Origin of the sequence: Streptococcus entericus DSM 14446, assembly GCF_000380025.1 — a bacterium.
Classification (GTDB): Bacteria; Bacillota; Bacilli; order Lactobacillales; family Streptococcaceae; genus Streptococcus; species Streptococcus entericus.
The window spans coordinates 173,014-230,684 of record NZ_KB904155.1; the positions used below are offsets into that span (position 1 = coordinate 173,014).

Below are 57,671 nucleotides of genomic sequence, written 5' to 3' on the forward strand. Positions count from 1 at the left end.
CAACGATGTCATCATACATGGCGTCAATCTGTTCAGTCGTAAAACCCAACATGGCACCATTCATATAGACATTTTCCCGACCTGTCAGTTCAGGATTAAAACCGACGCCCAGCTCGATAAAGGAGACGAGCTTGCCATCAACCGTTACCGTGCCCTGCTCAGGCACGTAAATCTGAGAAATAATCTTGAGCAAGGTTGACTTTCCTGAGCCATTTCGTCCGACAATGCCAAAGAAATCGCCTTCTTTGACCTCAAAGTTGACGTCTCTGAGGACATGCTGCTCCTTGTAACCCTTGATGCCTTTGAAACGGTTGACCAGAGCTGTTCGTAGACTCCTGGTCTCCTCGGTCGGCAGTCTAAAAAATTTGCTGACGTGGTCTACTTTGACCACTGTTTTTCTATCTGTCATTACAAAATCTCCGCAAAACGCTTGGCTTCTTTTTTGAAAATAGCAGAGCCTATCACTAGAACAAGGACTGGCAAGAGATAAGACACCAAACCTAACCATGACCCATCATAGAGTTGCCAGCCACGAAAAGATCCACTGTAAACAATAAAATGCCTAATGTCCTGAATAATCTGAGCCATAGGATTAAGCATCATGACTTTTGCCATGAGTGGTGTCCACGGATTCTCACGCTGTAAAAAGAAATTGAGCGAGTAAATCACTGGTGTAGCATACATGCCCGCCTGCATGATGACTTCCCAAACCGGACCAATATCTCGGTACTTGACAAAGAGACTAGACAACATCAAGGCTAATCCCAAGGCTAGAACAAACAACTCAAGAAAGAGCGGCACCAAGACCAGAACAGACCAGCTAAGTGTAACTCCATTGAGTAGGGTAAAGACCAAAACGACAAGCAAGTTGATGCTGTAGTTAATAGCTGCCCCGACCACTGCTGATAAGACGATAATTTCTTTAGGAAAATTGAGCTTGCGCAACAAATCCCCTCGCGACACAATAGACATCATGCCCATATTGGTCGCTTCCGCAAAGAAATTCCACGTCACCATGCCAAACAAGACGCCAATAGCATTATGTGGTGTCCCATCATCCATCCGTAAAAAGCGGATAAAGACCACATACATGATAGAAAAAAGCATCATCGGCTTCAAAATTGACCACAAATGCCCAATCACGCTCCCTTGATAACGGAGCTTAAAGTCTGTTTTAACCATCTCCCGCAAGAGGATACGGTTTTCTTTGCTAAATAGATTCATCTCTTTTCTCACTTAAATAACCAAACTTGGTTAAGATTAGGGTCGTAAAGACCAGGGTATGAAACCAGCGGTTCTTGGCAAAACCATAACGCCGCAAGGTCGCCCAGCGTTGCCTCAAGGGCTGGTTCATCAGTCCGATATAGGCGTCAACTATTGCTTTTTTGTCTTGGGGCAATGGCAGAGCGAGGAGTTTAGTTGCTTGTGCTTGACTGCTTTTGATGAGCCACCAGTATTTGGCCACTAAAACCTGTGGTCTTAGCCAATTTTTCATGCGCTTGCGCCAGGTTCTCGCCCCAAGGACATTACTATCGTGCTGACGATAGAGCTGAGTAGCTTGGTCAACATAGACCAGCTTGCCCATGCTGCTGGCTACTAGAGCTAGATACCAGTCATGCATGAGCAGGTCGTCAGCTGTTTGCCAAAGCTCCGCCAAAGCATGGTTAATCATCATCGTGCCACCAGTCACCGTGTTCTCCGTCAACTCCTGCTGGAGTTCGGTGTTCGCATGATGAGACTGAGTGGCAATCATGCTCTTATGAAGAACCGTTAATTCCTGATTGACAACCTTGAGGTCTGTGTAGACCAGGAGCGGTTTAGTCATGTCTTCTTGTTTCACCTGTGACAGGGTCACGGCTAGCTTATCAGGCAACCAAACATCGTCCTGGTCGCTGAAAAAATAAACATCTGCAGGCTCATGCTTCACCAAACTGTAGAAGCTTTTAATAACACCAAGATTACGCTCTTCATCTGGATTGACCCAGCGGATGCGGCTGTCCTTAGCAACAAATGCTGCTATCACGGTTCTCGTATCGTCGCTTGAACCATCATCTCGGATAAGGAGCTGCCAGTCAGCATAAGTCTGCGCTTGAATGCTTTCGATTTGCTGGGCTAAAAAACGTGCCCCGTTGTAGGTTGATAAGAGAATATTAACCTTCATTTAAAAACAAGTCCTCATACTCTCCAACAATTTTTTCCCAAGTATACTGGTCACGGATAATGCCCTTAGCCATCTGTCCCAGAACTGTAAAATCAGTCTGCTCATCCACGTCGTCAATCAGACTAGCTAGGTTGCCATCTTGCTTGATCCAGTAATAGCTACTCTGGCCTGCCACCGTGCGGTTGAAGGACACATCTAAAACCAAGTTTAGATCAGTTTGTGCTAAGGCTTCTAGCAGACTAGGATTGGTTCCTCCGACCTCATGACCATGGATATAGGCAAAGGCCTGCTGGCGGATATAAGCCACAAGAGGCTTGTCATAAACTGTCCCGACAAACTTGATCCGAGAATCACGGTCAAATCCTGTCGCCTGCTTCAATCGTTCAAAATAAGCATTGCCCTCTTGGTTACAAATAATGACCAAATCTCTCTGGGTACGACTTTCCATAAACTCGCGAATAATGGTTTCGTAGTTATTTTCAGGGACAAAACGCCCCAAAATCAGGTAGTAATGTTTTTCTCTCAAGTTATGCTGGTCAAAGTAAGCCCGCACCTGCGCATCTCTCGGCGTCAGAGGAGTTGGTTCCACTGTCGTGCCATAGGCGATGCAAGTCGTCTTAGCTTTGGGATAGGCTTGCTTAATGTAATCTTCTATACCGATATTGTCAGCGATAACTAGGTCAGCCGTCTGGCACATGAACCGCTCAGCTAGTTTCAGGTAGGCACGAACAGGACGTGACCACTTGGTACGTCGCCATTCCAGACCGTCAGGGTTGATGTAAAATACTCCCCCTACTGCCCAAATCTGACGAGCTAAGAGAGGCATGATGCCACCTATGGTATTACCCAAAAGGTAAAAAATCGGGCGCTCCCAGCCTTTTGTTTTGACTAGTTTTAGGGCGTATCGGACCGCCATCAAGTCATAAGCCATGACACGCGCCGCTCCTAGTCGAGGCGGGTTGATGGTAAAACAATCTGCCCCTCGGTAGGAGAAATGGGTGCCATGATCGCTATCAGACAGGCAGGCCACATGATAGGTTACGTCTTTTGATTGCTGGTGAGTGACCAATTCCTCAACAAAGGTCTCAAAGCCACCATACTTAGCCGGCAATCCTCTGCTGCCGATGATAAACACATGACGCATATGCTTCTCCTTTCTTTGTTGATTAAGCAGAATATCACTTTATTATACCATAACATCAAGCCATGGAACAAGTTAAAAAGTTATCACGATAAAAACTGAACGAACAGATGAAAGTCACTGTCTTTTTCGGTCATAACCTCCTAAAATATGGTACAATAGGGTTATTATATCTATGGAGGAAAATGTGCCAAAACGAATCAATCGCGTCAGGAGAAGACGACAAGTTACTCTCAACATCACCTTACTAAGCCTGTTGCTTGTCAGCTCACTTACCCTTTATAATGTCGTTCGTCAAATAGAGAACGGGCAAACCCCCAGTGTCAAAACCCTCTGGCAAATCAAGTTACAAGACCCAAAACCTACTTTTGCAGTTGGGCAACAGGTTATTCTCCTTAAATCAGCCAGCAAAAACACCGACGGCACGCCCTTAGATACCCTGAAAAATAACATAGCGCAGGTCGTTTCCAGTAAAAAAGTAACGATTGATGGGAATAACCTGATTGTCTATGATTTGAGCTATAACCAAAGCAAGATGATGAGCGGGGTCGCCGAAACTCAATTACGTGCCATCGATACCGCCTATCGTCTCGGTGAAACAGTGACTATTGCCAATCATCCAGAAGACGGCGAACAGGAAGACGGACAAGTCAACGGTATCCAACTCAAAGAGATTGATGGCAAGGTGCAATACCGCTATGAGGCCACTTTCCCAAACCTCGGTCAGCTAACTGACCTTGCTGAAGAAGATTTCGTTTGGGTGACCACCTTAGGGTTTCGTGAGGATAATACAGCCACTGAAAACAACAAGATTCTACAGGAGGCTTTGAATGCTGCCCAAACAAAATCAAGCTCACGTTTGCTTTTTCCTCCTGGTCGCTTCGCCATTGGAAGCCAAACCCCTGAGACAGATTATATTACGTTGACCTCAAATGTAGAGCTCCGTGGTCAGGACACAACCTTAGTTGTTGACGGCTCAGCACGCTGGTTCGGGCTGACAACAGGCCCTGAAGCAACCGATGGGCTCTCACATTTTACCATGCAGGGGCTAACAGTCGAAGCCAAAGATTTAACACAGGGCAATCAGTTTATCCTCATGGCGAATCACGGCTACGATTGGCAGGTTTTTAATAACCGCTTCACCATGGTACAGCAACTATCCAGCCATATTTTTGATCTCGGCGGGGTACAACAGGCTGTCTTTTCAAATAACGTGTTTGAAGGCTATGCGCCCGAACTAACAACTGTCACAGAAATTGGCAACCGTAGCATCCATAATTTTATCGCAGAGGCTATCCAGCTAGACGCATCATCAAACAATGGCGAATGGGATGGTGGGATGCTAAAAGCCATCGACCCAAATTATCCGGTCAACAACCCTAACCAACTGGTGAGTAACCACATTACAATCCAAAACAATCACTTCCTGCCCTATATCGGTTCAGACGGTCAGATTATTGCCTACGGAGGGAGCGTCGGTCAACATTCGTCAGAGGTTGGTCAGGTAACCATTACAGATAATACCTTCACCTCAACCTTATCCCGACGGTTCATCACAAGTGTCCCCGAGGGCAATCGTTGGGTCTTTGAGCCCATCCATCTCCAGTCCAATGCTGATAATCTCATCTACGCCAATGCTTTTAACTAATCAGACCAAGAAGATAAACCAACCACAGATGAACAATCATAATCGTAGCAGAAAATTGTCTGCGACGATTTTTTGTGCTAAAGTAGATTTATTAGTAAAGTAAGGAGACGTTCTCATGGTAAAAGAATATGATTACATTGTGATTGGAGCAGGCAGTGGTGGTATCGCTTCTGCCAATCGTGCTGCAATGCACGGTGCCAAGGTTGTCCTATTTGAAGCAAAAGACATTGGTGGTACCTGTGTTAATCTAGGCTGTGTCCCTAAAAAAGTCATGTGGTATGGTGCTCAGGTAGCTGAAGCCATCAACCACTACGCTGCTGATTACGGTTTCGATGTGACGACCAACAACTTTGATTTTGGGACGCTAAAAGCCAACCGTCAGGCTTACATTGACCGTATCCATGCGTCTTATGGTCGTGGCTTTGATAACAACGGTGTTGAGTTAGTTCAGGCCTATGCTAAATTTATTGACGCCCATACGGTTGAAGCCAATGGTGAGCGCTACACTGCTCCTCATATCCTAATTGCAACTGGTGGTCATGCGATCGTTCCTGATCTACCAGGAGCAGAGTATGGCATCACCTCTGATGGCTTCTTTGAGCTAGATGCCGTGCCTAAACGTGTCGCAGTGGTTGGCGCAGGCTACATCGCCGTTGAAGTGGCTGGTGTCCTCCACGCCTTGGGGGCAGAGACCCACCTCTTCGTCCGCCAGCACGCGCCATTGCGGAACTTTGATAGCTTTATCATCGACGGTCTAGTCGAGGAGATGGCTAAAAACGGCCCAAGCCTCCATACTTTTTCTGTGCCTAAAGAGGTGGTCAAAAACGCCGACGGTAGCCTGACACTTCTTTTGGAAAATGGGCAGAGCTACACTGTCGATACCCTCATCTGGGCTATCGGTCGCAAACCAAACATCTCAGGATTCAATCTGGAGGCCACTGGCGTAGCCCTCAACGATCGTGGTTATATTGCGACTAACGAGTTTGAGGAGACCAACATTGACGGCATCTACGCCCTAGGCGACGTCAATGGTAAAATCGAGCTGACACCAGTTGCCGTGGCTGCAGGTCGTCGCTTGTCTGAGCGCCTATTTAACGGTCAAACAGGATTGAAGCTAGATTACACCAACGTTGCCACTGTCGTCTTTAGCCACCCAGCTATCGGCACTGTCGGCTTAACTGAGGAGGAAGCTAGGAACACCTACGGAGAAGACCAAATTAAGGTCTATACCTCAACCTTCACCTCCATGTATACTGCTGTCACCAGCCATCGACAAGCCTGCAAGATGAAGCTGGTTGTGGCAGGTGACAAGGAGAAAGTTGTCGGTCTTCACGGTATCGGCTATGGGGTCGATGAGATGATTCAAGGCTTCGCCGTGGCGATTAAGATGGGAGCAACCAAGGCAGACTTTGACAATACTGTTGCTATCCACCCAACTGGTGCAGAAGAATTTGTCACCATGCGTTAAATATCTCAAGAACGATCAACAAAAAATGAACCTAAGGTGACTTAGGTTCATTTTTATCATCGCTTTATAATGTTATCCCCAGAGCAATGCGTGCGTAGCGGCTCATGCGCTGAGGTGACCAGGCGGGGTACCAGACCAGTTTGACCTCGGAAGAGGTCACCTCTGGTATGGTTTTCAACACATCATACATCTGGTCCGTAATCAAATCAGCTAAAGGACAACCCATGGTCGTCAAGCTGATGTCAATTTCCGCTCGGCCATTTTGCTCAAAGCGAATCTCATAAACCAGTCCTAAATTGACAATATCAATGCCTAATTCAGGGTCGATCACCTCTTCTAAAGCCTGTAAAATGCGGGTTTTAATGTCTTCAATCTCTTGGTCCGTGTAAGCCATTTCCTCTTCCTCTTCTAAATGTGTCTTAACCATTTCCTCAGCTAACAAAGGCTTCCCCATTGTTAGTATTTTTTGTTTGCCACTCAATGTAAAGCCCTGAGCGTTGTAAAAATCAACAGCTCGGCGATTGTCAGCCAAAACCCAAAGAAAAATTTTTGAACAGTTTGACAAGTGCTTTATCCCTACCTCTAGCAATAAGGTGCCTATCCCCTGTTTCTGGTGTGAAGCTAGAACGCCAATCGCTGAAATCTCTCCCTCGTCAGCCGAAACTTGACGACAAGTCATAAAACCGATAGGCTCCTGATTCAGCCAGGCCAAAAAAGTAGCTTCAGTGTCTAATCTATCCTTCGTGCGCTCCATGAGCTGGGGCAAACTAAGGGAGTTTAAGTAGTTATCACCAACCAAACCTTGATAGGTCTCTTGAAAAATTGCTAATTGGATAGCAGCTTTCTGAGGAATATCAGACACAGACATAGGGCGTATGCTTATCATGATATCTTCTCCTAAAAAACAGGTACAAAAAGAATAAATTAAGGTCTTAGGCTGTCTTCGATTCGCTCAGCAGTACAAGGGTTTTCTGACATGAATCGCACTTTCTAATGCTAAGGGTTCCCTAGCCAACATTTTTCGGGGGTAATCCGGATAATGTTGTGACAGGCGATAACGCCACACTTTCGTCAGACGAAATTGAACGCTAAAACGTTACAATTTCTACCTTCGGTTCGCTACCAACTTTCTAAGCTCATCGCTCAGAAAGTCCTCTGGAATAATGACAGCGTTCTACACCATGACTATCATCAGCTAAACAGGCTTACCTCAAATAACATGATGCAGTAGTTGGCTGGACTTTCTACGCCCTACAGGCTATGAAAACCCTCAACGAATGAAGAAAACAATGTTTCCTTCATTTCCAACCTCAAACAGTCACTTCCCTGACTGTTTGAGCCTTGCGGAGGTAAGGCGACGACATCGAGCCCTTGGGCTACCGATGTCTGTTTCACTCTCACTCATCAATGAAGTCTTTAAGTTGCTTGCTACGGGACGGATGGCGGAGTTTGCGTAGCGCTTTTGCCTCGATTTGACGAATGCGCTCACGGGTCACGTTAAAGACCCTACCTACATCTTCGAGCGTGCGCATCTTGCCATCGTCCAGCCCAAAGCGTAAACGCAGCACGTTTTCCTCGCGGTCAGTCAGGGTATCTAGGACTTCGTCCAATTGCTCGCGCAGCACCACGCGCGTGGTGTAGTCAACAGGGTTCTCAATCACTTCATCTTCGATGAAATCGCCCAGATGGCTGTCATCTTCTTCGCCGATTGGAGTTTCAAGAGACACAGGTTCTTGAGCAATTTTCAAAATCTCACGCACCTTATCAGGAGTCATATCCATCCGCTCTGCGATCTGCTCAGGTGTCGGTTCCGTTCCTAGTTCTTGCAAGAGATTGCGTTGTTCCCTGACCAGCTTGTTGATGGTTTCAACCATGTGAACAGGAATCCGAATTGTTCTGGCCTGATCGGCAATGGCACGGGTAATGGCCTGACGAATCCACCAAGTGGCATAGGTTGAAAATTTGAAGCCTTTAGCATAGTCAAACTTATCAACAGCCTTCATGAGCCCCATATTGCCCTCTTGAATCAAGTCAAGAAACTGCATACCGCGACCAACATAACGCTTGGCGATGGACACCACCAAACGCAAGTTGGCTTCTGCCAAACGTTGCTTGGCTTCGACATTGCCTTCCGCAACCAGAAGAGCCAGTTCTTTTTCTTCCTCGTTAGACAAGAGCGGCACGACACCGATTTCCTTGAGGTACATGCGGACAGGGTCATTAACCTTGGCAGAATTACTGCCGAGCAATTCTTCGTCACTCAATTCTTCAGGTTTAATTTCTTCAATTTGGTAGGTGGTTGACGGATTGCCTTCCTTATCCGTGATCGCAAGACCACCGTCAGTCAGCCGTGTCAAGAGGTCATCAATCTGATCCGCATCCAAGCTAAAGGGAATCACGAGCTGCTCAGTGACCACATCGTCTACAGCTGTCCCAGCTGCCTTATGTTTACGAATAAATTCTGCAACTTGAACGTTAAAGGTTGAAATATCTTGTTGTTTTGTCATACAAACTCCTATTCTAAACGCCTTTTTTGGGCGATGAGGGCTGCCAGAGCATCTTCTGCCTCTAGCAAATTCCCTTGTTTACTGTGTTCACGAACAGCACGCTGGTGCTGGGCAAGTTCTTGCTGGCTCAAATAATGTTGCCGCCAGTAGAGCAACTCCTCAATCTCACCCTCGGGCATGACTTCTGGAAAATGTTCTGCTTGAACATCATAATAGGCCTGTCGACTATCATCAGAAAGCTCAGACAGCATCTGGGAGTCAATCACCTCCTCAGCCAACAAGTGCTCATATAAGGTTTGAAGAGCGGGTGTTACAAAGGCAAAATCCTCGTTATACCTGAACTCTTGCAAGAGATGATGCTGAGTCAATAAGCGATAAAACAGCTGTTGTTCAGCCCTGACTAACCCTCCTTTTTGAGCAGAAGTTTGAGGAAGTTGCTGCCAGCTAGCAGGCAAGGGCTTAGCAAGTGACCTTTTGGGCTCAGGTTGCTGTAGGCGCTGCTGATTGACAGCTTGCTCAACCATAAAATAATCAAAGTCGGGCAACAAATCCGCCACTAATTGGCAGTAACTAGACTGAGCTATGATTGACGGCTCACGAGCAATGAGTTGAGCCATCTGCTCCACATAAGCAATCTGGGCTTGAAGATTGTCTAGATTATCTGGTAACCAATAGTGAGCATAGAACTCTACTTGACTGATTCGGGATTGGGTCAGAAAACGGGCTAATTCTTCTTCAGAATATTTCTGTAAAAAATCATCTGGATCCAGTTGGTCTGGCAATCGGACAATTTCTGTTATCACATCGGTTAAGAGCGATAGGGACTTGTCGGTAGCAGCTTGCCCAGCCTTATCACCATCATAAGCTAAAATCACTTTCTTGGCATAAGGCTTCAGGTGCGTAATATGTTCTGGTGTCAAAGCTGTTCCCATGGTCGCTACAGCATTTGTGACTCCAGCCCGATAAGCAGCGATAACATCCATGAATCCTTCCATCAGATAGAGTTCACCTGTTTTTTTCGCCACACTCTTGGCCTTGTCCAAATGATACAGTTCATAAGATTTATTAAAAACAGGCGTTGAACGTGTGTTTTTATATTTCGCCTGCTGATCCGCTCTGCCATTGTCCCGCCAAATCCGTCCTGAAAAACCAACAGTTCGACCGCTGTCATCAAGCAAGGGAAACATAATCCGATCACGAAAGGCATCAAAAGCACGATCCTCGCTCCAGTTAAATAGCCCTGAATCACTCAATGTTTTTTCATCATGCTTTTTGGATAGATTTTGATAAAGGTAGTCAGACTCATCTGGCGCAAGACCGATGCCAAAATACGTCAGCAACTCATCTGTCAAGCCTCGCTTAGCAAGGTAAGCTTTGGCGGCTTCTCCTTGCGTGGTTGTCATCAGAACTGCCTGATAAAATTTAGCGGCATCGCGATTGATGTCATAGAGCTGTTGATGAGGGTGCTGTGATTGCTGCTGAGGTAACGACTGCTGCCTGACTAAAGGAATCCCAGCCCGTTCCGCCAAAATGTGAGCTGCTTCGGTAAAACTAATTTGCCGATACTCTTCCAAGAATTTGAAGACATCGCCTGACTTGCCACAACCAAAACAGTGATAAAACTGCTTATCCTCCAAAACGTTGAAAGAGGGCGTCTTTTCTTTGTGAAATGGGCAGAGCCCCAAAAACTGTCTCCCCTGTTTAACAAGTGGTGTCACCTCGTTAATCACATCAACAATGTTAACACTAGCCTTGATATCCGCAATTTTTTCCTTGGTTAACAGGTGAACCACCTCCTCCAACAGCTGTTGATGTTTTATATTCCATTATACCACAAGGAGAGGTTTTGGTAAACGAACAAGCGGTGACGATGAAAAACAGGACAAAATGCCCTGTATCATCCATCAGTCTTCAAACCCTTGAGGGTGCTTGCTCTGCCATCTCCAGGCGTCATCACACATCTGCTTGATGCCAAGCGTCGCTGTCCATCCTAGCTCACGACTGGCCTTATCGACCTTGGCATAGCAAGTTGCAATGTCCCCTGGACGTCTTGCCACAATCTGATAAGGAATGTCGCGACCCACTGTTTCTGACATTTGTTGAATAACCTCTAGAACTGAATAGCCCTGACCTGTCCCAAGGTTATAAATCGATAGCCCGGTCTCGGGTGCTAAGCGCTTCAAAGCAGCAACGTGTCCCTTAGCTAAATCCACCACATGAATATAATCTCGGACACCAGTGCCATCAACGGTATCATAATCATCCCCAAAGACACTGACTTGCTTCAGTTTTCCAACAGCCACTTGGGTAACATAAGGTAGGAGATTGTTTGGAATCCCACGTGGATCTTCTCCCAAATCACCGGATACATGCGCTCCAATCGGGTTAAAATAGCGGAGCAACACGATGTTCCAACTCTTGTCAGAATGGTAGAGGTCCGTTAAAATCTCTTCCAGCATCAGCTTTGTTCGACCATAAGGATTGGTCGCTGACAAGGGAAATTCTTCCGTAATTGGAACGGTATGAGGGTTACCATAAACAGTTGCCGATGAGCTGAAAATGATATTTTTGCAGCCATAATCTGCCATCACCTTGAGCAAGTTAACGGTTCCTGAGATGTTGTTATCATAATAGTCCAGCGGAATCTGTGAAGACTCTCCGACAGCTTTTAGACCCGCAAAATGAATCACATGGTCAATCGCTTCTTTTTCAAAAATCTGGCGCAAGAGCTCCGTATCTCGAATGTCTCCTTGATAAAAGGTGACCTGCTGTCCTGTCAATTCTTCAACAACAGCTAAACTTTTAACGTTTGAATTACGCAGATTATCCAGCACAATCACTTGATGCCCGCTTTCTAGAAGTTCCACACAGGTATGGGAACCGATATAGCCTGTCCCCCCTGTCACCAAAATCCTTGCCATGCCAACCTCCTTATGTTAACTGATTTTCTTATCTCTAGTATATACAATTATCCCTTGATTTGTCAATCTAAAACCATGCTTCCCTACTTTGAATATCCCAATAAATAATTTAAGTTTTAAGAGGCTACTTTAGCATTTTGCTTTGCGATTTTTTTAAAATTATGGTAAAATGGCAGAGTATAGTAAACAATGAATGAGGTGACACATGGCTTTTGGTGATCAAGGTCCACGTAAAAAAACATGGTTCGAACGCTTGACGCTCTTCGTCGTTCTTTTGATGGTTCTAGTAACCATTGGGAGCTTGATTTTGAGCGCTTATTCAGCCATCCGTTAAAACGCTACCCAGCGTTTTTTCATTGGTGTGGACAATAGCAGAGCAGCAACAGCTCAAGCAAGCTCAAGAAAGTTGTCGGCTCGACATGCTAAAGACCAGATTGACTTAACAAGATTAGTTAAGTCATCGAGTCAAGCAAAACTCAGACTTGCTGTACTTGTCCGACCAGACTTCAACTAAAGAAAGAATAACTAAACTATGAGTATGTTTTTAGATACTGCCAAAATCAGCGTTAAAGCTGGACGTGGTGGTGATGGAATGGTGGCTTTTCGCCGTGAGAAATACGTGCCAGATGGCGGTCCTTGGGGCGGTGATGGCGGTCGTGGGGGCGATGTGATTTTCATCGTTGATGAAGGGCTGCGTACCCTGATGGATTTTCGTTACAACCGCAAATTTAAGGCGCCATCCGGCGAAAAAGGCATGACCAAGGGCATGCACGGCAAGGGCGCCAAGGACCTCTATGTGCGTGTTCCTCAAGGAACGACCATCAAGGACGCAGTGACTGGCAAAGTCATCACAGACTTGGTCGAACATGGTCAGGAATTTGTCGTTGCCAAAGGCGGTCGCGGAGGGCGTGGTAACATTCGTTTTGCAACACCACGAAACCCTGCACCAGAGATTGCTGAGAATGGTGAGCCTGGTGAGGAACGCGAGTTGGAGCTGGAATTGAAGATTTTGGCTGATGTTGGTCTGGTTGGTTTCCCGTCCGTCGGTAAATCGACCCTGCTCAGTGTGGTTTCTGCGGCTAAGCCTAAAATCGGAGCTTATCACTTTACCACCATCGTGCCTAATCTCGGCATGGTCCGAACCAAGTCTGGCGACAGCTTTGCCATGGCTGACCTGCCAGGTCTGATTGAAGGTGCTAGTCAGGGTGTGGGCTTGGGTACTCAGTTTCTCCGCCATATCGAGCGGACACGGGTCATCCTTCATGTGATTGATATGTCTGCTAGTGAGGGGCGAGATCCCTATGAGGACTACGTCGCCATCAACAAGGAGCTAGAGACCTACAATCTGCGCCTCATGGAGCGACCGCAGATTATTGTGGCCAACAAGATGGATATGCCAGAGGCTGAGGACAATCTGGCTCTCTTCAAGGAGCAACTCGCTGCCAACTACGATGAATTTGATGAGTTACCACAGATTTTTCCAATTTCAGGGATTGCTCATCAGGGGTTGGATGCTCTTTTAGAGGCAACCGCTGACTTATTGGCCAAGACAGATGAGTTTCTCCTTTACAACGAGGACGAGATGTTGGACGAGGAAGCCTACTACGGCTTCACCGAAGACCAGCGACCGTTTGACATCAGCCGTGATGACGATGCAGCTTGGGTGCTGTCTGGTGAAAAACTGGAACGCCTCTTTGTCATGACCAACATGGAGCGCGATGAATCCATCATGAAATTTGCTCGCCAGTTACGTGGTATGGGGGTCGATGAAGCCCTCCGAGAACGCGGTGCCAAAGACGGTGATACCGTCCGCATCGGCAACTTTGAGTTCGAGTTTGTGGATTAGTGAAAGAGTCCAGTGGACTCTTTCAGCTACTCGCCCTAAAATGAAAAAGCGAGTAGGGCTTCGGGGGACCTTATCAACCCAAACCTAAAAATTGGAGAGCAAGCCTAGAAGCGACAAAATAAACAGAGGCTGTAACAACCTAATCAAGCGCGTTGCCTAAAAAACAAGAGCAATGAGAGATTTGTTTGCAAAAAAGGCTCCTTTGACTGGTGCTATGGCAAATATATTGGCTGAAATTCTCGCTCATCGTCTCGTTTTTATTGAGCAAATGGCAAAATAACTTGTGCTAAAATCTTATCAAGGGAGGGTCAAGCATGGGTGATAAACCGATATCTTTTAAGGACAAGGACGGTAACTTTGTATCAGCAGCAGATGTTTGGACAGCTGAAAAATTAGAGGAACTGTTCAACACGCTCAACCCCAACCGTAAACTACGTTTGGAGCGCGAGCGCTTGAAACAAGATAATACCTAAGCAAACGGTTGGACTTCCCAACCGTTTTAATGATGTTCCAAATCTAATAGTTGCCAGTCCAGAGCGTTTAGCAAAGCTCTATCGTGCGTCACGACAATAATGGCACCCGGATAAGCTTGTATGAGTCTTCTAAACTCTTCTTGAGATGTCGGAGACAAATGCCGAGTCGGTTCATCTAGCAAAATAATCTGGTTTTTCTCTAAGACCATTTTTGCAAGACAAAGTTTAGCCTTTTGTCCGCCAGAAAGCTCACCGACAGCATGCTGAATTTCCTGTCTCGTGAACTGGAGGCTAGCCAACAGGCTTCTAGCCGCTTCTTCACTCACTCGCTCTGTCAATACCTCTAAGGCGGACGTCTGTTCTGGCAAGATTTGATGGTAGTCCTGCGGCATATAGCCCACTGAAAGATGTTCTCGCTCAATCAGTTCATCTCTAATAGTCATCAGCAATCTTGTTTTACCGACACCATTTTTTCCGATAATAGCAAGCCTATCCTGCCCTCGTAAGCTCAAACTAAGGCGTTGCCCTGTCAATAAAGGCTTGTGTTCCCAGAACAAGAGGTTTTTTTGTTTTGGAAGAGGGGTAACGTCAGAAAAGAAAAGGTTAATGCTATCCGTGTCCTCAGGAAAATCTATAAATTCTTGACTTTCTCGGTCAAATCGCTTCGTCTGAGATTTCAACGACTTCATCTTCTTAGCTAAAAGACGCCCAGCGACATCATTTTTAGTCTGACGCAGCTGATGCTCAACACGTTGTTGCAGTTGTTGGTGTTTCATGAGGCGCTTGGCAGCTTCATCTCGCTGTTTGGTGGCAACCTGAAGCTGTTTTGTCAGGGCTTCGCTACGCTCTTTTTTATAGTTATCATAGGTCCCCTTATAAAGTGTCCAGCGAGCCTCACGGCGTTTTTTTACTAATTCTAAATGAAGAATACGACTGGCTGCTCTGGCTAATAATTCTTCATCATGAGAGATAAAGATAACTGTCTTATCCGTTTGTCGAATAAAATCTTCTAACCAAATCAAGGTTGCCAAGTCCAAGTCTCCACTTGGTTCATCAAGCACCAACAGATCAGGATTCCCAACTAATATCTTGAGAAGTTGTAACTTGATTTTTTCACCGCCAGATAAGCTAGACAGGCTCTGTTGCTTTTCCTCGAAACGCTCTATCGGTAAATCAAAACGTTCCACATACTTCCAAAAAAGAGCAAAATCAAATTGTTCAATAGCCATATCGGCATAAATAAAATCTGTCACTGTCTGGTTTAGCAACTGTTCAGGCAACCTCTGCGGAAGATAGCCGATACGGTTAAAGTGACTGGTGATATGCCCTGTCACATCAGCATAAGACTCAATGAGATGAGAGGCAAGCATTGCTTGAATTAAGGTTGATTTACCCGTCCCCTCCTCACCGATAATAGCTAGTTTGTCACCAGGATTGACAACTAAGGATAGGTTTTCAACAATAACTTGTAAATCTTTTTTATGGGTAATAGTAACATCTTTCAGTTGTAACATCGTTCCTCCTTTGGTGTATTTCAACATAAAATTCCCTACTTATCCAGTAGGGAATACGTCAAAAATCATGCCAAAAGAGGCACTCTATGGACGCACAAACAAGCCTAGTCAAACTAGGAAAACCTACCAGATAACACTTATCAGTAGACTTACTTGTTCACGTCCTCTTACCTCCGTCTAGTACTAACAATAGTCTAGCAGATTAAATAAGTCCTGTCAAACAAAATCCTGTCTTGAGAATAATCTACCCTATTTACCACAAGCTGAATCGTTGACTGTTGCTTGCCATCAGGTTAGCTGTCCTAATAAGATATTCCTCACATAGCATACTCTTCTTTTTGACTCAAGCAGAAAAAACAGCATTCATGATACCTGTCCATTCGTCCGTTTTAACAGTTCTTTTCGACCCTGTGTTCTCTCAGTAGTTTAACTTTTATTGGCTAAACAAGCCTTTTTTGGTGTATAATAGATTTAATCATTATAAGGAGGCTAGGAGATGTCCATTTTATGACCGTTTTTTCTCAACTTCCCCATTCAGTCTTACAATTATTCGCCATTTTTTTATCCATCATCATTGAAGCCCTGCCATTTGTCTTTTTAGGTGCTATTTTGTCTGGTTTCATCGATGTCTTTGTCACCCCTGACCGTCTTCAATCTTGGTTGCCAAAAAACAAAGTGCTTAGCATTGTCTTTGGTACCTTTATCGGTTTTGTTTTTCCATCCTGTGAGTGTGGTATTGTGCCGATTGTTGGTCGTTTTCTCAAAAAAAAGGTCCCTAGTTACACTGCTATTCCCTTTATGGCGACAGCTCCTGTTATTAACCCCATCGTCTTATTTGCAACGTACTCGGCTTTCGGGCATTCTTTTAGGATTATGTTCTTGCGTTTCTTGGGCTCAAGTCTGGTTGCTATTGTTTTGGGGCTTTTACTTGGCTTTGTTCTTGACCCTGATATTCTAGACAAGCAAGCAGAGATCCCCCACCTACACCATTATAGTCAGCTAAGTGTCGCACAAAAAGTATTTGCCGCACTGGCACATGCTATTGATGAGATTTTCGATGTCGGTCGTTACTTGGTTTTTGGAGCCTTATTGGCCGCAAGCATGCAAATCTATATCCCTACTCGGTTATTCTTTGCTATTGATAATCATCCGCTGATAGCGATTCTCTTGATGATGCTGCTAGCTTTTGTCATGTCGCTCTGTTCAGAAGCAGATGCCTTTATTGGGGCTTCCTTGATGTCAAATTTTGGACTTCCTCCTGTTATGGCATTTTTACTTTTTGGACCAATTATCGATATAAAAAATCTCTTACTCATGTTTCGGGTCTTCAAAAAGCGCTTCATTGGGCAATTTATCGGTGTTGCTGGGGGAGTTGTCTTAATCTACTGTCTTATCTTGGAGGTCATTGGATGAAACGTTTTATTATTCTAGCAGGTTACTGTGAGTTGGGGATGTACCTTTACTGGACTGGTAAACTGGATCAATACATCAATACCCGCTACACTTATCTCGCTTTTTTGTCAATGGGAATTTCCTTCATTTTAGCTGTGGTGCAACTCATAATATGGGTCAAACAGTTAGATAAGCATCAGCATAAACAGCTGGGCTGGGGAAGCCTGCTGACTTTAGCTATTCCTTTACTTATTGGTTTTTTCATTCCAACAGTCACTCTTAATGCCACTACCGTCGCTAGCAAAGGCTATCAGTTCCCCTTGGCGGCAGAGGTTGATGCGGATAGCCAATTGCAAAGCGCTGATGGTACAGATATTCAGTATTTAAAGCCAGATACTAGCCTATTTTTTACAAAAAAGAATTACGAGCTCCAGATGGCAAAGAGCCTCTCGCGTTACCAGCAGATAAACCATATTACGATTACCAATGATAATTACATGGAAGTCATGGAGCTAATTTACCTGTTCCCAGATCACTTTATGGGGAAAACAATCAGTTACTCAGGCTTTGTCTACAAGGATCCCGAAGCCAAAGGGCAACAGTATCTCTTTCGCTTCGGCATTATTCACTGCATCGCTGATTCGGGTGTTTATGGTCTCTTGACAAAAGGCAATGAAATGAGTTATGATGATAATACTTGGATACAAGTGAGTGGTCAGCTAACTAAAGCTTACAATCAAAGCTTAGATCTTTACCTGCCCGCCTTAGATATCACAGAAAGCTCTGCCATATCACCACCAGAAAATCCTTATGTTTACCGACAGTTTTACTAGATTAAAGGAGAAATGATGTTTAATAATCCATACAAAACCATGATTTATGTGGCAGATGTTGAAGCCGAAAAAAATTTTTGGAGTAAGATGGGATTTGTCATTGTCAAAGAAGATGTCATCTTAGAGTTTCCAACATTTGAAATGAAAATCTCACCAGATAGCCAAACTAGTTTTGTGGTCTATTCTACAGCTTTCATTGAACAGTATTCGCCAGAGTTGCTTGGTAATCAGCCTAATTTACTCTTTTTCACTCATAACATCGAGATGGTTTACCAACTTGTCAAAACGGTCAGTCCAGCAGTGAGTGACTTAAACGAACTACCTTATAAAAACTTTAGTTTCGAGTCACCAAACGGGCAATTTTATACTGTTCGCGAAGAAGAAAGTTATTAAATTTTTCTATTTACCAATAAACAAGGCAACTATTGTGTTGTCAAAAGTTACTACCTAAATATCAAAAATCAGGGAAATAATATTTCCCTGATTTTTATTTATTTTACCCTTCAAATCCTTCTACGACTGCTTCTGGAAATTCAGCTTCGACGATAGCAGCACAGTGGTCACAGATGGTAACCCCATAGGCACGCTCTTTGGTCGTTTCGTCAATGCGGCGGCAACGCTGGCAGACCTCACCTGCAGCACGCTCGACACTAAAGCCACTCTCAGCAGCTTCTACAAGGGTTAGCTTGGAGACGATAAGAAGCTGGGCTAGGTCACAGTTGAGGGCTTCCAGCGCTGCTTTTTCACTGGCTGTCACTTGAGCCGTCAGGTGGGCTTCTAGCGATTTACCGATGATTTTCTCATTGCGGGCTTCTTCCAAGGCTTTTTGGGCTCTTGTGCGGAAGTCCATAAAGTCGGTCCATGCTGCCAAAATAGCGGCGCTATTGTCATATTCAACCGCCTCTGGCAAGTCGGTCAACTGAACAAAGTCTGCGGTCTCGTGCTCCAGATAAGACCAGATTTCCTCTGCGGTGTGCGGTAAAATTGGGGTCAACAGCTGGGTCAGCTTCACCAAGATGTCGTAGAAGACTGTCTGCATTTGACGGCGAGCTTTGCTATTTTCCGCTTCGATATAGACCACATCCTTGGCAAAATCAAGATAGAAGGCGGACAAATCAACCGTGATGAAGTTGACCACGCTCTTATAGATGGTCATAAAATCATAGCTGTCATAGGCCGCACGGACAGTTGCCACAAGCGCATTAAAGGCTACGGTCATGTACTGGTCAACGCTACGAAGGTCGTCAAAGGCGACTGTATCTGTCGCAGGGTTGAAATCGCTAGTGTTAGCCAGTAGGAAACGCAGGGTATTGCGGATTTTACGGTAGGTTTCAGAAACCTGCCCCAAAATGTCCATAGATACCCGCACGTCGTTTGAGGTATCAACCGAAGTCACCCAGAGGCGGAGAATTTCAGCCCCGTATTGCTTAGCGACATCGTTTGGTGAGATGATATTGCCCTTGGACTTGGACATTTTCTCGCCTTTACCATCCAGAACAAACCCTTGAGAGAGAATGCTCTTATACGGCGCATGCCCATTGACAGCGACAGAAGTGATCAAAGACGAGTTGAACCAACCACGGTACTGGTCAGAGCCTTCAAGGTAAAGATCCGCTGGATAGGCAAGGTTGTCACGGGCATTCATCACCCCATTCCACGAGCTACCAGAGTCAAACCAGACGTCCATGATGTCGGTTTCCTTGGTAAATTCCCCATTCGGTGAGCCTGGGTGGCTAAAGCCTGCTGGCAGGAGGTCTTTGGCGTCACGCTTCCACCAGATAATCGAACCTTCTTTTTCAAAGAGGTCTGCCACATGGTCAGTGACTTCCTTGCTCAGGATTGGCGTGCCATCTTCGGCATAGAAAATCGGTAACGGCACCCCCCAAGCCCGTTGACGGGAAATCACCCAATCCCCACGGTCACGGATCATGTTGTAAAGGCGGGTTTTACCCCAACTTGGGTTGAAGGTCGTTTTCTCGATATTATCCAAGATGTCCTGACGGAATTTAGACACAGAAGCAAACCACTGCGGTACTGCCCGCCAGATAATCGGCTTCTTGGTCCGCCAGTCAAACGGGTAAGAGTGATTGATGACTTCTTTGGCAAGGAGCAAATCACCCAACTTCTCCACAACCGTCGGCACGACCTTGTCATAAAACTGCCCCTCAAAATCAGGACCCGCCAGCTCATTCATCAGTCCACGCTCGTCAACCGTCACATAGACCTCAAGACCGTACTTAACACCGACATTGTAGTCGTCCTCACCAAAGCTCGGTGCGGTATGAACGACACCTGTACCAGACTCGGTCGTCACATGGTCGCCCAAAATCACCAGCTCGTCCACATGAGCATCCCACGGGTGCTCAGTCACGATATACTCCAGCTCTGCTCCCTTATGCTGTTGGACAATAGCAAAGCTGTCCCAGCCAAACTTGTCTGCCAGTTTGTCCACCAAGGCTTCAGCAAGGAGGTACTTTTTAGAAGAAGCTTCTGGCTGTACCACCACATAGTCCATGTCAGGTCCGACAGTCAAGCCACGAGAGGCTGTGATGGTAAATGGGGTCGTTGTCCAGACCACGATGTAGGTATCCGTATCCAGCACGCCTTTGCCGTCCTTGACCTTGTTGGCATAATAGAGCGAGGTCGAGTCGATGTCGCGGTATTCAATCTCTGCCTCTGCCAGAGCAGACTCAGATGACCATGACCAGTAGACAGGCTTAGCACCACGGTAGATGTAGCCCTTGTCCGCCATCGCACCAAAGACACGGATCTGAGCGGCTTCAAAGTCTGGTGTCAAGGTGATATAAGGATTGTCCCAGTCTGCAGATACGCCCAGACGCTTGAAATCCTCTCGTTGCTTGTCCACCTGCGACAGGGCATAGTCTCGGCACATTTCAAGATAAGTAGCCAGGTCTAACTCCTTGCGTTTAACGCCTTGTTTGGACAAGACCTGCTCAATCGGCAGACCATGCGTGTCCCAACCTGGGACATACGGAGCAGAAAAACCTGACATGGACTTGCTACGAACGATGATGTCCTTGGAAATCTTATTGAGGGCATGGCCAACATGGATATTCCCGTTAGCATAAGGAGGTCCATCGTGAAGATGGAAGGCAGGTTTTCCTGCATTTAACTCCTGACGGCGTTGGTAGAGCTTGGCTTCTTCCCAAGCTTTTTGCCACTCAGGCTCTTTTGTCGGCAACCCAGCCCGCATCGGAAAGGCTGTTTGACCGAGGTTAAGGGTTTCTTTTAATTTCATAATCTTCTCACTTTCTGTTACTTTACACGATTGTCGATGTTCCCTAAAGGGCAATCCGACTAGAAGATAGTTTGGTTGTGGTCAGCTATATCAGTGTTTTAGTCTTGGTAGGCAAGCCTCTCAATACTTCTTAACTCACGAATAAAGTTTGAAATTTAGCATTCTCAGAAACAGACTTCCAAACTAGTTTACTTACCATCTCGGACCACTTTAGACACTATCAAAAAGAAAAAAAGCCTTCATCACAAAGGACGAAAGCTCGTGGTACCACCTTTTTTCAGACAGATCAAAAGACTCTGTCCCTTATGTAGCTAGTAAGGTTAGCCAAACCTTCTGACCTACTCACATTCAGTCAAAATGCTATAAAATGATGGACCAATCATCAGTGATGGCAGGGCTCGCACCGTCCCCTGCTCGCTTGGCATATCATGATTGGTTCGTGTTTTTATGTCGCTTAAATATTCAGTTTGAAGGTTTGAGTGTCACCAGAGACAGTTCCATCAGGAACTGGTCCTTGCTGTTCTAACTGAGCGTTAGCTTCTGCAATACGGCGCTGTAGCTCTGCCATTTCTTCTGGAGAAAACTGGCGTGTCGCATCAATGGAGGCAGTGTCATCTATTTCAGGGACATGCTCACCAAGTACTTTTTCTACTACTTCCTTGAAGGCTGCATCAGAGTTTTGCAGATAAACCGCTGTCGGTTGCAACAGCTCCTGCCACTCAGGAGCATTGACCAGCCCCAACTGGGCTTCTACCGTAGCTAGTAAACGCTGATGGAAAATGCGTGTCTGGCGTTTTAGATCTTCTGTCTCAACAGCCACTCGCTTGGCGTCATCTGAAGCATCTCTAAGCAGTTGGTTCGCCTTTACTTTAGCTTCTTCAATCAGCTGCTTGGCATCATGAGTAGCTTTGTTCAGGATGTTATCCGCTTCTGTACGCGCAGACAATTTTACCTTTTCAGATGTTTCTTGGGCCAGTATAACCGACTGGGTCAGAGATTCTTTCATATCCCCAAAGTAGGCTAATTTTTCTTCCAAATCACGGATACGCTGTTCCTGCTCCCGATTAAGGCGAACTAGGGTTTCATAATCATCGATGACAATGTCTAAAAATTCATTGACCTCATCTCGATGATAACCGCGAAATTCATTTCGAAATGTTTTATCTTTAATATCAAGTGCTGTTAACACATGTCCCTCCTTAACTGTTTACTATTTTGGCAATCATGACTTTATGTTTACCACTTTTGCTGATACCAATATGCTCTGTCAAGCGATAGCGACCAGAACCACGAATACTCAGTAAATCTCCAATAGTAATCTCTTGCGTGACTTTTAAGCTCTCCCGATGATTAACCTTAACTTTACCACTTGTAATCATCACCTGCGCTTGTTGACGGGACTGACCAGTCAAGAGAGCCACCAGTTTATCCAAGCGCAAACTAGAAACTAGATAAAGAGTTGTTTCAGTTTTTTCTTCAGACCTTATCAGCTGTTCAAAGTCAATTTGGCGTAATTGCACACCTGTTCTTGCCATCTTTCTTGTCTCTCGGACAGCATAATCAGCCATCTGCTGGTCTAGGACGACCTGAGCATAGCCCTTTGCAACGATGATGTCGCCAATCACCTGACGCTTCAATCCTAAACCGTTTAGCAGAGAGCCCAGTATTTGGGAATGGCTGAGCTGAGCAAATTTGCCTTGATAGGAAATCTCGACTAGAGCCATCTCAAAATCCGTCACCTCCAACTGGTAATAATCCGGCGCTAAAATAAAGCGTGCCTGCTCCAGAGGATAATAGTCCTGGCTAGAATAATACCTGACCCCAGCTTGTCTTAAAATACTGTGAGCAATCTCTTGCTGTCTAGGGTCAAGAAAACCCGTTAGCTGATGACAGTAATAGGTCTCTAAGCGATCGACTAAGTCCAGTATCTTCTCGACAGTCTCATATTCGCTAGGATTAAAATGTTGATAAAGTTGCTTTGCCATTTAATATAAAAACGAAGATAAGAAACTAGAAGCAAGCTCAATCAACAATAGGGCAAGAAAAACGGTAAAGTCTAATCCACCAAATTGCAAGTTGAACCGACGAAGCGGTGCTAAAACCGGATCAACGAGAAAGCGAACAAAACGTCCCACTGCGCTGTCATACAAGCTTGGAAGCCATGATAAAAGTGCATACGCAATGAATAATTTAGAGTAAAGAGACAAGGTCAAGAGTAGAAATCGAATCACTAGCCCCATCGTTATCGCCTCTTCATGTCGTAATCGTAGTTAACTTCTTGTATCCCTTGATGTGATGATAGAGCATTTTCCATGGTAACAACAACATTTTCAGGAGTGAGCAAAAACATGGTTGCCCCAACCCTCTGCAAGGTACCATTAGCAACGACACAAGCACCTGTCAAGAAGTCAATACAACGACGCGCTTGCGCATCGTCCTGCATATACTCAAAATCAACAAGCAGACATTGCCCCTGTGTGAAGGCATCTGCAATCGCAGATGCATCTTCATAGCGCAAGGGGTGCTTGATAGCGATTTGAGTTTGACCTGGCTTAATCGTCTGTTCTTTTGGACGAGTAATCGGCTGGCTCGGTTTGCTTGTAGGTGCCTGTGGTCGCTCTGGTAAGCGAGGACCTGCTAGTCGCTCTCTACCTTCACGTCCAGCATCGTCAACTGAACGAGAATTTGCTGATGCTGATGGATACTGGCGAGTCGGCTTTGTCGTTGGTGCTTTCGGGCGATTTGAACTCACGTTTTCTTGTTTTTCTGGCAAATTAACCTCCTGCCTTGGTTGAATATCAGGTTCCACTACATCAACATCTGTTTCAGTGTCACTGACATCATCGGTATCAAAATAAGAGATAATTTTGTCAAATCTATCGCGAAATGCCATAGGTTTCTCCTTTACTCAAAGAATAAAGAGCCAATACGGACAAAACTAGCACCTTCTTGAATAGCGATGGCAAAATCACCACTCATTCCCATGCTTAACTCAGTCAATGGCATATTCTTTAATTGTTTGTCTTGTAATTGGTCTCGCAGCTGTCGTGTCGCTGCAAAAATCTGATGGAGTTGGTTAGGACTGGCTTCAAAGGGCGCCATAGTCATCAAACCAACAACCTCAATTTTATCCAGCTCTGCGATTGTCGGCAAGGCCTCTAAAACCTCCTGAGGCGTAAAACCGTGCTTACTCTCTTCGCCTGAGATATTAACCTGAAGAAAGCATTTCACCACTTTCGAGGCCCGCTTTTGAATCTCTTGAGCCAAGGTTAGGCTATCAAGGGCATGAAAATAATCAATGTAATCAATCACATCTTTAACTTTACGACGTTGAAGACTACCGATAAAATGCCATGTGAGGTCTGGATGATGTATCTGCTGGTATTTATCAAGAAACTTATCAACACGATTTTCACCCAAATGGCGAACGCCCGTGTTGATAAGATCTTGTGTGGTTTCTACATCCATATACTTGCTCACAGCCACGACTGTGACGTGATCAGCTCGACCAGCTCGCTCCATAGCGGAGCGTACAGCTCGATTGACCTGTTCTGTTTGTAGCCGTGTCATGTTTAGCGATTTCTAAAGAATGGTGGAGTCTCTAGCTCGTCATCCCCATCAAAGCGGTCTGAAAAAGTTGAAACAGACAATTGACTGTCCAGTTGACCTTCTTTTGGACGAGCGATATTGTCACGCTTCAAGTCCCAGTTACCAAAAGGTGATTCTTCTGGAGTGTGTTGCCCTTGTTGTCTTGATGAGCTAAAGGTTTCTGTTGTTTCACGATTAGTAGGCAAATCAAAAGTTGAACGTTCTGTACGATTAGCTTGTTCACCTGCGTAGTTGGCACCTGGTTGTTGAGCTACAGGACGAGCTCCAAATGTCCGTGGTCCACGATTAAACCCTGCCACTTGGTTCACCTTGTCTTTGCGAACACCTGTCGCTACAACAGTCACACGGATTTCATCGCGCATGCTCTCATCAATCGATGTGCCCAACCAGATGTTTACACCGTTGCCAGCTGCTTGACCAACGATTTCAGAAGCTTCTTCTGCTTCTGTCAAGGTCATGTCAAGACCACCGGTCACGTTGACGATAACATCCTCTGAACCATCAATTGTTGTCTCAAGAAGCGGAGAGTAAATTGCCTTGCGAGCTGCCTCGACAATGCGCTCTTCCCCAGTACCGATACCGATACCCATGAGGGCATTCCCTTTATTTGCCATGACTGTTTTAACGTCGGCAAAGTCAAGGTTAATGAGACCTGGACTGGTAATGAGGTCAGTGATCCCTTGCACACCTTGGCGAAGGACATTATCTGCTTCACTAAGTGCTTCTAAGAGCGGTGTCTTCTTGTCCACGATTTCAAGCAAGTTATTGTTTGAAATAATCAACAAAGTATCAACTTGTTCACGCAGCTCTTCAATCCCTTGAATGGCAAAGGTGCTCCGCTTATTGCCCTCAAATCCAAAGGGACGTGTCACAACCGCAACAGTCAAAGCGCCCAAGCTCTTTGCAATACGTGCGATAACTGGTGCAGCACCTGTACCTGAGCCACCGCCCATGCCAGCTGTGATAAAGACCATATCTGCACCTGCAAGGGCATCTGTCAAAACTTCTTCACTTTCTTCAGCCGCTTTGCGACCTACTTCAGGCTGACCGCCTGCACCCAAACCACGGGTCAATTTTGGCCCAAGTTGAATAACCGTTTCAGCCTTAGACGAGCTGAGTGCTTGAATATCAGTATTCGCTGCGATAAACTCCACGCCTGCTACACCTTCATCAATCATACGGTTGATGGCATTGCCACCGCCACCACCAACACCGATAACTTTAATCACTGCACCTTGAACAGATGCCGCATCAAATGAAAATACCATAATTCACCTCGTTTACTGCTTTTAATCAAATAGATGGAGATTGTCAAAAAGTCCTCTGAAACGGTCTCCTAATTTTTTCTTAGGTGCCGCCGTTTCTTCCGTTGCTGAATAGTCAGACTGTGGACTGTCTTGTTCGGCAACAGCAGGCTCTATCGGCAAGATTTTGCTTGCTAAACGTTCCACTGTTGAGGGTGAAGTCGTCACCTCAATTGGTTTACGTCTCAGCAACTCTTCACCTGATACAGCCGCCTGAGCAATGATATCAACATCACTCATCTGACCAACTGTCTCAACCAAGCTGATAACCGTTGAAAATATCGGATTGCGAATACCAACCTGATGTGGGATATGAAGCTTCACAGGAACACCGAAAATTTGTTGAGCTAAGTCAGCCACACCTGGCAAAATAGCACCACCGCCTGTCACAACTATCCCACCAGGCATGTCAAGTAAACGCGCCTGATTAAGCGTCTGATAAACGCGGTCTAAAATATGACGAATACGGGCAACAATAATCTCAGCCAAATAGTGTTCTGTGACCTCAAGCGGTTGTGATGAACCGACAACATCAACCTGTACAACATCTGTTTGACTAGCCGTTTCTAAATCAGCACTGCCAAAGTTATATTTCAAGGTTTCAGCTGTCTGAATAGACGTTTTCAGAACTTTGGAAATATCCTTTGTCACATAGTCGCCTCCCTCATGGAAGACTTCATTGTGCTGCAATTGTTGATTTTTTATGACAGAAATAGTTGTCTGTCCAGCCCCCATATCGATAACAGTTGCACCGAATTCGCGTTCGCCTTCGTTCAAAATCGCACCAGTCAAGGCTAAGGAAGAAATTACCGTGTGTTCAAGTTTCAGACCAGCACGTTCGATGGCCTTGCGTAGGTTATGAAGAACTGTTGACGGTCCTGTGTAAAGTGTCCCTCTCATCTCAAGACGAATTCCCATCATTCCACGAGGGTCACGGATCCCTTTAAAGCCATCAATCGTAAACTCCTCTGGAATCAATGAGATAACCTCACGTTCAGGGGCGACATTTTTCGTTAAAGCAGATTTGATAACATTCTCAACATCTTCATCTCTGATTTCTTTGCTGCTACCTGCGATGGGAATCATGCCCTGCGTTGGCTCCATCTGAATCTGTTGAGCAGGAAGGGCAACACTGACCTTATCAATCGATACGCCTGCTTTTTCTTCAGCTTGCTCAATCGCCTCACGCACGCTTGCTGCTGCTGCTTCAATATCAATCACAATACCATCTTTAACACCTGCACTTGGAACATTACTAGCCCCAATCACATTCATCTGACCATTAACGAACTCTGCAACGAGTACCTTAATCGAGCTGGTTCCTATATCCAATCCTGTAAAAAAGCCATTTCTAGCCATTAACTCGACCTCTCCGTTTCAACACTTTAATAAAAGACTTTATTTACTATAGTCTTATTCTAGCTTATTATACCACAAAAAAACACAAAATGTCATCATTTTGTGTCAGTCTTTCGGAAAAAAAGCCCTTGTCATGAATTTTTAATATTAGAGTTTAGCCAGACCTGCTAAAACCATCTGGGCAGAACGTTTTCCCGCCTCGATGATAAAGGTATCAAAACTGATATTGGCCTCATGGTCTGCTGTATCACTCATGGCACGCACCACAAGCACTGGTAAATCAAGGCTATGAGCTGCCTGGGCGATAGCAGCCCCTTCCATCTCCACTGCCAAAACCTGCGGAAAATGTGCTTTAATCTCTTGGATGATGGCTGAGCTAGCAATAAAACTATCTCCTGTCGCAATCAAACCAACCCTGCTCGCCAAATCCTGCTCTGCTATGGCCTCTGAAAAAGCCAAACGTAAACGCTCGTCCGTGTCGAAATAAAGGGGTTGCCCAGACATCTGACCGTAGGCATAACCGAAGGCGGTCAAATCGACATCGTGGTAGACCAGCTGGTCAGCCAACACCACGTCACCGACCGCAAGACCTTGGGCAACGGCACCGGCTGAGCCAGTATTGATGACGGCAGTCACCCCAAAATGATCCGCCAAAACAGCGACTGACATGGCTGACATGACTTTGCCAACGCCAGATTGCACCAGAACGACAGATTGACCAGAGAGGCGACCTGTGTGGTAGGTGCGTCCAAGAACCGTCTCGTCTGAGCGATTATCCAGATGCAACAACAACTCAGCCAGCTCTTGTGGCATGGCTGCAATAATTCCAATGGTCATATTTTCTCCTATAATTTGAACATGGCGTAAATTAGTGCGAGTATCAGCAAAATCACAACCACAAGCAGGCGATTGAGTTTGGCACGAACAAGTCCTCGCTTGGTGTTTTCAATCCGCCGACTTTTGTAAATCTGACCAGTTGCCCGATCGGCTGATACCTCTGTGTGCTTGTCCCAGTTCGCTTCTTTTTGCGCCTCTGCAATCATGTCATCGGTCAACAGTGGCTTACCCATGACGACCTCCCCGTGTTAAGGCATAATGCTGAAGAGCAATGATGGTCTTGGCATCGACAATCTGACCAGAGCGCACCATCTCCATGCACTCATCATAGGTCAACTCCAAGAGCTCAATGGTCTCGTCCGCATCTTTTGGACGGGGATTGTCTACCTTGACTAAATCCGTCGCCAGATACAGGGTCAGCTTTTCATTGCAAAAGCCGATCGCTGAGTAAAAGGCATAGAGATAGTCCAGCTGACCTATATAGCCTGTCTCTTCTTCCAGTTCACGCAGGGCTGCCGCTGCTTCGCTACCCGCCTCACCGACTTCCAGCTTGCCTGCTGGGATTTCGTAGCTAATGCTCTCTATCGCCTTGCGGTACTGCTTGACGAGGATGATTTTCTCCTCTGGCGTCACCGCAAGCACACAGACTGCGCCCTTATGGAAAATCAGCTCCCGCTTGGCCTGACCCAGCCCGTTTGGCAGCTCGACATCATCAACCGCTACGGTAAAGATATGACCTTCAAAAATGGTCTCCCGATGGAGGGTTTTTTCTTCAAATTCCATGCTGTCTCCTTTTGGTTGAGAAATGGCAGAGCTTACTTGCTGGTTGGGTGATGCGGGAGGCGTTTGGCGTAGCCATCTTTATTTTCCTGACGAGCTCGTCCGATGGCAACCGTGTCTGTGCCCACATCCTTGGTAATGGTGGATCCAGCCGCTGTCAGGGCATTGTCTGCAATCGTCAAGGGAGCAATCAAGGTCGAATTGCTGCCGATAAAGACGTTGTTGCCAATTACTGTCTTAAATTTATGCTTGCCATCGTAGTTGACCGTGATGGTGCCTGCACCGAAATTGACATCCGACCCAACCTCTGCATTGCCGATATAGGTCAGGTGGCCTGCTTTGCTATTTTCTCCGATAGACGACCCCTTGACCTCGACGAAGTTGCCGATGTGAACGCCTGTCGCAAGACTAGAATCTGGGCGAATGTGGGCATAAGGTCCAACGGTGACATGATCTGCGATGACCGCCTGCTCGATGTCAGAATTGCTAATCACCACATCAGACCCAATCTGGCTGTCCACCACCCGCGTGCCATTGGTCAACACTGTCCGCTCACCGATGGTGGTCTGTCCCTTGAGGACGACATTGGCCTCGATGACCGCTTCTGCTCCAATCGTGACATCAATATCAATATAGGTCGCATCAGGGTGGGTGAAGGTTACGCCATTCACCATGTGGGAGGCGTTGATGCGTTTGCGCATGACTTGTTCCGCTGTCGCCAGAGCAATACGGTCATTGACCCCTAGGCTCTCATCAAAGTCCCGCAAGACGTAAGCGCCGACCTTCTCACCTGCCTGACGGAAGATAGAAATCACATCGGTCAGGTAGTACTCGCCTTGAGCATTATCTGTGGTAAGCTCCTTCAGGGCTTCAAAGAGGCGCTTATTGTCAAAGAGATAGGTGCCTGTGTTGATTTCCTTGATTTGTTTCTCAAAGTCGTTGGCGTCTTTTTGCTCGACAATCTTGAGGACTTCGCCGTCGGTATTGCGGATAATCCGTCCGTAGCCAAAAGGATTGTCCGCTTGAGCAGTCAAAATCGTTGCCACGTTTTTGTGGCTGATGTGGAAATTGATCAGGTTTTGTAGGCTCTCTCCTGTAATCAAGGGGGTATCTCCTGCAATGACCAAGGTATGCCCTTCCAGTCCTGCCAAGGCAGGATCTGCCATCATGACCGCATGCCCCGTCCCTAACTGCTCGCTTTGCAGGGCAAAGTCAGACTGCCCAGCCAAGACTGCTTCGACTAGCTCTGCCTTGTGACCAACAATGGTCTGAATCTTTGCAGGCTGGATGGCTGATACCGCACGAAAAACATGCTCCAACATGGAAATCCCTGCCACCTTGTGCAAGACCTTGGGCAAATCAGACTTCATGCGGGTTCCTTTACCCGCTGCGAGGATAATAGCGTAATTTGACATGTATGTTTCTCAATTCTGTATAAAATTAGAGAGTGAAACAGAAATCGGTCATTCGCAAGAATTCAATTTCGTCGTCCCACCTCCGCATAGCTCAAACGGTCAGGAAAGTGACTGTTTGAGGTTGGAAATTTGGGAAAGACATTTCCCTCATTCGTTAGGGCTGTAAAAACTGATAAAATCAGCGTATTAGAGCCCGCTAGCAGTGGTTCATTGGCGCTAAAGCGCCTAATGAACTGTGCAGGGGCAACTCTAAAACTGGCAAAGCCAGTGAGAGTTACTCCCAACCACTGCGTTTTGTTTAGTTCGTTATAATAAAAAAATGCAGAAACTAGAGCTTTTGCCCCAGCCTCTTGCATTATACCATAAAATAGTGAAACTGTTAAGCTAAATACCAATTCCTACACTATAAAGATGGAGGTTGCCTTGTACCTGATCCATGTGAAAGGCATCGTAGGCTCGCCAAGCTTTCTTAGCTGGTTGAGTCAGCTCTGCCGCCCCCAGTCCAACTGAAACCGAAAAGCTCTTATGAAAACACTCAAGAGCAATCAGAACCTTATTATCTGCTGTTTTGCTTTTGCGGACAGCAGCTAGCACCTCATCCAGCAATTCGCGCATGCGGCGGTCATCGTAAGAGTTTGGTGCCGTTGTCTCAAACTGACTTTGTAGGTCTTCCAAGAGGCGCAAAGCGTCTCGAATCACTTGTGTATCTACCATGATAAACACCTCTTTCATTAATTGATGGCTTTATCTTACGCCTTTGTGATTGAAAGGTCAAGCAAAAAGAGGTAAAGAATGACTAACCGTTCGTACTCGTCGCCATCTCCAAAACTGCCATCACTGTTCGACTGTGGTTCAACTGCTTTTTAGCTGTGGCATAATCGCCTGTACGCATCATCTTTTCAAAAGCGACAAACTCAGCATACATGCGATGATGAGGGCTGTTTTGGTCACTGGTCTGGCTATCCTGCCCATTGAGGGTTAGGGTAACTGATGGCATGGCGTTGGTTGCCCCATTAACCGTCAACGACCCCTTGTCGCCTTGGATAGTGGAGCTGATGACCGCTGAGCTGTCTTTTGACCCGATACAGACTGCCTTGAACTGCCCGTAATCCATGGTCAAAATACCTGACGTGTCCACACCCCACTCCATATTTGGCAGATAGGTGGCTGACAGAGGCTTGCCAAAAAGCCCCACGACCAGATGAATGTTGTAGATATTGAGGTCACGAAGAGCCCCGCCACCCATCTCTGGGTTGAAAGCTGGGGCAATTTCCCCTCGCTTAAAGGCATCGTAGCGAGAGCTATACTGGGAGTAGTTGCAGGTCACGATTTTGATGTCCCCCAGCTGGGCGAGCTGGTCTTTCATGTACTGGAAATTCCCCAGATACTGGTTGGTAATGGCTTCTAGCAGAAAGAGCTGGCGCTGCTCAGCTATGGCTACCAAATCCTCCAACTCATACGCGCGCAGGGTAAAAGGCTTCTCGCAGATGACGTGCTTCCCAGCTAGGAGCGCCTGACGGGCATAGTCGTAGTGGGTGTGATTGGGCGTGCCGATGTAGATGGTGTTAATGGCAGAGCTGGTCAAAATGTCTTCGTAGTCACTGGTCGCAAGCGGTATTCCATACTGGCCAGCCAGCTCCTGAGCAGTCGCCAAACTGCGTGGCGTGGACAAAATCCCCCCAAGCTCAATGCCCTCAATCGTCGTTAAAACAGGCAAGACCTCCTTAACAATCATGCCTGTGCCGAGTAATCCTAGTTTCATCATTTCTCCTCTTTAATTTGTTATCATTTAGTGATTTTTGCCACTCGTCGTGCCATGATGATGGTCAGCACGATGCGAAGTAGCAATTGTGCAATCAACAGCCACATGAACAGGGGCGTTGAAGCTGCTGTTTTGTTAAAAACAATATAGTCCCATAGCCCATGATCCACTGCACACCAAGCAATTTTTTGCGTAAACAAGTAGAGGTGGGCATAGTAAAATCCAAGTACAGTCGTCATGATGACTTGGGCAACGACTGCCTTAACATCGCTACCGGCAAAAATGTTGATGCCATGGAAGGCACCAAATGCTAGTGCCGAATAAATAATAGCTTTTCGAGTTGGAAACTGTTTTAGAAAATAAGGCAAAAGCACTCTTCTGAAGAGAAATTCCTCGCCGAAACCAACTAATAACGTTCCAACAAGAGGCAATAAAACAGTGACGTTAAATTGAGATTGCCCCAGCCACACAAGAATCAAGGTCACCACTAGCGGTAAAAAACCAATGAAAAAGTAATGGCGCTGAGGAGAGATGTCGTTCGGCAAAGTCAATCTTTCGTGATGCTTCCAAACATACCAACTCGTCATAGCAACCAATACTAGCAAGAACGGAATCTCAGCTACAATAAACCCACTATCCTGATAGGAAATTCCTTTGATGTGGAGATTGTAGATAAAACTCAATAACATGACAGCAACATAAGCTGTTGCTAAGCTATATACACTTTTTTTATCAGACATCAGCGCCTCCTTTTTGTTTCATTTTTCTAATACTAATCTATCAAAAACAAAACAAAAAGTCTACCCATCAAAAAGTCTGATAAGGTTTCTTTAAGGTTGGGTAGTGGCCTTGGAGCGAATACCTAAGATGAACTTTAGAGAGTTACGCGACTTTAGACCGCATTTTATCCCATCTTTACTATCCCAAATAAAGACACGGGAGCCAATCCAAAAACGAAGGTAAGTAGACTGAGGTGCTATGGGTCTGACCCAGCCTTTTACCTCGTACTCTGTACCATCGCTTGCCTCAAACTCTGTCCTCATGAACCAACGGTTGCCGAATCCAATTTCAAGATATTTGGTCATTTCACATTCCCTTCCATCGGCAGGATAGCTACAAGCTCAATCTCAGCAATCACTTGTAACACAGGTAAAGCATCTCAGACAATCATGCCTGTATCGAGTAAGGCTAGTTTCATTTTTTCTTTCTCTTCGTTTTCTTCTTCGAGGATGATTCAGACACTGCAACTGATTGCGGATAAGCCTCTGACGTATCCGACTGAAGAGATGTTGGCTCCTCCCACCTGTATCGTTTGGCGAAATAATAAAGTAGCTGCCAACATACAGACAGAGCGACACCCAAAATGATAATTAGCAAAGCTTCCTCACGGGGCATTTGCCATAAGGCAGGCGAAAGCACCTTACCTTTGACTTTTATGCCAATCACTGCCCAAAATAATAAGTTTAGACCAGTAAGCCAACGAAGAATGTCAAATAAGACTACCCATTCTCTTTCTCGTTCTTTTTTGGAAGGCCTAATCATATTGAACCAAATCCACAAAATCGCAACCACTGCTTCCAACCATAGAAAAAGGTTTAGCGAAGAATTTGCAGTTGCAATTAGAAAATAGAATAGAGACCCTACACCAATTGTCACCACAAAATTCAACAAAAAATTTATCCAGGGATGTCTATCTAAAAATAATCGGATTCTTTCCACCATATCACTTCAAACTCCATCCACCATCTATCTTGATGATTTCCCCTTGCAAAGAGCCGGCCTTGCCTGACGCTAGAAAGAGGGTCAGCTCTGCGATTTCCAGAGGTTGGGTATAGCGACCGATTGGGGTCTGATCTGCGACCCAGCTAGCCAGACCTCCCGGTTCAAAATCCGCTTGCGTCATGGCTGTCTGTACCGCTCCTGGGGCAATACCAAAGACCTGGACCCCATCACGAGCGTAGTCCAGAGCCAGCTGTTTAGTAAAGCCTGCAAGGGCGTGCTTGCTAGCCGTATAGGCAGAACCACCGCCCCCTGCTAGAAAGCTCGCGATGGAACACATGGTGATGATGATCCCTGACTGCCTCGCTACCATCTGAGGCAGATAGAGACTGACCAGCCGTGTCACGCTGAAAACATTGGTCGCAAAAATTCGCTCCATGTCCGCCTCCGTCGTCTCCAGATGAGGCTTGTAATCGTCCAAGACCCCCGCTGTCAGGCACAACACATCTGGACGGGGACAAAAATCCTCAACTCCTGCCACATCACCTGCCAGATCCAGCCGCAAAAAATGAAAGTCTCCCCGCAAATCAGGAGCAAGAGCACAGTCCACCCCATAAACTGTCCAGCCCTTTTCTAAAAATAGCTGAGCTTGAGCCAGACCGATGCCCGAGGAAACGCCTGTGACGAGGACTGTTCTAGTCATGAACTTCTACCCAATCTGTCGCCAGGACATCGCAGGGCGTCGGGCTCCACATGGAGAACCCTTCACCCTCACCTGTCACATTAATCAGAAAATAAGGCGTCGCTTCCAGCTTTTGCCCATTGACCTCAATGGTGTCAAAGAGCTGGACATAATTTTCAGCACCACCCCAGCCTGTACGAACGTATTTCTTCTTGTTTTTCAGTCCTGGTAAAATCTCTTCAAATGTCATGATTGTCCTCCTTGTCTTTTTCTGTTGTCACAGATGTTATCATATAATATAAACCACTTAGTAAAAAAGGCACGCCTAAATACCATGGTTTGACGACTATCCCTAGAATAAAGGCAAACATCAAAAATACCAAGCCAAGTATCACATTAATCTTCATGCGCTTAGCCTCCTTTTTCATTATAGCACAAACCTTACCCTGCTTAGCAAGGTAAGGCTTAATCTCTCAAATAGGAACTCGGTCTAATCGAGTCCGCGTTCTTGTCGTTGTTTTCTTATCATTGTAGATAAGGACAAAGCAATCGTACCCAAAACCAGTAAACTTTTGAACCAATAGCTACCCAACATACCGACGTCTACTCCTCTGCTCTGCCATTGTTCCAAGAGGCCGCTAAACCAGAGCGCAAGGGCTGGCAAGAGAAGGATGCGATACCTTGGCATCGGCCAGACTTTGTAGGCGAGGATAGCAATGATGCCCAGTAAAACAACACTGTCCAGCGGACTCGGAATGGTTATGAGCAGACCTGAAGCAGGTAAATGCTCGGTCAAACGAGGGAGAAGCATCCCAAACACCAGACCGTACCAAACTGTTTTCCTATGAGGATTGAACGGAGTTTTATAGAACTTTTTCTTCAGTTGGCGATAAACAAAGGCTAGACCTGCCACCATAAGCCCAGCAGTTACGAGTTCCTTTACCATGTCCACTGTCAGTTGCCCTGTTTTGAAAAACGTCAAGAAAAGATTGACAGCCATAAAGACAACCGTAAATTCCAAGAGACGTCTCAAAGAGTTTTTAGGGCTATTAGCCAGCAAATCATCGGCCATGTCTTTGGGATGAGTGCCAAAGAACGCCTCAGCAGTAAGCCCATCTTTTTCCGCCTCCTGCAAATCCCTCGCCATGGTATAAATCTGTTCATAGAGCTTTTCCTCATCATGGGTCAAAGCTGTGGAAGTCATGTACTGTTCCAGCTGGTCAAAATAAGCCCTGTTTTCAGGTCGCAATGCCTTGAGAATTTGATTGATCTATTGCTGATAGTGATAGATATTAGGTGTTTTCATCATATTTTCCTCCGTTAATTTGACTAACTTTTTCCACTAATTCCTTCCACTGCTGCCAAAAATCACTCAGGTAAACCCGACCGTCCTCCGTCAGCTGAAAATATTTACGGTCAGGTCCATCTGGCGAAGCCCTCATCACACCTGCTATCAAGCCTCTTTTTTCTAGCTTTTGCAGCAATGGATAAATCGTTCCGCCGATAATAGTCGAAAACCCGTACTGTTTTAGGCGTTGAATGAGTTCATAGCCGTAAATTTCCTCCTGAGCAATGACCTCGAGCACACATCCTTCAAGCACTCCCTTAAGTAACTGTGTTTCTGCCATCTTTACTCCTTTCTCATCTAGTATGTTTTACATATTAGGCGCCTACTGTTAGTATAGCATGTCTTATCTAGTTTGTAAAGCATAATAGTGCCTAAAAATAAAAGATTTGAAGAATGTCTTCTCCAAACCTTTCAACTATTCGCCTAGTTGTTGTAGATTGATGTTCTAAAGTCATCCGTCTGACGTAGGTAGGCGTTATAAATCAATCCTTTGAGCTGACGAACACGCGAGTTGCGATTATTGGCTGCAAAATTATTTCTCAAGTCATAATCAACAGCCTCATTCATTAGAGTCTGCAACCGATCAAAGGTTGTGATATTTTCTTGTTTACTCAAATAGGTGATTGTCACTGGTTTGAGACGCTCTTTTTGGGCAATACGCTCTTGGAACATGGCCAACTTGAAGGCACTCCAATCTCCATATTGCCCCCCAAATACCGTTTCTAAAACCATCTTATCTGTCGGTAAGCCGACACCTTTAGCAGTCACTGAACCGGTCGCCTTGGCTTGTTCAGCCAACTGATTACTCGCAAACGGTAGTAAACCACCATCGTATCCCTTGGCTGCCAAAAGTTCATAAGCCAAACGGCGGAACATAAAGTCTCCAGATAGCCCCTTGTCATTAGCCAGAGCGGAGAATACTGGCGAGAACATGCCAACCTTGTAGTAACCATTGCGCTCCAGCACAAGCTCCGTTTCAGTCGTATAGGTCTCACGGCGAGTGATGACATTTTGCTTAATCAAGTCCTCCAACGTTTGAAGACTGCCTGCTTCAGCGTCTGTCAACGGTCGGAATTTATTCACCGCATAGGCTTGGCTAGCAGGCCCATCTGCAATATAGTTGTTCTCGACTTTAGCCCAAAATTTCTTCTTATCGGCCACTGATTTTGGTAAAATAGCTGACGCTTCTGCATAATCCATCAAGTAAAGCACGTCAAAGCTGTTGTGCCAATAATCCTGAAGATCTTGTTGCGATCCAAAACGTTCCGGAGTCTTATTCTGGAAGCGAGAGATGCTGTTCTCCTGCGCGCTGTAGTCAAAAATCGAGTTAAACGTAAAGAAATTAGTTCCTACCCCCTGCTCCGCAGGCGCCTGCAGAAGCCCTTCAGGATAAAACTCTTTCAGAGCACCAGTTCGTGTACCATAGCCACCCATATGGAAAGCACCGTCCAAATTGTGAATGGTTTCGTGAGTGGTGATGGATAAACCATAATCCTCCAACGCCTTAGCTACCAACATATAGCTAGCAAAATCGTCATAGGCAATCGCGCTTGACCCGATATCATCAAATTCATGCCAGCCGCGTCGCTGTGCTACCCTGACTGGTATGTCTGGTAAAATCGGACCAAAGAAATCCTGAACCGCTTGGTTAACATCAACAGAGCCCCAGCGATTAAGATAAACTTTCTTAGAGTTGCTATAAGCATCCCAAATCGGCAAGACACGCAGCAATTCGTCCCTTTTACCATTCGGATTAATTCGATACCAAGTGTCAAAATAAGTTCCCAAACGCTCTGAAGCTCTATCCACTTTTGCCTTCGTTTCAGCCAGTTTAGTCTCATAGACTTGAGGATTTGTGGCTTTTAGACCCATATCGAAGTAACGATCAAACATGCCATAAGTTAGAGTCGTCATGTTGGACATGAGGTAAATACCTTCCTGAGCAGTTAAGAGAGGTAGAAGACCGTTTTGCTCCACAGGGGTCTTAGTGATACGACTATAAACCGATACATCCGCGTCGGGATTTTCCTTAGATTTGGTTTCAACAATATAGGCCTTCGTCGTCGCTTTAAACCATTCATCATCCGTTTTATAAGTAGTAAACTTCTGACGCATGGTTGTCAAAAAATCAAACAGGCTAGCTTGACCAGTATGACCCGCAAAATCTTTGGCAAAAGTTATCAAGTTATTGTTCGGCCTCAGGTTTTCATAACCTTTCTTAGCAATGCCAATCAGCCATTCTGCGGTATCCACTTTCTGACCAAAAAAGTCTTGATGATAAAGAATTAAGTTCTTAGCATTGAAGCCGCCAAAGTCTAAGTTATACCATCGGTTAACATAAGCCAAGCCCATCATCAGTTCTTCCTTATTATCGATGAGGTATTTAGCTAACTCCTGCTGGTTAGTTGTGACAATATTAGATGTTGCCAAAATCGCTGGTAAGATTGTTCCCAGTTGGCTCTTCACTTCATTGAAGGATTCTTTCAGATAAAGCCTATCCATCAGATTTTCAACGGTGTCGGCCCCATACACAGTACTAGATCCAGGAACCTTATTGAGTTTAGCTAGGAGACTTGGGGTGTAGTAGTCCAACTCTTCCAACGTTGATTGCACCTGTTGAGCGACTGAATCATTAACTCTAGACATCTGATTCGGTGTATAAAGGAGGTCACTCCCCATAAGTTTGTACTCAGCAATTGCTGTATCTCGAAAATCTTCTTGGTAGCTGAGATCTAAGTACTCGATACTACCATCGATATAGTGCACCAAGAGCTTATTGATTGCCGCTTTGTTGCTGATATAATCAGCTACAACCTGTTCTCCAACCATTGGTACAACAGCGATGATTTTAGTGGTCGCCAGCTTCCCAGTAGTCAGTTTATTACCCTGTTTAACGATAAATTCTTTGTTATAAAATGGCAAGAGCTTTTCAGTGTTTTCGTACTTGAGTCTATTAGCTTCCTGATAGCCTGCTACACGACTGTAGTCAACATCATAAGCATTGAGGCTCGGTCTAACTGTATCTTCCAAAGTCACCGTAATGCCCATGGCCTCAATCTTAGCCATCGCCTCCTCAACTGAAATAGTTGGTGTAGAAGTTGGACTAGCTACCGTTGCAGTTGCTCCATCAACTACCACTACACTGGTATCTGTTGCAGTTGTAGCATTTCCGGGTTTAGAAATGACTGCACGACCATTAATCACTTGAACTTGGCTGACCGCATCACGTAAGCGCGTATTAGCATTAGTTGAACCAATAAGTCCACCAACATTAGCTGTTGCGTTACCTTTGTTTACCACGGAACCACTGGCCGTTACATATCTGATGTGACCATTCGGCATATTAGCTGTTGATTCTGCCGCCCCCGCAATTGCTCCAACATGGTAAAATGTTGGGTTTTGAGCTGCATTGACGGTAATCACCGCTTTTACCTTAGCTTTATTGATGCTGCTAGCTTCCCTCAAATAACCAACGATTCCACCTGTGATGCTACCTTGAAACACGTGATTAGCTGTGACACTGCCATCAAAGGAAACGTTCTCAAAGTTGGTATTACGTGCCTCATAGACCAAACCACCAACGTTTCTATCACCAGTAATTTCACCTTGAACAGCAACATTGATAATGCTACTTTGACCTACTTTCCCTTCGGTCGTATTGGCCAAAGCTGCAACTCTAACCTGATTACCTGTGATAGCAACCTCTTTCAAATCCAAGTCACGCACCACAAAGGCGTCCTTCAGTTTATTAAAGAGTGGAGCTCTCAAACCTGTAATTGCATGATTGGCTCCGAATAATTTCCCAGTGAAATCCCCAGGAACATAGCTCGTTGCACCACTCGTCAAAGTTACCTCATCTACCAACAAGTCATCTCCCAACTCAAAGGTGCCTGCTGGATTAGCGGTCATAGCACTAATTAACTCCTTAAAGCTAGTATACTTGCCATCTGCTGAGGATTCTTGCTTGGCAACATAAAAGTGGTAATGTGGCTGATTGTCAGTTCCTCGACCGCTATATTCAATCAACTGTGGCGCTGTCGCAGTAAAGATGAAGACTGGCTTATTGCCAACAGTACCCTCTGATACTGCCGCAATGGACAGGTAAATATCCTTTTGCTGATTATCTACCACTTTGACATAATAGTTTGTCAATTCAACTGGTATTTGGCTAAGTTTTCTTACCTGACGGTAACTATTATCAGCCTGTTTTTCAAACAGAATCGCCTCATTAACATGTTTGATTTCAACCTTCTTATAGTCCAGCTCAAACTGGCGAATACTCAAGTCCTCTGTTTTAACCCCGTTACCGTCTTCCAAATCGTAGTTAAATTTGCCTTTGAGGGTGTAGGTAATGTTCCAATCCAAATCAGACACATCAAACACATCCATAGTAGATAGGGTAAATTCTCTGACCAGTGTATCGCCATTATAAATCGAGATGGTCGCTCCCTTATAACTGTTTGTTGGGTCTTCTAGCGCATAGTTGAGGGTTATTTTCTTGTCCTCATCGAACTCAACCAACTCTTCCAAAATTAGATTTGGCTTGGTCTTGTTTTGGATAACATTGATGGTGACAGGAACCAAGTCTGTCGACTGATCAGTATAAGTCACCAAAACGATCCCTGGAACATTCTGACCAACGGTCGATGTTGACGGCTCTGTCTGCCAAGTATAGCTAGCCACATTAGTCAAACCTGTCGCCTCGACACTAGCCTCAGCATTCGGGCGTTGACCAACAGAAACTGTTTGAACTACTGCTGCTGGCGTCGGATTCTGACGCTCAGCTTCTGTTCTCACTTTTGTCCCTCGCTTGACAACTGCTCTAATGGGTTGGGTTGTGATTGCCTCAGTCGGGGTACCGACGACTTCCGATGTCTGAACCCCACGAACAGTTTTGTAAACGGTCGTGATGGTCTTCTCACCTGCAACAGCTGGGCTGACATCTTGGGTCTCGCCCTCATAGAGGTCTGGGCTGTCTTGATAGTCAATCTCCATCGTCGTCACTGGAGCTGTCGTCACAACTGTTGTCGTACCTTCGATTGGTTTAGTGCCTACAGTGATGACCTTATCAACTGGCACAGTGGTCACACGGCTACTGCTAGTGAGCGGTGCCCCCTCCTTTTGACCTCTCACCGTCGCAAAGGTTTCAGTAATGGTTAGAACACCATCAGCACCGTCTGCCTCGGCACGATAGTCTGTATACTGTTCAGGGTCCTCAACCATGCGCTCACCGTGAGCGATTGGCTCCGTACGCTCCTCGGTCACCTGACCTGCAATCGGCTTAGTTCCACGTTTAACAACTGCTTTAACCGGCTGAGTTGTGATTGCCTCAGTCGGGGTACCGACGACTTCTGATGTCTGAACTCCACGAACAGTTTTGTAAACGGTCGTGATGGTCTTCTCACCTGCAACAGCTGGGCTGACATCTTGGGTCTCGCCCTCGTAGAGGTCTGGGCTGTCTTGGTAGTCAATCTCCGTCGTCGTCACTGGAGCTGTCGTCACAACTGTTGTCGTACCTTCGATTGGCTTGATACCTCGCTTGACAACTGCTCTAACGGGCTGAGTCGTGATTACCTCAGTCGGGGTACCGACGACTTCCGATGTCTGAACTCCACGAACAGTCTTGTAAACGGTCGTGATGGTCTTCTCACCTGCAACAGCTGGGCTGACATCTTGGGTCTCGCCCTCGTAGAGGTCTGGGCTGTCTTGATAGTCAATCTCCGTCGTCGTCACTGGAGCTGTTGTCACAACTGTTGTCGTACCTTCGATTGGCTTAGTCCCTACGGTGATGACCTTGTCAACTGGCGCAGTCGTCACACGGCTGCTGCTAGTGAGCGGCGAGCCCTCTTTTTTATCTCTCACCGTCGCAAAGGTTTCGGTAATGGTCAGAATACCGTCAGCACCATCTGTCTCGGCACGATAGTCTGTGTACCGATTAGGGTCCTCAACCGTACGCTCACCGTGAGCGATTGGCTCCGTCCGCTCCTCGGTCACCTGACCTGTAATCGGCTTAGTCCCTCGTTTAACAACCGCCTTAACCGGCTGAGTCGTGATTGCTTCAGTCGGACTGCCGACAATCTCATCCGTACGCTGCCCATCTAGGGTTTTATAGGTGGTCGAAACAATCTTTTCGCCCGAAATCGCTTCGCTAATTAGCTGGGTTTCGCCGACATACAGTTCATCACTGTCGATGTAGTCAACATCAGTAGACACGACTGCCACACGGCTCTCAACAACCTCGACACCCTCGACTGGCAGAGCTGGAGTGACTGGACTGGTCGGTGGTGCTGGTGGCATTGGCGTTGGAGTCGGAAGAACTGTCTCACGAGGTTTAGTTCCTCGCTTAACCTTGGCATTAACAGGTGCGCTGACTAGGGTCTCGACTGGAGTGCCGACGACCTCATCCGTACGTTGTCCATCTAGAGTTTTATAGGTGGTCGAAACAATCTTTTCGCCCGAAATCGCTTCGCTAATTAGCTGGGTTTCGCCGACATACAGTTCATCACTGTCGATATAGTCAACATCAGTAGACACGACTGCCACACAGCTCTCAACAACCTCGACACCCTCGACTGGCGGAGCTGGAGTGGCTGGACTGGTCGGTGGTGCTGGTGACATTGGCGTTGGAGTCGGAAGAACTGTCTCACGAGGTTTAGTTCCTCGCTTGACTTTGGCATTAACAGGTGCGCTGACTAGGGTCTCGACTGGACTGCCGACAATTTCATCCGTACGCTGCCCATCTAGGGTTTTGTAGCTGGTCGAAATAAGCTTCTCACCTGAGACCGCCTCACTAATTAGCTGGGTTTCGCCAACATACAGTTCATCACTGTCGATATAATCAACATCAGTAGACACGACTGCCACACGGCTCTCAACCACCTCGACACCCTCGACTGGCGGAGCTGGAGTGGCTGGACTGGTCGGTGGTGCTGGTGGCATTGGCGTTGGAGTCGGAATTACAGGAGAAGTCGTTGATTCATTCTGACTTAACTGTTCAGAATCTTTACCTGTTGCCTCCTCAGCCTGTGACAGGTCGTCTTTTTGACTTTGCTCAATAGAAGATTCGCCCTCTTCCTTTTTATCTACCGGCGAAGTTTTTTGAATTGGAGCTTTATCTGGTTCTAATTCTTCTTGAAAAATGTAATAAGCAAATCGCTGATGGTCTACAAGCTCGGAAAGCTGTTTCGGTCTAGGCAAATGCTCCCCAAACGTCACCACATATTGCTCTGTCAGAAAGTGTTTCAAGGCAGTTTGTAAAGCCTCTGTATCCGTCACAGAAAGCACCGCCCCAGCTAAACCAGTAATAACGATGAGCTGAGCGACTAAGTGCTTATTTTGGCGTTTTACGGCAAGAATCACCCCAACAATCCCTAAACTGCCTAAAAGTGTCAGCAAGGTCGTCGCTGTGTCCCCAGTGCTCGGCAGAGACAGCAGTCCAGTATCCCTCTTATAAACCAAGACATACGACTGGTCATTGGTCGCGATTTCCTCTGTAAAATCTTTATCTGTACGTCTGAGTAGGTTTTGTTGCTCAGGCGTTAACTCATCATAGTTAACATAAATATAATCAATGGTTACGGTTTTCTCTGACTGAACTTGTGCTGTTGTTTGCTCATTTGCAGCAACATAACCAGTCTGTACACCAGCTAATCCTCCAAAGATAGCGATGCCAACAACCGTTGACGCGACTGCAACCTTAAACTTTCTAATCGAAAAACGCAATTGTTTATCATTCCAGATCATGGTATCATTCCTCTTAAGTATTGGTAAGCTTCGACATTATAGCATAAAACAGGGAACAAGCCTAACATAAGGTCTTTTCATTCGTTCTCATTTTAGCTAAGAGTTGTCAAATGCTCTGAAATACCGTACAATAAAAGAAAAGGAGTTTTTTATGACATTTACCAACTATACTTACACGCGTCCTGATTACGCTGCAATTAAGGGGCAAATGGCAGAGCTAACTGCCCAGCTTCGTGCAGCTCAGACCCTAGAGGACACCAAGGCTGCTATCCGTGCTATCCAGTCTATCCAAGCAAATATCGACACCCAGAGCACCCTCTGCTCCATCCGCCACTCCATCAATGTCAAGGATGACTTTTACAACCAAGAAACCGACTTCTGGAACGAGCATGGACCGCTCTTTGACGAGATTTTTTCAGGTTATTACAAGGCTGCGCTAGCTAGCCCTTTCCGCGATGAGCTGAGCGACCTCTTGCCTGAAACCTTCTTCCTCATGGCAGAAAATAAGCTGGCTACCTTTTCTTCAGCGGCTATCCCTCTTTTCCAAAAGGAAAATGAGCTGGTTGACCGCTACAACAAGCTGATGGCGACCGCTCAGATGGACTTCCAAGGCGGTACTTACAACATCTCTCAAATGGTGCCTTTCTATGAAAACCTAGATCGTGCCACTCGTAAGGAAGCCGTAGACACCGTGACTGCCTACTTTGAGCAACATGAGGCTGCCTTTGATGACATCTATGACAAGTTGGTCAAGGTTCGCCATGAGATCGCGACCACTCTAGGCTTTAAGGACTATGTAGAATATGGCTACAAGCTCATGAACCGCTTTGACTACGACCGAAACATGGTCAAGACCTACCGTGAAGAAATCAAGCGTCTGGTTGTTCCGATTGTCAACCAACTCCGTGAACGCCAAGCCAAGCGGATTGGATTAAGCGAGCTCAAGCATTACGACCTCGGCCTAGAATTTTTAGCGGGCAACGCTACACCAAAGGGCACCCCTGACGAACTAGTAGCCGCTGCACAAAGCATGTACCGTGAGCTCTCTAAAGAGACAGGCGAGTTCTTTGACTACTTGGTGGACAACGACCTCTTGGACTTGGTTGCAAAAGACGGCAAGGACACTGGCGGATATTGTACCTACATTCCAAACTACCGCAGTCCCTTTATCTTTGCCAATTTCAACGGCACCAGCGGTGACATCGATGTCTTGACCCATGAAGCAGGACACGCTTTCCAAGTCTATAACTCTCGTTGGATTTCTGCTGGTGAAGTCCTCTGGCCAACCTATGAATCCGCTGAAATCCACTCCATGTCCATGGAATTTATCACTTGGCCGTGGATGGAACATTTCTTCAAAGAAGAGGCCAATAAATACCGCTTCAGCCACCTGTCTGGTACCCTCTTCTTCCTGCCGTATGGGGTTCTTGTCGATCACTTCCAGCACGACGTCTATGAAAAACCACACATGACACCTGCTGAGCGCAAAGCCACTTGGCGACGTTTGGAAAAAGAATACCTGCCAAGCAAGGACTACTCTGAATCAGAAGCGCTTGACCGCGGTATTTTCTGGTTCCGCCAAGGACATATCTTTTCTAGTCCATTCTACTACATCGACTACACACTGGCTCAAGTCTGCGCCCTACAATTCTGGAAACGCACGCAAGTGGACAAGGACGAAACAGCCTGGGCAGACTACCTCCACATCTGTCAACTGGGTGGCACCAAGACCTTCCTGCAAATCGTTGCCGCTGCCAATTTACGTTCACCATTTGAAGAAGGGGCATTAGAAGACACCCTGAAAGCAGTAGAAACTTACCTCAATAAGGTCGAGGATGCTCAACTATAGTATTCAGTTCCGACCTGTCACCCTATTATCCCAAAGATAACCGAAACTCTCACCCATGTTGTCTGTTAGATAACATGGGTTTTTGAATTTTTTTGTTTATTTTACCGTTTATTAGCAGACAAATAAACCTTTTTATGATATACTGATAGCGCATACAATATCTATATCAAGAAAGGAAGTAAATATGAATTGGACAAACAAAACACTAAGGTTTTCCATTCGTAAATTAAAAATCGCTGTTGCATCGACCGTTGTCGGTATTGCTACTACAGCTATCGTTGGGCAGGGTTTCCCTGACCATTTAGCCAAATTCGCTCCAACTTGTTCACCAGTGACGGCTCAGGCTGATACTCTGGATGAACAAGTCACCATCACTTATCATTATGTCAATTACACAGATCTCAGCAGTCATGAAAAAGATCAACTGATTGACGGCAAGCAATTCAGCCAAGAAATCGCACGAGCAGACTCCACCTACATCCTCGTTTATCAAGAAAATAAAGGACTTCTTCGACTCCCTAATACTGGCGAGCAAGCACGTCACCTCATCGGGCTATTGGCAGGGTTAGGCGTTACTGCTGTTGGGCTTCTACTGACCAAACATGATAAAAAACGGGTGGCTAAACTCATTATCATTAGTGGTTTGGGCGGGGCAGTCCTCACGACTGCCAATAGCAAAGCCATCGAAGCTGGGCTACAGGCATTTCTGACGGAGACACACCTCGTTACTTTAGGCGAGCAACTACCACAGCCAGAGAGCACTATCAATGGTCAAGGCTTCAGCTACTATTTCCCAGCTAGCAAAATCAACCAAGCTAGCCAACACGAAGATTATTCGCCAGAGGATAAAGCTGAGATAACAAATGAGAGAACGTTAGAGATTGAATCGCCCTCATCATCGGAAAAGCCTCAAAAAGATACAGGTGAAACTAATCAAAATACAAGCAACCCAGTAAGTGAAGAAACAGCTGATCATTATGACAAACCAGAGACAAACGAACCTCTGGACAAACCTGATGAAGCAACCGAGCCTAGTAACAAGCAGGAAAACTCAGAAGAAAATACAGACAAACCAATGAATACTTCTGAAAAGCCTAACGAAGAGACAACAGAAAACAAACAAGACTCCGAAACACCTGACAGCTCTAACATTTCTGAGGACAAGCAAGATAATCCAGAGACAAATAAACCTCTGGACAAACCTGATGAAGCAACTGAATCTAGTGACAAGCAGGAAGAAACTGAGGACAATTCAAACAAACAGAGGGACGCTTCTGAAAAGCCTAACGAAGAGACAACGGAAAACAAACAAGATTCCGAAACACTTGACAGCTCTGACAGTTCCGAGGACAAACAAGATCAGCCAGAGACAAATAAACCTCTGGACAAACCTGTTGAAGCAACCGAGCCTAGGAACAAGCAGGAAAACACTGAAGACAATTCTGATAAACAGTCAAGCACTTCTGAAAAACCTAACGAAGAGACAACAGAAAACAAACAAGACTCCGAAACACCTGACAGCTCTGACAGTTCCGAGGACAAACAAGATCAGCCAGAGACAAACAAACCTCTGGACAAACCTGATGAAGCAACTGAATCTAGTGACAAGCAGGAAAACTCAGAAGAAAATACAGACAAACCAACGAATACTTCTGAAAAGCCTAACGAAGAGACAACGGAAAACAAACAAGACTCCGAAACACCTGACAGCTCTGACAGTTCCGAGGACGAACAAGATCAGCCAGAGACAAACAAACCTCTGGACAAACCTGATAAATCAACTGAACCTAATAATGATAAGCAGGAAAACTCAGAAGAAAATACAGACAAACAGACGGACACTTCTGAAAAACCTAACAGAGAGACAGCGGAAAATAAACAAGACTCCGAAACACCTGGCAACTCTGACAGTTCCGAGGACAAACAAGATCAGCCAGAGACAAACAAACCTCTGTACAAAACTGATGAAGCAACCGAGCCTAGTGACAAGCAGGAAAACTCTGAAGACAATTCTGATAAACAGTCAAGCACTTCTGAAAAACCTAACGAAGAGACAACAGAAAACAAACAAGACTCCGAAACACCTGACAGCTCTGACAGTTCCGAGGACAAACAAGATCAGCCAGAGACAGACAAACCTCTGGACAAACCTGATGAAGCAACTGAATCTAGTGACAAGCAGGAAAACACTGAAGACAATTCTGATAAACAGTCAAGCACTTCTGAAAAGCCTAACGAAGAGACAACGGAAAACAAACAAGACTCCGAAACACCTGACAGCTCTGACAGTTCCGAGGACAAACAAGATCAGCCAGAGACAGACAAACCTCTGGACAAACCTGATGAAGCAACTGAACCTAGTGACAAGCAGGAAGAAACTGAGGAAAACTCAGAAAGCAAGCCTAGTGTCCCTGAAAGTTCCCTTGATAAAAGTCGCTTAGCCATCGCACTGACCGAAGCTCAGCAGTTCGAATCATCACCTTATACCACAAGAAGCTGGAAAAATCTTCAAGATAAACTCATTCAAGCACAAGCTATTCTTCAAGATAGTCAATCAACTCAAGAACAAATTGACGTTTCTGTTCAAACCATTATTCAAGCCATCAGTCTGTTGCAAGCCAAAAAACAAGTACCGTCGCTCACTGTAGCGAGTCTTTCTCAGGATAATTTGACTAAGACAGCTACAATAGCCTATCAACTAACAGACCCTGATAAGGCTTTTGAAAAGGCCGTCATCCGCGTTTATAATGACAGCGAACAGGTCGGCGAGTTCTTCGTTTCACAAGAGGAGCTCTCTGGAAAAGTCATTTCATTAGCTAATTACAACACCCCTTATTCACTCCGCACAGTGATGGTCTATACCACTGACCAGACACCTCAGGCAGAATTGATTGACCGGCGTGAACTCACCTTCTCGCTCAAAAAGCTGGAGATTAAAGATGTTGATACCGTCACCTTACAGACCTATCAAAATGGGCAACTACTGACCATCGATAGCTTTAAAGAGCAGCCGATGCTTGCCCCGTCTGAATATATGGCTCGTGTGAGTTCCAAGCGTTTTAAAGATATCCTCCTACCCATTCAACATATCGAAGAGACCACGCTAAATGGTCAACCAGTTTACAAAGTGACAACAACTTTTGATCAACTGGTCGAAACCATCGAGGCAGGCAAGTACCGTGAACAGTTCAGTTTCTATGTCGGCAAAAATGCTCCGCTAGATACTAATGTTAACAGACGGCAAATAGACTACACACTTTTGCCTGGTGCTAGCAAAAATCGTGAGATTGCCTATGCTAATATGGAAAAACTCCTACCGTTCTACAATAAAGAAACGATTGTGGATGTCGGCAATCAGATTGACCAGACAGATAAACTCTACACCAACAGGCTTTTGTCTGTCACTCCAATGATCGGCGACAAGCTCATTGCCGATGTCAGCAGGGTACGCACGGAGCTCAACCGTCTCCTCTTGCACTTTGAAGATGATAGCATCAGCTATTTGCCAATAGCCTTCAAGGAAAATTTTGCCAATCCAGTGGTGAGCGAGTACACAATCACAGGAACCAATTTAATTTATACCCCTAATCAGTTTCTATCCAACTATGATAATATCATCGCAGCTGTGTTACCAAGTCTTGAGAACTTAGATTACAAATCACCAAGCATGTCTAGTGCGCTGGCAATCGACCCTAAATTCGGTAGTTTGTCAGATGCCATGGACAAGCTGTATCTGGAGGATAGTTTCAACGCCATCAAATCTGACCTCCCTAACCAGATCCGTCAGATTTTGGCAACTGACAGGGTTATGAACACGACAGGGGGTAACTTTGACCAGTATCTAATTGACTACATCCAGAGCAATAAGGAGCGTATCTTGTTAGGTTTGGCTTATTTGAACCGCTGGTATGATCTTGCTCTAACCAATGCTGGCACCCAGCAAACAACAGCTTTGAAAGACTTGATAAGCTTCCATCAGGATTTCTTTGGCAAACCTGTCCACACCTTGGAATGGTTGGTCAATTTGACTGAAGGGAAAGAGGGATATGAGCTTCTCAATCCCGCTAACCATGTGCGAACTTATGCTGAAAAAATCGCGCCAAATACTGGTAAAACTGACCTGCTTAGCTATTTAACAACGAACCGAAAACTCTTTACCGACTTTACTGATGATAACAGCTGGTTCAAAGCAACAACCAAGGCCTATATCGTTGAGGAAAAATCAAAAGAGCTACCTGACCAAGATGTCCGTGTTTACCATTTGCTATCTAGCGACCGTGAGCAAAACGGTATCCTGCCACTGCTGACCGCTAAGGAGGGAATCTACATCATCACCACCATGGGCTCTATCTCCTACGGCATGTATGACAGATACATTGACGCCAGCAGCAGTCAGTCACGCGCCGAGCAAATTGAGCACATCAAGGAACGGGTGCGCTTGACAGCTGAACGTCAGGCAAGGCATTTTGATGCATGGTACCGTTTGGCTCCAGCGCGTAGTCGTGACCGCATCATCAAGCCAATGCCTGTATGGGATGGCTATTATGTCAACAATAACCAGAAGTGGTTACCGATGTTCGGTACAGAAGCTAATCAAGCCATTAAGGATTTCTTTGGACCTATCGGAAATCGTGCGTTCTTCCCTTATGGAGCTGGTCAGGGCGCCTTTGCAGATGGCACACGGATTGCCTTTGTTTATGATAAATTACTGGATGATTATGGCGCTTCTGTCTTTACCCACGAAGCTGTCCATAATAACGACGGTATAGCCTATCTAGGTGGCTATGACCGACGACCTGGTATGGGAGCCGAAAACTATGCGCTGGGGCTCTTACAGTCAGGCTCTTACTTCCTCCATGCTGAGGATGCATTGACCTATAACCTCATCTTTGATTTTAGCAAACTCAAGGAATATGAACACGCTAGACGCTATGTCAATGTCTCACCAGACCGCTTCAAACAGGCCAGTGATTTGAAAGACTACATGAGTGGTGTCTTTGATGTGCTTTATACCCTAGACTATGCTGAGGCAGAGGCTGTTCTCAAACAACCTCGCGATATAATCAAGGACTGGTTCAATGTCATCAGTAACCACTATCCAAAAGATGAGTACGGTCAAGATTTTCATGCCGGTAATGCTATCCGTCGCCTAACCGATGACGAAACTGAAGCTTTGAAGACTTGGCAAGATTTGGTCGATAAGAATATCATCAGTCGTCGTCGCTATACAGAAAACGACAAGTTTGACCGCAACGGCTACTATCAGAGCTACCTCTTCTCTCCAGTTTATGCCGCTCTCTCTAACGACAAGGGTGCCCCTGGTGACATCATGCTCAGACGGATTGCCTTTGAACTTCTGGCTGAAAAAGGCTATGAAGAAGGCTTTATCCCTTACACGTCATGGGCACTAGGTGATATGGCATTGGCTGACCATTCAACGGTTTATAGTGACTGGTATGGTCGCCACATCCCACGAATTACCGACCAGCATGTTCTCAAAGCCGTCTTTAAAGAGGAGTATCCAGATTGGGCAGCGTTCAAAAAAGCCATGTTCCAAAAACGCATCGATAAGACTGATCATTTAGCCCCAATTACGATTCAGTACTTGGGCGAGAAGCACACGATTACCTCATTTGCAGACATTCAAGGACTGATGGAAAAGGCGGTCGCCTACGATGCCAATCAGAAACTGTATAGTTTTGGTTTCCAAACTGATGACGATTGGCGTAAATGGCAAGCATCCCATGTGCAGCAGCTAAAAGCAGCCATCTATAATGCCTACCTGCGTCAAACTGATGACTTCAGGCAGCCGATTTATCTCACTGAGGATGCCAATGTTAAGCCATAATATATAAAAAGCCTACTATTAGCCAAAATTGGGCTAATAGCAGGCTTTTTTGCTGACTGTTGCAGGACACAAACTAATTTTTTTCTTTTAAGATGCTTCTCACCATCCGATAGACGACTAGAAAGACTAAAACGATTATCCCGATAACCATCAACCAGCCCAGGTTGCTGTCGACCAAGAAATCAGGCAGTGGCACGTTGATGCCGAAAAAGCCCGTGATAATGTCTGGAGTCGCTAATAGAATCGACAAGACCGTCAAAATCTTCATGGTATCGTTTAGCTGGTTGTTGAGGACATTGTTATAGGTAGACGAGAGCTGCCCCATGGTCTGGGTATTGAGCTCTGCCATTTCCAAAATCTGTCGCGCCTCAATCAAGGCATCGTCCAGCTTTTCCCGTTCCTCATCGCTGAGCTGACGGATTAGACCGTGCGCAGTTAGTTGCTCTAAGACCAAGAGATTTTGCTTGCTATCGGAGCGAATATAAATCATGCTCATTTCGATGTCAGAGAGTGCCAAAAGCAGGTCTTTGGTCGTCTTTTGACGGATAAGATGATTGGTTTGGGTCAATTCCTTGTCAAGGCGATCGAGAATTTTGACATAGTCTTTAGAAATGACGACCAAACTCCAAAAGAGAAAATCGTAGACTGTTTCAGGTCGGTACTTGGTCATCATCTGATTGAGTCTCTCAAGCAAATAAGCCGTTTTATTCGTTACCAAAGTGGTCACGCGGTTTGGCTTGAGGATAAAGGTTATGGGACTGCTGTCATAGCTATTATCCTCTTTTTCTTGGTGAATGACATTGTAAATCAAGACCAGACGCCCTTGGTCTTTATCATATTCCAGACGAGCCATCTCGTTCTCGTCGGTGATGTAGGCTGCTAATTCCTCATCAATGGCCAGTCGATCTTCGAGGCTAGTGATATCGGATAAGCTATCCAGATTGATGGCTAGCCAAGTGTTGGTTGAAAATGTTTTGGTGTACATGATTTTCCCATCTATCAAAACAAGCAGCCACAGCGGACTGCTTGTTCTTTTTTTATTTATTTTACTAACGTTTAACAGGGCAAATGAGAGGCAATGTCAGAAATCAGTACAAAAGTCACCACCTCTTTGTTTTATTATCACAAACAAACTATTATTGACTATTCCAAGGCACAAACCTTTGTGGATTTTTGTGGATATAGTAGAGTAGTGCCCTGAGCTCGCTCTGCTAGCTCAAGCAAGTGTTTTTAGACAGTATGCGCTTTGCGATGATCTTTTCAATCACAAACCTAACATGGCTCTAGCCAGGAGGTCATAAGCCTGACTGCCGAAATGCAGACCATCATCCAGACTGCCCTTGAGCAGGTCTGCCATAGGCAGATCACTCTGTTCAAACAGGGCAACCGTATCCAGCAAGCCAGTGCCTTCCTGTCTTGCCACTCGCCTCACCTGCTCGCCATAGTAGGTCTCCAGACGATTGGTGCGATAAAGCTGCTTGGTCTCATCAACAGGCGCCGGCAAAAGTAGGCAAATCTGATCCGCCAAAAATTGCTTCTTCAGTTCCGCAACAATGACCGTCAGGTTCTGGGCATATTCCCCCAGAAAAACTTGCTTGTGCTGAGCCAGGTCATTGGCACCGATGAAGACAAAGACCTGATCAGCAGCTGGCAAGGTCCTACTCCTGAGCAAACTGAGCAAGTCTGCCGAATTATCCCCAGACACCGCCCAGTTATCAATAACCACGTCAGGACGATGCTGGCTGAGCGAATAGTCGATATGCGGTAGCTGCTTCCCCTCATGGCGAGCAAAGAGGCTATCCCCTAGTAAGAGCAGGTGCATGCCCTAGCCCACCAAACTGCCATTCGGCACGCTTGGGTCAACGGTCAAGAGGGTCAGATGACCATCATGCTCAGCCGAGAGAATCATGCCTTGACTGAGAAGTCCCATCATCTTGCGTGGTTTGAGGTTGGCAACGATTTGCAGTTTTTTCCCGACCAGCTCTTGCTCGTTAGGGTAAAACTTGGCGATACCAGAGAGAATCTGACGGTCCTCACCATCGCCTGCATCCAGACGGAATTGGAGGAGCTTGTCCGAGCCCTCGACTTTCTGAACCGCCTTGACCTCGGCAACACGGATTTCCACGGCGTCAAAGTCCTCAAACTTGATGGCTTTCTTGCTGTTTTTTAGCTCGATAGTTGCTGGATCCCAGTCTTTTTCCTCTTGGGAAATGGCAGAGCTGCCACCCATTTGGTTCTGGATATAAGCGATTTCTTCCTCCATATCCAAGCGTGGGAAGATTGGTGTCCCCTTCTCCACAACGGTCACGCCTGCTGGTAGGCCAGACAGAGTCAAATCTTCCAAACTAGACGCTGCTGGTAGCCCCAGCTGTGCCAAGATGGCAGCAGATGTCTCCATCATAAATGGCTGAATGAGGTGTGCCACCAGACGCAAGCTGGCTGCCAAGTGGCTCATGACTGCTGCCAACTGCTCCTTATCACCCTCTTCTTTTGCCAGCACCCACGGTGCGGTCTCGTCGATGTACTTGTTGGTTCGAGCGATTAGGTTCCAAACAGCTTCTAAGGCACGCGGATAGTCAACGGCTTCCATATACTTATGGTAGGCTGTCAGAGACTGCTCTGCCATTGCCTCCAAATCCGCATCAAAAGCCGTCACGCCTGCCACAAAGGTCGGAATGGTGCCGCCAAAGTACTTGTTGACCATGGCAACGGTGCGGTTGAGGAGGTTTCCTAGGTCATTGGCCAGCTCGTAATTAATCCGACCGACGTAGTCCTCTGGGGTAAAGGTACCGTCAGAACCAACAGGAAGGCTCCTCATCAGGTAATAACGAAGTGGGTCAAGACCAAAACGCTCCACCAGCATTTCTGGATAGACCACATTTCCCTTGGACTTGGACATTTTGCCATCTTTCATGACAAACCAGCCGTGGGCAATCAAGCGGTTTGGTAATGGCAAATCAAGCGCCATCAGGATAATTGGCCAGTAGATAGAATGAAAACGGAGAATATCCTTAGCTACCATGTGGTTGACCTCTGGACTAACTGTAAAGTCCCAGGTCTTACCAGTTTCATCCGTCCAAGATTTGGACACCGTTTGACCAGACCAAAACGTCTCAAACTTGCTGGTGTCAGCCTGACCATAGCCTAAGGCAGTGATATAGTTGAGTAAGGCATCAATCCAGACATAGACGACGTGCTTGGGATTAGACTTGACTGGCACCCCCCAGCTGAACGTCGTCCGAGACACTGCCAAGTCTTCTAGTCCAGGTTCGATAAAGTTTTTCAGCATCTCATTCATGCGGGAATTTGGACTGATAAAGTCTGGATTGGCTTTGAAGTAAGCTTCTAAATGTTTTTGGTACTTACTGAGACGGAAAAAATAAGACTCTTCAGACACCCAGGCCACCTCGTGACCAGATGGGGCAATCCCTCCTGTGACCTTACCTGTCTCATCTCGGAAAACTTCGGCCAATTGGCTCTCTGTGAAAAATTCCTCATCAGAGACAGAGTACCAGCCTGAGTATTCTCCCAAATAAATATCGTCCTGCGCTAGCAATTTCTCAAAAACAGCAGCCACCACTTCTTCATGATAGGAATCAGTCGTACGGATAAAGCCGTCGTAAGAGATATCCAAAAGCTCCCAGAGTTTTTTGACACCGACTGCCATGCCATCAACGTAGGCTTGGGGTGAAATGCCCGACTCCTCAGCCTTGGCTTGGATTTTTTGCCCATGCTCGTCAAGACCAGTCAGTGAGTAGACTTCCTTGTTCATCAAGCGATGGTAACGGGCCAAAACATCGCAGGCGATAGTCGTTGTCGCATTACCGATATGAAGTTTACCTGATGGGTAGTAAATCGGGGTCGTAATATAAAATGGTTGCTTAGTCATCATTATCATTCCTTCCAAACTAGACGAATGAGTCTAGGTAATAACATCTTCAATTATAGCAAAAACTTGATTTTTTCGCAAAAATAGAAGAAAAAAGACTGCAAAACGCAGCCTTTCGTCGTTTATCTTAGTTTTTAAGAGCAGCTGCCATGGTTGCTGCAACTTCTGCTTCAAAGTCGTTTGATGCTTTCTCGATGCCTTCACCTACCTCAAAACGAGCAAAGGTAATGGCTTTAGCGTTGACGCTATCAAGGTAAGCTTCAACAGTCTTGCTGTCATCCATGATATAAACTTGTGCAAGAAGGGTATACGCTTGGTCAACTTGTGTGTTGTCCAAGAGGAAGCGATCCATCTTACCTGGGATGATTTTATCCCAGATTTTTTCTGGTTTGCCTTCAGCAGCCAATTCTGCTTTGATGTCAGCTTCTGCTTGAGCGATAATCTCGTCAGTCAACTGAGCTTTTGAGCCATATTTCAAGAGTGGCAAGGCAGGCTTGTCAACCATTGCACGGCTTTCATTATCTTGTTCGATTTTGTGGTTAAGTTGCGCCAACTCATCTTTGATAAACTGCTCATCCAACTCAGTGTAAGACAAAACAGTTGGTTTCATCGCAGCGATGTGCATAGAGACTTGTTTAGCAAGTGCCTCATCCCCACCCTCGATAACAGAGATAACACCGATACGACCACCGTTATGTTGGTAAGCACCGAAAGCTTGGTCATCAGTTTTCTCAATCAAAGCAAAACGACGGAAGGAAATTTTCTCACCGATGGTTGCTGTTGCATTGATGTAAGCCGCTTCCAAAGTTTCACCATTTGAAAGAGTGATTGCCATTGCTTCTTCATTGTTAGCAGGTTTTTGTTCAGCGATAGCTTTTGCAGTCTCGTTAACCAACTCAACAAATTGCGCATTTTTCGCAACGAAGTCAGTTTCTGCGTTAACCTCAACAACAGCTGCAACGTTGCCGTTAACGTAGACTCCAGTCAACCCTTCAGCGGCAACACGGTCAGCTTTTTTAGCCGCTTTTGCCATACCTTTTTCACGAAGCAATTCAATCGCTTTGTCGATGTCACCATCAGTTTCAACAAGTGCTTTTTTTGCGTCCATAACACCAGCACCTGATTTTTCACGCAATTCTTTAACCAAAGCTGCAGTAATTTCTGCCATTATTTTTTCCTCCAATTTTTTAAGAAAAGGGGAGGGCTGGGCCCGCCCCTTAAGTTATTTCACGATATTAAGCGTTGTTACCTTCAACAACTTCAACCAATTCTTCGATTGATTCAGTTGAAGCAGGCTCAGCTGCCAACTCTGCTTCAACAGCAGCAACTGAATCTTCACCCTGACGACCTTCAATAACAGCGTCAGCCAATTTAGCGGTGATCAATTTAACCGCACGAATAGCGTCATCGTTAGCTGGGATAATCACATCGATATCATCTGGATCAGCATTGGTGTCAACCATAGCCACAACAGGGATACCAAGTTTTTTAGCTTCTTTCACAGCGATTTGCTCTTTGTGTGGGTCAACCACATAAATCACGTCAGGAATACGAGGCATATCAGCGATACCACCCAAGAATTTCTCAAGACGAGCACGTTGTTTGTTAAGCAAAGCAACTTCTTTCTTAGGAAGAACATCGAAAGTTCCGTCTTCTTCCATACGGTTGATGTCTTTCAAGCGAGCGATACGCTTTTGGATTGTTTCCCAGTTAGTAAGAGTTCCACCCAACCAACGGTGGTTGATGTAGTATTGACCAGCACGAGTAGCTTCTTCTTTAACAGCTTCTGATGCTTGCTTTTTAGTCCCAACGAAGAGGATAACCGCATCGTTAGCTGCAGCGTCACGAATAAATTCGTAAGCTTGGTCTGCTAATTTCACAGTTTGTTGCAAGTCAATCACGTGGATGCCGTTGCGTTCTGTGAAGATGTACTTAGCCATCTTAGGGTTCCAGCGACGAGTTTGGTGACCAAAGTGAACACCAGCCTCAAGTAATTGTTTCATTGAAATAACTGCCATGAGTATTTCTCCTTTTGATGTTTTTTCCTCTTTCAGATTTCAACTCGCAGACTCACCACAAGGGCAACAAGTCCACGATTCATCCAAAATGAGTATTTGTTGCTCAAGCAACTTGATTATTGTACCATAAAACACAACAATTGGCAAGTATTTTATTCTCCATTTCATGATAGACAGCGAAAAAAGAAAGCTTGTCATAAGTTCTCAGAAAATTAGATGTACAGAGTGAAAACTGCTGAAATTTCTTTTTCAGGCTTCAATACGCCACTGCTGTCAAAAAATTATGCTAAAATAGTCTTATGCGTATCCAACAATTACATTATATCATCAAAATCGTTGAGACTGG

48 protein-coding genes and 1 pseudogene (2 of these 49 only partly in view) are annotated in these 57,671 nt (G+C 45.8%); 11 read left to right on the top strand and 38 right to left on the bottom strand.

From position 1 onward, the window contains the following. The 4 genes in view from A3GW_RS0100840 to cps2T are tightly spaced (each overlapping or abutting the next) and all read right to left on the bottom strand, a layout consistent with a single transcriptional unit that may run on beyond the window. Positions 1-409, bottom strand: partial view of an ABC transporter ATP-binding protein gene (locus tag A3GW_RS0100840; RefSeq protein WP_018367422.1) — the beginning only. The gene continues 821 nt to the left of window position 1, outside the view; 409 of the gene's 1,230 nt are visible here — the first part of the coding sequence; the start codon lies at positions 407-409; its stop codon lies off the left edge, out of view. Continuing rightward, positions 409-1,224 carry an ABC transporter permease gene (locus tag A3GW_RS0100845; protein ID WP_018367423.1) on the bottom strand — a complete coding sequence of 272 codons (816 nt, stop codon included), beginning with the start codon at positions 1,222-1,224 and terminating at the stop codon, positions 409-411. Before A3GW_RS0100845 ends, A3GW_RS0100840 begins: the two co-directional genes overlap by 1 nt. Further along, complete coding sequence (locus A3GW_RS0100850; RefSeq protein ID WP_018367424.1) at positions 1,211-2,161, bottom strand: glycosyltransferase family 2 protein; 951 nt, start codon at positions 2,159-2,161, stop codon at positions 1,211-1,213. The genes A3GW_RS0100845 and A3GW_RS0100850 overlap by 14 nt, the downstream gene beginning before the upstream one ends. Further along, a complete protein-coding gene (cps2T, locus tag A3GW_RS0100855; RefSeq protein WP_018367425.1) occupies positions 2,151-3,305 on the bottom strand; it encodes a beta 1-4 rhamnosyltransferase Cps2T in 1,155 nt (384 codons plus the stop codon). The genes A3GW_RS0100850 and cps2T overlap by 11 nt, the downstream gene beginning before the upstream one ends. Before the next feature lie 184 nt (positions 3,306-3,489). On the opposite strand from cps2T, the gene A3GW_RS10580 reads away from it, so the two are divergent. Then, positions 3,490-4,950: a hypothetical protein gene (locus A3GW_RS10580; RefSeq protein ID WP_018367426.1), complete on the top strand. Its 1,461-nt coding sequence runs from the start codon at positions 3,490-3,492 to the stop codon at positions 4,948-4,950. Positions 4,951-5,065: 115 nt separating this feature from the next. Beyond that, the gene (gene gorA, locus A3GW_RS0100865; RefSeq protein ID WP_018367427.1) at positions 5,066-6,418 is read left to right on the top strand and encodes a glutathione-disulfide reductase; all 1,353 of its coding nucleotides are present in this window, start codon (positions 5,066-5,068) and stop codon (positions 6,416-6,418) included. A gap of 64 nt (positions 6,419-6,482) precedes the next feature. Here the strand turns inward: gorA and A3GW_RS11990 are convergent, their stop codons facing one another. The 5 genes and pseudogenes from A3GW_RS11990 to galE form a co-directional block, all read right to left on the bottom strand. Further along, positions 6,483-6,812 (bottom strand): metal-sulfur cluster assembly factor, encoded by a 330-nt coding sequence (locus A3GW_RS11990; RefSeq protein ID WP_026216526.1) that lies wholly within the window; start codon positions 6,810-6,812, stop codon positions 6,483-6,485. Between the two features lie 84 nt (positions 6,813-6,896). Then, positions 6,897-7,304 (bottom strand): annotated as a pseudogene (locus A3GW_RS11995) (GNAT family N-acetyltransferase); the annotation flags it as partial. 511 nt (positions 7,305-7,815) lie between these two features. Then, complete coding sequence (gene rpoD / locus A3GW_RS0100875) at positions 7,816-8,925, bottom strand: RNA polymerase sigma factor RpoD (RefSeq protein WP_018367429.1); 1,110 nt, start codon at positions 8,923-8,925, stop codon at positions 7,816-7,818. A gap of 8 nt (positions 8,926-8,933) precedes the next feature. Beyond that, positions 8,934-10,718: a DNA primase gene (dnaG, locus tag A3GW_RS0100880; RefSeq protein WP_018367430.1), complete on the bottom strand. Its 1,785-nt coding sequence runs from the start codon at positions 10,716-10,718 to the stop codon at positions 8,934-8,936. A 111-nt stretch (positions 10,719-10,829) separates the two neighbouring features. Further along, positions 10,830-11,846 (bottom strand): UDP-glucose 4-epimerase GalE, encoded by a 1,017-nt coding sequence (gene galE, locus A3GW_RS0100885; RefSeq protein ID WP_018367431.1) that lies wholly within the window; start codon positions 11,844-11,846, stop codon positions 10,830-10,832. A 205-nt stretch (positions 11,847-12,051) separates the two neighbouring features. Between galE and A3GW_RS11325 the strand changes: the two genes are divergently transcribed. The 3 genes from A3GW_RS11325 (at position 12,052) to A3GW_RS11620 (ending at position 14,165) form a co-directional block, all read left to right on the top strand. After that, positions 12,052-12,180 carry a DUF4044 domain-containing protein gene (locus tag A3GW_RS11325; protein WP_018367432.1) on the top strand — a complete coding sequence of 43 codons (129 nt, stop codon included), beginning with the start codon at positions 12,052-12,054 and terminating at the stop codon, positions 12,178-12,180. A 198-nt stretch (positions 12,181-12,378) separates the two neighbouring features. Further along, positions 12,379-13,692 (top strand): GTPase ObgE, encoded by a 1,314-nt coding sequence (gene obgE, locus A3GW_RS0100895; RefSeq protein WP_018367433.1) that lies wholly within the window; start codon positions 12,379-12,381, stop codon positions 13,690-13,692. A gap of 314 nt (positions 13,693-14,006) precedes the next feature. After that, positions 14,007-14,165 (top strand): hypothetical protein, encoded by a 159-nt coding sequence (locus tag A3GW_RS11620; protein ID WP_018367435.1) that lies wholly within the window; start codon positions 14,007-14,009, stop codon positions 14,163-14,165. 26 nt (positions 14,166-14,191) lie between these two features. Here the strand turns inward: A3GW_RS11620 and A3GW_RS0100910 are convergent, their stop codons facing one another. Then, positions 14,192-15,679 (bottom strand): ATP-binding cassette domain-containing protein, encoded by a 1,488-nt coding sequence (locus A3GW_RS0100910; protein WP_018367436.1) that lies wholly within the window; start codon positions 15,677-15,679, stop codon positions 14,192-14,194. 507 nt (positions 15,680-16,186) lie between these two features. Here A3GW_RS0100910 and A3GW_RS0100915 point away from each other — a divergent pair. Genes A3GW_RS0100915 through A3GW_RS0100925 form a run of 3 tightly spaced genes read left to right on the top strand, consistent with a single transcriptional unit; the run spans position 16,187 to position 18,297 of the window. After that, positions 16,187-17,092, top strand: coding sequence for a permease (locus A3GW_RS0100915; RefSeq protein ID WP_018367437.1), 906 nt, complete (start codon positions 16,187-16,189; stop codon positions 17,090-17,092). Further along, complete coding sequence (locus A3GW_RS0100920) at positions 17,089-17,904, top strand: TIGR03943 family putative permease subunit (RefSeq protein WP_018367438.1); 816 nt, start codon at positions 17,089-17,091, stop codon at positions 17,902-17,904. Before A3GW_RS0100915 ends, A3GW_RS0100920 begins: the two co-directional genes overlap by 4 nt. Before the next feature lie 15 nt (positions 17,905-17,919). After that, complete coding sequence (locus A3GW_RS0100925; protein WP_018367439.1) at positions 17,920-18,297, top strand: VOC family protein; 378 nt, start codon at positions 17,920-17,922, stop codon at positions 18,295-18,297. 103 nt (positions 18,298-18,400) lie between these two features. On the opposite strand, the gene ileS is transcribed toward A3GW_RS0100925, so the two are convergent. From ileS to A3GW_RS0101045, 23 genes are all read right to left on the bottom strand, one after another. Then, positions 18,401-21,163 carry an isoleucine--tRNA ligase gene (gene ileS, locus A3GW_RS0100930; RefSeq protein WP_018367440.1) on the bottom strand — a complete coding sequence of 921 codons (2,763 nt, stop codon included), beginning with the start codon at positions 21,161-21,163 and terminating at the stop codon, positions 18,401-18,403. 454 nt (positions 21,164-21,617) lie between these two features. Next, on the bottom strand, positions 21,618-22,352 hold the full coding sequence (locus A3GW_RS0100935; protein ID WP_018367441.1) for a DivIVA domain-containing protein: 735 nt from the start codon (positions 22,350-22,352) through the stop codon (positions 21,618-21,620). A gap of 10 nt (positions 22,353-22,362) precedes the next feature. Further along, positions 22,363-23,148: a YlmH family RNA-binding protein gene (locus A3GW_RS0100940; RefSeq protein ID WP_018367442.1), complete on the bottom strand. Its 786-nt coding sequence runs from the start codon at positions 23,146-23,148 to the stop codon at positions 22,363-22,365. Beyond that, positions 23,149-23,403, bottom strand: a complete 255-nt coding sequence (locus tag A3GW_RS0100945) for a YggT family protein (RefSeq protein ID WP_018367443.1) — start codon at positions 23,401-23,403, stop codon at positions 23,149-23,151. Between the two features lie 2 nt (positions 23,404-23,405). Then, complete coding sequence (locus tag A3GW_RS0100950) at positions 23,406-24,056, bottom strand: cell division protein SepF (RefSeq protein ID WP_018367444.1); 651 nt, start codon at positions 24,054-24,056, stop codon at positions 23,406-23,408. Between the two features lie 11 nt (positions 24,057-24,067). After that, positions 24,068-24,733, bottom strand: a complete 666-nt coding sequence (locus tag A3GW_RS0100955) for a YggS family pyridoxal phosphate-dependent enzyme (protein ID WP_018367445.1) — start codon at positions 24,731-24,733, stop codon at positions 24,068-24,070. Positions 24,734-24,735: 2 nt separating this feature from the next. Next, on the bottom strand, positions 24,736-26,040 hold the full coding sequence (gene ftsZ / locus A3GW_RS0100960) for a cell division protein FtsZ (RefSeq protein WP_018367446.1): 1,305 nt from the start codon (positions 26,038-26,040) through the stop codon (positions 24,736-24,738). 21 nt (positions 26,041-26,061) lie between these two features. Further along, positions 26,062-27,435, bottom strand: a complete 1,374-nt coding sequence (gene ftsA, locus A3GW_RS0100965) for a cell division protein FtsA (RefSeq protein ID WP_018367447.1) — start codon at positions 27,433-27,435, stop codon at positions 26,062-26,064. Positions 27,436-27,582: 147 nt separating this feature from the next. Further along, the gene (locus A3GW_RS0100970) at positions 27,583-28,272 is read right to left on the bottom strand and encodes a 5'-methylthioadenosine/adenosylhomocysteine nucleosidase (protein ID WP_018367448.1); all 690 of its coding nucleotides are present in this window, start codon (positions 28,270-28,272) and stop codon (positions 27,583-27,585) included. An 8-nt stretch (positions 28,273-28,280) separates the two neighbouring features. After that, positions 28,281-28,505, bottom strand: a complete 225-nt coding sequence (gene macP, locus A3GW_RS0100975; RefSeq protein WP_018367449.1) for a cell wall synthase accessory phosphoprotein MacP — start codon at positions 28,503-28,505, stop codon at positions 28,281-28,283. Further along, positions 28,498-29,055 carry an NUDIX hydrolase gene (locus A3GW_RS0100980; RefSeq protein WP_018367450.1) on the bottom strand — a complete coding sequence of 186 codons (558 nt, stop codon included), beginning with the start codon at positions 29,053-29,055 and terminating at the stop codon, positions 28,498-28,500. The genes macP and A3GW_RS0100980 overlap by 8 nt, the downstream gene beginning before the upstream one ends. Before the next feature lie 32 nt (positions 29,056-29,087). Beyond that, positions 29,088-30,467: a bifunctional UDP-N-acetylglucosamine diphosphorylase/glucosamine-1-phosphate N-acetyltransferase GlmU gene (gene glmU / locus A3GW_RS0100985; protein ID WP_026216527.1), complete on the bottom strand. Its 1,380-nt coding sequence runs from the start codon at positions 30,465-30,467 to the stop codon at positions 29,088-29,090. A gap of 384 nt (positions 30,468-30,851) precedes the next feature. Beyond that, positions 30,852-31,181, bottom strand: a complete 330-nt coding sequence (locus A3GW_RS0100995) for a hypothetical protein (RefSeq protein ID WP_018367453.1) — start codon at positions 31,179-31,181, stop codon at positions 30,852-30,854. An 82-nt stretch (positions 31,182-31,263) separates the two neighbouring features. Next, on the bottom strand, positions 31,264-32,229 hold the full coding sequence (locus A3GW_RS0101000) for a Gfo/Idh/MocA family protein (RefSeq protein WP_018367454.1): 966 nt from the start codon (positions 32,227-32,229) through the stop codon (positions 31,264-31,266). 23 nt (positions 32,230-32,252) lie between these two features. After that, on the bottom strand, positions 32,253-32,969 hold the full coding sequence (locus A3GW_RS0101005) for a CPBP family intramembrane glutamic endopeptidase (RefSeq protein WP_018367455.1): 717 nt from the start codon (positions 32,967-32,969) through the stop codon (positions 32,253-32,255). A gap of 90 nt (positions 32,970-33,059) precedes the next feature. After that, positions 33,060-33,314, bottom strand: a complete 255-nt coding sequence (locus A3GW_RS0101010) for a DUF3977 family protein (protein ID WP_018367456.1) — start codon at positions 33,312-33,314, stop codon at positions 33,060-33,062. A 109-nt stretch (positions 33,315-33,423) separates the two neighbouring features. Beyond that, positions 33,424-33,951, bottom strand: coding sequence for a hypothetical protein (locus tag A3GW_RS0101015; protein ID WP_018367457.1), 528 nt, complete (start codon positions 33,949-33,951; stop codon positions 33,424-33,426). Position 33,952: 1 nt separating this feature from the next. Then, complete coding sequence (locus tag A3GW_RS0101020; protein WP_018367458.1) at positions 33,953-34,651, bottom strand: 3-oxoacyl-ACP reductase; 699 nt, start codon at positions 34,649-34,651, stop codon at positions 33,953-33,955. Continuing rightward, a complete protein-coding gene (locus A3GW_RS0101025) occupies positions 34,644-34,880 on the bottom strand; it encodes a DUF2829 domain-containing protein (RefSeq protein WP_018367459.1) in 237 nt (78 codons plus the stop codon). The genes A3GW_RS0101020 and A3GW_RS0101025 overlap by 8 nt, the downstream gene beginning before the upstream one ends. After that, positions 34,870-35,037, bottom strand: a complete 168-nt coding sequence (locus A3GW_RS11755) for a hypothetical protein (RefSeq protein ID WP_018367460.1) — start codon at positions 35,035-35,037, stop codon at positions 34,870-34,872. Before A3GW_RS11755 ends, A3GW_RS0101025 begins: the two co-directional genes overlap by 11 nt. An 83-nt stretch (positions 35,038-35,120) precedes the next feature. Next, a complete protein-coding gene (locus tag A3GW_RS11170) occupies positions 35,121-35,834 on the bottom strand; it encodes a DUF1129 domain-containing protein (protein ID WP_018367461.1) in 714 nt (237 codons plus the stop codon). 88 nt (positions 35,835-35,922) lie between these two features. Further along, positions 35,923-36,258 (bottom strand): PadR family transcriptional regulator, encoded by a 336-nt coding sequence (locus A3GW_RS0101040; RefSeq protein WP_018367462.1) that lies wholly within the window; start codon positions 36,256-36,258, stop codon positions 35,923-35,925. 143 nt (positions 36,259-36,401) lie between these two features. Further along, a complete protein-coding gene (locus A3GW_RS0101045; protein WP_018367463.1) occupies positions 36,402-43,721 on the bottom strand; it encodes a ZmpA/ZmpB/ZmpC family metallo-endopeptidase in 7,320 nt (2,439 codons plus the stop codon). A 151-nt stretch (positions 43,722-43,872) separates the two neighbouring features. Between A3GW_RS0101045 and A3GW_RS0101050 the strand changes: the two genes are divergently transcribed. Further along, on the top strand, positions 43,873-45,570 hold the full coding sequence (locus A3GW_RS0101050) for a M3 family oligoendopeptidase (RefSeq protein WP_018367464.1): 1,698 nt from the start codon (positions 43,873-43,875) through the stop codon (positions 45,568-45,570). Positions 45,571-45,754: 184 nt separating this feature from the next. After that, positions 45,755-51,418 carry a ZmpA/ZmpB/ZmpC family metallo-endopeptidase gene (locus A3GW_RS11175; RefSeq protein ID WP_018367465.1) on the top strand — a complete coding sequence of 1,888 codons (5,664 nt, stop codon included), beginning with the start codon at positions 45,755-45,757 and terminating at the stop codon, positions 51,416-51,418. 73 nt (positions 51,419-51,491) lie between these two features. Here the strand turns inward: A3GW_RS11175 and A3GW_RS0101060 are convergent, their stop codons facing one another. The 5 genes from A3GW_RS0101060 to rpsB form a co-directional block, all read right to left on the bottom strand. Beyond that, a complete protein-coding gene (locus tag A3GW_RS0101060; protein ID WP_018367466.1) occupies positions 51,492-52,403 on the bottom strand; it encodes a magnesium transporter CorA family protein in 912 nt (303 codons plus the stop codon). 279 nt (positions 52,404-52,682) lie between these two features. Further along, positions 52,683-53,240, bottom strand: coding sequence for a GDSL-type esterase/lipase family protein (locus A3GW_RS0101065; protein WP_018367467.1), 558 nt, complete (start codon positions 53,238-53,240; stop codon positions 52,683-52,685). A 3-nt stretch (positions 53,241-53,243) separates the two neighbouring features. Beyond that, a complete protein-coding gene (gene metG, locus A3GW_RS0101070) occupies positions 53,244-55,307 on the bottom strand; it encodes a methionine--tRNA ligase (RefSeq protein ID WP_026216528.1) in 2,064 nt (687 codons plus the stop codon). A gap of 127 nt (positions 55,308-55,434) precedes the next feature. Next, positions 55,435-56,475 carry a translation elongation factor Ts gene (gene tsf, locus A3GW_RS0101075; RefSeq protein WP_018367469.1) on the bottom strand — a complete coding sequence of 347 codons (1,041 nt, stop codon included), beginning with the start codon at positions 56,473-56,475 and terminating at the stop codon, positions 55,435-55,437. A 67-nt stretch (positions 56,476-56,542) separates the two neighbouring features. Then, the gene (gene rpsB / locus A3GW_RS0101080; protein WP_018367470.1) at positions 56,543-57,325 is read right to left on the bottom strand and encodes a 30S ribosomal protein S2; all 783 of its coding nucleotides are present in this window, start codon (positions 57,323-57,325) and stop codon (positions 56,543-56,545) included. Positions 57,326-57,624: 299 nt separating this feature from the next. Between rpsB and A3GW_RS0101085 the strand changes: the two genes are divergently transcribed. Beyond that, positions 57,625-57,671, top strand: partial view of a LysR family transcriptional regulator gene (locus A3GW_RS0101085; RefSeq protein ID WP_018367471.1) — the beginning only. The gene runs 883 nt beyond the window's last position; the window shows 47 of its 930 coding nt (coding positions 1-47); it begins with the start codon at positions 57,625-57,627; its stop codon lies beyond the right edge, outside the window.

What these genes read in the sequence shown, in the direction of transcription:
- A3GW_RS0100845 (WP_018367423.1), bottom strand. Translation starts at nt 1,224, where the DNA reads ATGAATCTATTTAGCAAAGAAAACCGTATCCTCTTGCGGGAGATGGTT.
- A3GW_RS0100850 (WP_018367424.1), bottom strand. Translation starts at nt 2,161, where the DNA reads ATGAAGGTTAATATTCTCTTATCAACCTACAACGGGGCACGTTTTTTA.
- cps2T (WP_018367425.1), bottom strand. Translation starts at nt 3,305, where the DNA reads ATGCGTCATGTGTTTATCATCGGCAGCAGAGGATTGCCGGCTAAGTAT.
- gorA (WP_018367427.1), top strand. Translation starts at nt 5,066, where the DNA reads ATGGTAAAAGAATATGATTACATTGTGATTGGAGCAGGCAGTGGTGGT.
- A3GW_RS11990 (WP_026216526.1), bottom strand. Translation starts at nt 6,812, where the DNA reads ATGGCTTACACGGACCAAGAGATTGAAGACATTAAAACCCGCATTTTA.
- rpoD (WP_018367429.1), bottom strand. Translation starts at nt 8,925, where the DNA reads ATGACAAAACAACAAGATATTTCAACCTTTAACGTTCAAGTTGCAGAA.
- galE (WP_018367431.1), bottom strand. Translation starts at nt 11,846, where the DNA reads ATGGCAAGGATTTTGGTGACAGGGGGGACAGGCTATATCGGTTCCCAT.
- A3GW_RS11325 (WP_018367432.1), top strand. Translation starts at nt 12,052, where the DNA reads ATGGCTTTTGGTGATCAAGGTCCACGTAAAAAAACATGGTTCGAACGC.
- obgE (WP_018367433.1), top strand. Translation starts at nt 12,379, where the DNA reads ATGAGTATGTTTTTAGATACTGCCAAAATCAGCGTTAAAGCTGGACGT.
- A3GW_RS11620 (WP_018367435.1), top strand. Translation starts at nt 14,007, where the DNA reads ATGGGTGATAAACCGATATCTTTTAAGGACAAGGACGGTAACTTTGTA.
- A3GW_RS0100910 (WP_018367436.1), bottom strand. Translation starts at nt 15,679, where the DNA reads ATGTTACAACTGAAAGATGTTACTATTACCCATAAAAAAGATTTACAA.
- A3GW_RS0100915 (WP_018367437.1), top strand. Translation starts at nt 16,187, where the DNA reads ATGACCGTTTTTTCTCAACTTCCCCATTCAGTCTTACAATTATTCGCC.
- A3GW_RS0100920 (WP_018367438.1), top strand. Translation starts at nt 17,089, where the DNA reads ATGAAACGTTTTATTATTCTAGCAGGTTACTGTGAGTTGGGGATGTAC.
- A3GW_RS0100925 (WP_018367439.1), top strand. Translation starts at nt 17,920, where the DNA reads ATGTTTAATAATCCATACAAAACCATGATTTATGTGGCAGATGTTGAA.
- ileS (WP_018367440.1), bottom strand. Translation starts at nt 21,163, where the DNA reads ATGAAATTAAAAGAAACCCTTAACCTCGGTCAAACAGCCTTTCCGATG.
- A3GW_RS0100940 (WP_018367442.1), bottom strand. Translation starts at nt 23,148, where the DNA reads ATGGCAAAGCAACTTTATCAACATTTTAATCCTAGCGAATATGAGACT.
- A3GW_RS0100945 (WP_018367443.1), bottom strand. Translation starts at nt 23,403, where the DNA reads ATGGGGCTAGTGATTCGATTTCTACTCTTGACCTTGTCTCTTTACTCT.
- A3GW_RS0100950 (WP_018367444.1), bottom strand. Translation starts at nt 24,056, where the DNA reads ATGGCATTTCGCGATAGATTTGACAAAATTATCTCTTATTTTGATACC.
- A3GW_RS0100955 (WP_018367445.1), bottom strand. Translation starts at nt 24,733, where the DNA reads ATGACACGGCTACAAACAGAACAGGTCAATCGAGCTGTACGCTCCGCT.
- ftsZ (WP_018367446.1), bottom strand. Translation starts at nt 26,040, where the DNA reads ATGGTATTTTCATTTGATGCGGCATCTGTTCAAGGTGCAGTGATTAAA.
- ftsA (WP_018367447.1), bottom strand. Translation starts at nt 27,435, where the DNA reads ATGGCTAGAAATGGCTTTTTTACAGGATTGGATATAGGAACCAGCTCG.
- A3GW_RS0100970 (WP_018367448.1), bottom strand. Translation starts at nt 28,272, where the DNA reads ATGACCATTGGAATTATTGCAGCCATGCCACAAGAGCTGGCTGAGTTG.
- macP (WP_018367449.1), bottom strand. Translation starts at nt 28,505, where the DNA reads ATGGGTAAGCCACTGTTGACCGATGACATGATTGCAGAGGCGCAAAAA.
- A3GW_RS0100980 (WP_018367450.1), bottom strand. Translation starts at nt 29,055, where the DNA reads ATGGAATTTGAAGAAAAAACCCTCCATCGGGAGACCATTTTTGAAGGT.
- glmU (WP_026216527.1), bottom strand. Translation starts at nt 30,467, where the DNA reads ATGTCAAATTACGCTATTATCCTCGCAGCGGGTAAAGGAACCCGCATG.
- A3GW_RS0100995 (WP_018367453.1), bottom strand. Translation starts at nt 31,181, where the DNA reads ATGGTAGATACACAAGTGATTCGAGACGCTTTGCGCCTCTTGGAAGAC.
- A3GW_RS0101000 (WP_018367454.1), bottom strand. Translation starts at nt 32,229, where the DNA reads ATGAAACTAGGATTACTCGGCACAGGCATGATTGTTAAGGAGGTCTTG.
- A3GW_RS0101005 (WP_018367455.1), bottom strand. Translation starts at nt 32,969, where the DNA reads ATGTCTGATAAAAAAAGTGTATATAGCTTAGCAACAGCTTATGTTGCT.
- A3GW_RS0101010 (WP_018367456.1), bottom strand. Translation starts at nt 33,314, where the DNA reads ATGACCAAATATCTTGAAATTGGATTCGGCAACCGTTGGTTCATGAGG.
- A3GW_RS0101015 (WP_018367457.1), bottom strand. Translation starts at nt 33,951, where the DNA reads ATGGTGGAAAGAATCCGATTATTTTTAGATAGACATCCCTGGATAAAT.
- A3GW_RS0101020 (WP_018367458.1), bottom strand. Translation starts at nt 34,651, where the DNA reads ATGACTAGAACAGTCCTCGTCACAGGCGTTTCCTCGGGCATCGGTCTG.
- A3GW_RS0101025 (WP_018367459.1), bottom strand. Translation starts at nt 34,880, where the DNA reads ATGACATTTGAAGAGATTTTACCAGGACTGAAAAACAAGAAGAAATAC.
- A3GW_RS11755 (WP_018367460.1), bottom strand. Translation starts at nt 35,037, where the DNA reads ATGAAGATTAATGTGATACTTGGCTTGGTATTTTTGATGTTTGCCTTT.
- A3GW_RS11170 (WP_018367461.1), bottom strand. Translation starts at nt 35,834, where the DNA reads ATGACTTCCACAGCTTTGACCCATGATGAGGAAAAGCTCTATGAACAG.
- A3GW_RS0101040 (WP_018367462.1), bottom strand. Translation starts at nt 36,258, where the DNA reads ATGGCAGAAACACAGTTACTTAAGGGAGTGCTTGAAGGATGTGTGCTC.
- A3GW_RS0101045 (WP_018367463.1), bottom strand. Translation starts at nt 43,721, where the DNA reads ATGATCTGGAATGATAAACAATTGCGTTTTTCGATTAGAAAGTTTAAG.
- A3GW_RS0101050 (WP_018367464.1), top strand. Translation starts at nt 43,873, where the DNA reads ATGACATTTACCAACTATACTTACACGCGTCCTGATTACGCTGCAATT.
- A3GW_RS11175 (WP_018367465.1), top strand. Translation starts at nt 45,755, where the DNA reads ATGAATTGGACAAACAAAACACTAAGGTTTTCCATTCGTAAATTAAAA.
- A3GW_RS0101060 (WP_018367466.1), bottom strand. Translation starts at nt 52,403, where the DNA reads ATGTACACCAAAACATTTTCAACCAACACTTGGCTAGCCATCAATCTG.
- A3GW_RS0101065 (WP_018367467.1), bottom strand. Translation starts at nt 53,240, where the DNA reads ATGCACCTGCTCTTACTAGGGGATAGCCTCTTTGCTCGCCATGAGGGG.
- metG (WP_026216528.1), bottom strand. Translation starts at nt 55,307, where the DNA reads ATGACTAAGCAACCATTTTATATTACGACCCCGATTTACTACCCATCA.
- tsf (WP_018367469.1), bottom strand. Translation starts at nt 56,475, where the DNA reads ATGGCAGAAATTACTGCAGCTTTGGTTAAAGAATTGCGTGAAAAATCA.
- rpsB (WP_018367470.1), bottom strand. Translation starts at nt 57,325, where the DNA reads ATGGCAGTTATTTCAATGAAACAATTACTTGAGGCTGGTGTTCACTTT.